Raw genomic sequence first — 57,671 nt, 5'->3', positions numbered from 1 at the left:
CTTCACGGACGTCGAAGTTGTGGTCCAAACCAAACTGTACAAGGGCTGTCTCAGTTGGGTCCCCAATCAATTTGCCAGATGGGTCTACCTTGGTATCATTGGCAAAGTTCATGATGCGAAGGGTATTGTTGCTAGCAGCAATCTCAGCTGCCGAGCTTTGCAATTGACCGTTGGTATAAACCTTCTCAACTGTCATTTGGTTCATGGTCAAGGTACCTGTTTTATCAGATGCGATGATTTCTGTTGAACCAAGTGTTTCAACGGCTGGCAATTTACGAACGATTGAATTGCGTTTAGCAAGGGTTGTCGTTCCCAAAGAGAGAACGATGGTTACAATGGCAGGAAGACCTTCTGGAATCGCCGCAACCGCAAGGGCTACCGCAACCATCAAGCCTTCCAACGGATGTTCACCACGAACGAAGACACCAACCAAGAAAGTAATGACCGCAATCACAACGATTAAGTAAGTCAAGGCTTTAGATAATTGTTCCAAGCTTTGCTTCAATGGTGTTTCAGTCTCATCGGCATTAGCCAACATATCTGCAATCTTACCAACTTCTGTATACATACCAGTGTTTGTCACGACACCAATACCACGACCGTAAGTTACGTTTGAGTTTTGGTAACCCATATTAACTCGGTCCCCAATACCAGCATCTGCTTCTACCATTTGAGTAATATCCTTTTCAACCGGTACAGACTCACCAGTAAGAGCAGCTTCTTCGATTTTAAGAGACGCCGCTTCAAGCAAACGCATATCGGCAGGCACCACATCTCCAGCTTCAAGCAAGACGATGTCCCCAGGCACCAATTCTTTTGAGTCAATCTCAATAACATGACCATCACGACGAACACGAGCCATCGGGCTAGACATATTTTTCAGAGCTTCAATGGCTGCTTCTGCTTGCCCTTCTTGGTAAACCCCAAAGGCAGCATTCAAGACTACAACAGCCAAGATGATCATGGCATCCGTTAGACCGTCCATTCCTTCTGTAATCACAGAAAGTGCCGCTGCCGCAAGCAAGATGATAATCATCAAATCCTTAAATTGATCAAGGAATTTAGCTAGTAGGCTACGTTTTTCGCCCTCTTCCAACTCATTACGACCATAAGTCGCTAAGCGTTCTTGAGCCTGGGCGGTTGACAAACCTTCGACAGATGAGTCCAAGTTCTTTAGGACTTCCTCAGAAGATTGCGTGTAAAACAAATCTTTATTTTGTTCTTTTGACAAAACAGTCTCCTCCTTTTTGGCCTGTTTTTTAAAAAAACAAGTCTCGCTGTTTAATATAGTGCCGGAAATAATTCGGAATGACGACACTATCGCGGGAAATCCGTCAGCTACTCCCTTGAGTGGTTTCATTATACCACAACTCGTAAAAAAATCAAGAAAAACTACTGATAAACTAGTCTTCCCATGTCAATTCTAAACGATAGGTCGCAAACTGTTGACTTCCGTCTGCCGTTAACAACTGATAAGACAAACCAAGCCTATTTTGCTCCAATCTATATTCCTGAGTATCAATCACAAACTGCTGCATGCCTAGGGGAGTTGGAATGAGCGCATGACCTTTCTCTGAAGCTATAAATTTCATGATGGATTTTGGCGTTGAAAAGCGCGTCATGGTCAATTCTTGATTATGAAATTTCAAAGCGACTTTTTCGCCTTCTTCGTTTACGTAAAGCAGATAGTGATAGCCACCTTTTTCCTTCCATTCCCCTTCGTAATATTGGTCCATCACTTCCACTTGATCATCAAATTGAATCTGATTTTGTATTCTAATCTTCAAAAGTTCCCATCCTTTCCCTCTTTCCTTTATTTTACCAAAAACTTCTTTCTTTTTCCTATTGCAACCATCTCTCGATACCAATTTAGGCCGTTTTCTGCTATAATAGAGGTATGAATGAAAAAGTATTTCGGGATCCTGTGCACAACTATATTCACGTGGATCACCCAGTCATTTACAAGCTCATTAATACGAAAGAATTTCAACGACTACGTCGCATCAAACAGTTAGGAACCTCTGGGTTTACCTTTCATGGGGGCGAGCATAGTCGTTTTTCGCACTGTCTAGGAGCCTATGAAATTGCTCGGCGCATCCTATCAATCTTTGATGAGAAATACACCGACCAATGGGACTCAAGCGAATCCCTTCTCACCATGGTTGCCGCCTTGCTCCATGATATCGGACACGGTGCTTATTCGCATACCTTTGAAGGGTTATTTGATACAGATCATGAAAAAATGACCCAGGAAATTATTACCTGTCCTGAAACAGAAATCTACCAGATATTAATTCAAGTAGCACCTGATTTTCCTCAAAAGGTAGCTAGTGTTATCGACCACACCTACCCTAATAAACAGGTGGTGCAGTTAATCTCTAGTCAGATTGATGTCGATCGCATGGATTACCTTCTAAGAGACGCCTACTTCACTGGTGCTTCTTACGGAAATTTTGATTTAACTCGTATATTGCGTGTCATTCGCCCAGTAGAAAACGGAATTGCTTTTCAGGTCAATGGGATGCATGCGGTTGAAGATTATGTTGTTTCTCGCTATCAAATGTATATGCAGGTCTACTTTCATCCAGCCACCAGAGCAATGGAAGTCCTATTGCAGAACCTGCTCAAGCGGGCACGTCATCTCTACCTTGAGCATAAGGAGTTCTTTCAAGCGACTTCTCCTCGACTGATTCCTTTTTTTGAGCACCAAGTTAGCCTGGCCGATTACTTGGCTTTGGACGACGGCGTTATGAATACCTACTTTCAATCTTGGATGGAGAGTCCTGACTCCGTACTCTCTGATTTGGCCCAGCGTTTTATCAATCGCAAGGTTTTCAAATCCATTCTCTTTCAAGATAAGGATGAAGAACAATTAGCTGCTCTCAAACAACTGATTCAAGAGGTTGGTTTTGATCCAATCTATTATACAGCTATCCATCGAAACTTTGACCTTCCTTACGACGTTTACCGACCAGATTCAGAAAAACCTCGTACTCAAATTGAGATCATCCAAAAGGATGGTAAATTAGCTGAGCTATCCCTACTCTCTCCTATCGTTGCTTCCTTAGCTGGTAGTAGACAAGGGGATAACCGCTTCTATTTCCCAAAAGAAATGTTGCTTGAAAATAGCTTGTTTACACCTCAACTACACTTATTCCAGTCCTATATTGTTAACGATACCTTCACAGGAGAAAAAGATGAACATTAAACTTGTTGCACTTGATATCGATGGGACCCTTTTAACATCTGACGGCCAAGTAACCCCCGAAGTTTTTCAAGCCATCCAAGATGCCAAAGCTGCAGGCGTTAAAATCGTTATCACAACAAGTCGTCCTATCGCAGGGGTCTCAAAACTTTTAAAAGAACTCCATTTGATGGATCCTGGAGACTATGTCATTACCTTTAATGGCGGTCTGGTTCAAGAAACCGCTACTGGAAAAGAACTCATCAAGGACCTTTTAGATTATGAGGACTATCTCGATATCGAGTCTCTTGCTAACAAACTCCAAATCCACTCTCATGTGATTACTAAAGATGGCATCTATACCAGCAATCGCGATATCGGACGCTACACCATTCATGAATCTCAACTGGTCAATATGCCCCTTTATTACCGGACGCCTGAAGAAGTTCGTGAGAAAGAATTTGTCAAGGCCATGTATATCGATGAACCAGATATTCTAGATGCTGCGATTGCAAAAATCCCTAAAGAATTCAAGGATCGCTTCACTATGGTCAAATCAGCTCCTTTTTATTTAGAAATTCTAGGGAAAACAACCAATAAGGGAGCAGCTGTTCTTCATCTAGCTGAACGACTTGGAATCCAGCAAGAAGAAACCATGGCCATAGGAGATGAGGAAAATGACCGTTCCATGCTAGAAGTCGTGGGACATGCCGTCGTTATGGAGAATGGCAATCCAACTCTTAAAAAAATTGCTACACATATTACCAAATCAAATGATGAATCTGGCGTTGCTTACGCCATTAGAAAGTGGGTATTATAAGAAATGTACCATTACCAGCTAGGAATTTCTGCTAGTGAGCATGATGACTTTGTTATTCAGAGTGACCAAACCAATCTCTTACAAAGCAGCTCATGGGCAAAAATCAAAGATAATTGGGGAAATGTACGGGTTGGTTTTTATCAAGAAGACCAATTAGTCGCTGTTGCAAGCATCTTGATTCAACCCCTGCCACTTGGCTTTTCCATGCTCTACATTCCTCGAGGCCCCATCATGGATTACCAAAACAAAGAGCTGGTTTCATATGTAATCCAGTCCCTTAAAAAGATAGCCAAACAATACAAGGCCTTATTTGTGAAGTTTGATCCAAGTCTTTTCTTGAGTAAACAATTGATTGGACAAGAAAATACGGAAAACACTGATGTACAAGCGGTCATCGACACCTTAACTAAAGAAGGGATTGAATGGACTGGCCGAACCAGTGATATGGCAGAAAATATCCAACCACGCTTTCAAGCGAATATCCACAAAGAGTTTTTCACCGAGCAAGATCTTTCAAAATCTACTCGACAAGCCATCCGAACCGCTCGAAACAAAGGAATCCAAGTGCAATTTGGCGGGACTGAATTGTTAGAGGACTTTGCTTCTCTCATGAAAAAGACTGAGGCACGTAAAAGCATTCATTTACGGGGAAAAGACTACTACGAAAAACTACTCACAACCTACCAAGGACAATCCTACATTACTTTATCTACTTTAGATCTCGAGAAACGGAAAAGCTCCCTTACAAAAGATCTTGAAAAAAACAAGGCAGAGGCTGAAAAATTCACAGAAAAAACAAAGCCTGGCAAGGTTGAGAATAACCAAAAAGAAAAAGAGCGTATAGAAGAAGAATTGCAATTTCTTGAGCAGCATCTCCAAGCAGGTAGACAGGTTGTTCCTTTATCTGGGACCTTAACCCTTGAATTCGGTGGGACGTCTGAAAATGTTTATGCAGGGATGGATGAAGAATTCCGCCGCTACCAACCTGCTATCCTCACCTGGTATGAAACTGCCCAACACGCTTTTGATCGTGGTGCTTCTTGGCAAAATATGGGGGGCATTGAAAATTCACTCGATGGTGGTCTCTATCATTTCAAATCAAAATTTAATCCTGTCATTGAAGAATTTGTTGGGGAATTCAACCTCCCAACCAGTCCACTTTATCCACTTGTAAACAAAGTCTACAAGATCCGGAAAAAATTAAGGAGTAAATAAGTTACATGACTCTTACGACAATTTCAAAAGAAGAATTTACCTCATTTGCAAATACTGTCTCCCATCGCTCTTTTATCCAGTCTGCTGAAATGGCAGATCTGCTTGAAAAGCGAGGAAATACCGTCCAATTTATCGCTTGGAAGCAAGAAGATCAAGTCCAAGTGGCAGCAATCTTGTACAGTCTTCCTATGACAGGTGGTCTCCATATGGAAATCAATTCTGGCCCCCTTTACCAAAAGGAAGCTATGCTAGAACCTTTCTATGCAGCTTTAAAAGACTATGCGAAAGAAAATGGGGCTATTGAACTCGTTATTAAGCCCTATGATACCTATCAAACCTTTGACAGTGACGGGAATCCAACCAGTGAAGAGCAAACTCATTTCATGGATACCCTAAAAAAATTGGGCTATCAGCATGATGGTTTAACAACAGGTTATCCAGGAGGAGAAGGTGATTGGCATTATGTGAAAGATATGGAGGGCATCACCGAAAAAAATCTTCTCAAGAGCTTCAGTAAAAAAGGAAAGCCACTTGTCAAGAAAGCTAAATCTTTCGGTATTAAACTGAAACGATTAAACCGAGATGAACTGCAACTCTTTAAGGATATTACTTCCTCAACCAGTGACCGTCGCGACTATCAGGATAAGACCTTGGATTATTACCAAACTTTCTATGACAGTTTTGGCGACAATGCAGATTTCATGATCGCAACACTGAACTTCCACCATTACTACACGAATCTTGAAAAAGACCAAGGAAAACTAGCACAGAAGATTGAGAAATTACAGAAAGATCTTGAAGTCAACCCACATTCAGAGAAAAAACAAAATCAACTTCGTGAATTCTCTAGCCAGTTTGATACCTTTGAGGTGAGAAAGAAGGACGCGAAAGAATATATTGAAAAATATGGAGATCAAGACGTCATTCTTGCAGGTAGTCTCTTTGTCTATATGCCACAAGAATCCACCTATTTATTCAGTGGCTCTTATACAGAATTTAATAAGTTCTATGCTCCTGCTGTTCTCCAGGAATATATGATGCTTGAAACCATCAAACGTGGTATCCCAAGATATAACTTCCTTGGTATTCAAGGAATCTTTGACGGGTCAGACGGTGTTCTTCGTTTCAAACAAAACTTCAACGGCTACATCGTCCGTAAGATGGGGACCTTCCGTTATTACCCAAATCCTCTGAAATACAAAATGATTTCTCTCATTAAGAAACTATTAGGACGTTCCTAACTCAAAAGACCAGCTTTGTAGCTGGTCTTTTCTACTATAAAAAAGACGAGAAATCTCTCGCCTTTTTATATATCATTATTTAACAAAGTCAAGCAATGCCAAGAAGCTTTCTGGATCAAGTGATGCACCACCCACAAGAGCTCCATCAACGTCTGGACAAGCCATGTATTCAGCAACGTTTTCAGGTTTCACTGAACCACCGTATTGAACACGTACTTTGTCAGCCACTTCTTGACCAAAGTCAGCAGCTACAACGTCACGAACAACTTTACACATTTTTTGTGCGTCGTCTTGTGAAGCTGATTTACCAGTACCGATCGCCCAGATTGGTTCGTATGCGATAACTGTTGAAGAGACTTGCTCTGCAGTCAATCCTGCAAGAGCAGCTGAAACTTGAGCCCCTACGAATTCTGCTGCTTTACCAGCTTCGTAAGTTTCAAGAGACTCACCACAACAGATGATTGGAAGCATACCGTTCGCAAAGATTGCTTTTGCTTTTTTGTTGATGTCTTCATCAGTTTCGTGGAAGTAGTCACGACGTTCTGAGTGACCGATAACAACGTAGTCAGTACCGATTTCTTTCAAAACTTGTGGGCTAGTTTCACCAGTGAAGGCACCAGCATTTTCAAAGTAAGTGTTTTGTGCAGCAACTTTAAGGTTTGAACCTTTAGCAGCAGCAAGTACAGCTGTCAAGTCAACTGCAGGAGCTGCGATGCCAGCTTCAACAAGATCAGCTGAAGGAAGTTTTGATGCTACAGCTTCAACGAATGCTTTTGCTTCTTCTGGATTTTTGTTCATTTTCCAGTTACCAGCGATAAATGGTTTACGTGACATTTCACATACCTCTTTTTTCTAATTTTATACTATCTATTTTACCATAAATTTCGTCATAATGAAAGGTTGCACAAGCTCATTTTACTTTTTACCAAAATAAAAACCCCGTCTTCACGGGGTTTTCTGTCTGTCTATATAATTGTTAATCTGGGAACTAGATCGAATTAAGCTTCGATTTCAGTAACCATACCTGAACCAACAGTACGTCCACCTTCACGGATTGAGAATGTAGTACCTTGTTCAACGGCGATTGGGTGGATCAACTCAACGTCGATAGTCACGTTATCACCAGGCATTACCATTTCAGTTCCTGCTGGAAGTTCGATAGATCCAGTCACGTCAGTTGTACGGAAGTAGAACTGTGGACGGTAGTTGTTGAAGAATGGAGTATGACGTCCACCTTCTTCTTTAGTAAGGATGTAAACTTCACCTTTGAATTTAGTGTGTGGGTTGATTGAACCTGGTTTAGCGATAACTTGTCCACGTTCGATTTCATCACGTTGGATACCACGAAGAAGCACACCAACGTTATCCCCTGCAAGACCTTCGTCAAGTTGTTTACGGAACATTTCAACACCAGTAACAACTGCTTTTTGGATTTTTTCTTTGATACCAACGATTTCGATTTCGTCGTTGACACGAACAACACCACGGTCGATACGACCTGAAGCAACTGTACCACGTCCAGTGATTGAGAATACGTCTTCGACTGGAAGAAGCAATGGTTTGTCGGTATCGCGTTCTGGTTCTGGGATGTACTCATCAACAGTATCCATCAATTCCATGATGATGTCTTCATATTTAGAGTCACCTTCAAGAGCTTTAAGAGCTGAACCTTGGATAACTGGAAGGTCATCACCTGGGAAATCGTATTCTGAAAGAAGGTCACGGATTTCCATTTCAACCAATTCAAGCAATTCTTCATCGTCAACCAAGTCAACTTTGTTCATGAAGACGATCAAGTGTTTAACACCAACCTGACGTGAAAGAAGGATGTGTTCACGTGTTTGTGGCATTGGTCCATCAGTTGAAGCTACTACAAGGATAGCTCCGTCCATTTGAGCGGCACCAGTGATCATGTTTTTAACATAGTCCGCGTGTCCTGGAGCGTCGATGTGAGCGTAGTGACGTTTAGCAGTTTCGTACTCAACGTGTGCAGTGTTGATAGTGATACCGCGTTCGCGTTCTTCTGGAGCAGCATCGATAGACGCATAGTCTTTTGGTTGGTTAACTGATGAAGGCAAGCGACGTGCCAAAACAGTTGTGATTGCTGCAGTTAGGGTAGTTTTACCGTGGTCAACGTGTCCGATTGTACCGATGTTAACGTGCGGTTTACTACGATCGTATTTTTCTTTTGCCATTTGAGTAAAAGCCTCCAATAAAATATATTTTATAGATAGACAGTAGGCAATACAGTCTAACTTTCCTTACTATTCTATCGAATTTTAGATAAAATTGCAAGCCTTTTACCTATATTTTCTTAATTATTCCCCTTCTTTCCTTTTGTTTTGTCCTCTTGCTGAAAGATCCTGATCAAGCTTTGAAAATCCTCATTTGAAATCTTTAATTTAAACTCGTTAAACATCTTCTATCACTTCGTTTCAGAGCAGAAAAAATCGGAACAATGTTCCGATTTTTTTAACCTGAATTTCGTAATCCTGTAGCCACTCCATTGATGGTGATATGGATTAGCTTGTCTTGATCGGCTGATAGTTGTCCAGTCCGTTGACGTCGAATCAATTCTAACTGAATATAGTTCAAGACGTTAAAGTACGGCATCCGATAATCCAAACTTTCTTTCAGATAAGGGTTTTCCGCGAGCAATTCGTCATGCTCCTCAATCATCAGGATGATATCCTTGGTCAATTGCCATTCATGTAAGATAATCTGATAGATATTGCGGACTTCTTCTTCCTCACACAATTGCGCATACTCAAAGGCAATATCCATGTTGGCTTTGGATAAGACCATGTCCACATTTGACAAGAGAGATTGGAAGAAAGGCCAGTTTTTATACATGTATCGAAGGGTTTCAATATTCTCAGGATCCTCATCGATAAATTCCTTAAAGCTAGAACCTACTCCATACCAACCAGGGAACATTACCCGACTTTGTGACCAAGAGAAGACCCATGGGATAGCACGCAAACCACCGATTTCTGTAATGGTCTTACGAGCAGCAGGACGTGAACCAATATTAAAGCTTGAAATTGCTTTGATCGGACTTGATTCAAAGAAGTAATCATAGAAGTGCTCATTTCCAAAGACCAAATCACGATAGATATCGTAACTGCGATTCACGACTTTATCCATGACTTCCCCGAAACGATCAAACATAGAGAATGGACTCTTTTGTTCGGCAATCATTCGGTTAATGGTTGCAGAGACGAGCATCTCAAGGTTGTAGTAGGCAGCATCTTTATTTCCATATTTATTGCCGATTACTTCTCCTTGCTCAGTTAAGCGGATGCGGTCATTAATGGATTTCAACGGTTGAGACGTGATGGCTTCATAAGTAGGACCTCCACCACGACCAACAGTCCCACCACGACCATGGAAGAAGGTAATCTTCACTCCAAACTCGTCTCCGATAGCGGTCAATTGTTGTTGGGCTTTAAAGAGGGTCCAACAAGAAGACAAGTATCCACCATCTTTGTTGGAATCAGAGTATCCTAACATAATCTCTTGGTAGTTGTTCTTAGAAGCAATCCAACGTTTGGCAATCGGAAGAGACAAGTAACTTCTCATGGTTTCTTCTGAATGATCCAAATCTTCGATCGTTTCAAACAACGGTACGATTTGAACGCGAGCTTTTTCCGTATCGACTAAGCCCACTTCTTTCAACATCACAGCCAATTCCAACATATCTGACACACTGGTTGCATGAGAAATGATGTTTTGACGAATGACTTCTTCTCCTAAACGATCCTTCAATTCACGGGCCGTTTGGAAAATCACTAATTCTTTTTCAAGCAGTTCAGATTTTTCAGCATGGGTTGCTGATAAAATACGTGGGTCTTCTAAAAGTTCTTTCAAGAGAACTTGACACTTTTCATCCTCTGATAAATCAGAATAATGGTCATTAATTCCAGCTGATTTCAGCAATTCTGCCACACAGGCTTCATGCACACTCGAATCCTGACGCATATCAATAGAGGCCAGATAGAATCCAAAAACATCGATGGCTTCTAGAAGTTCTGCAAATTCACCAGAAATCAAATACTCTGATTTGTTTTCTAACAAGGAATCTTTGATCTTTTCAAGGTCTTCTTTAAATTCTTGAGCAGAGGCATAAGCTGGTGCTTCTTTCTCAGAAATTTTCTTTAGAGCTCCAGAGATACGATTGCCGATATAATCAGAAACTGGCCCTTGTTGATGAGCATTTGCTCCTAATAACCTCTCGACAGCATAACGATCTTCTCTAGTTTCCCCAACCATAGTCCATTCTTTTAAATTGACCAAAGTCTGGATCAATTTTGACTGGATATAGTGGAAAGCTCGACGGTAAGGTTCTTTTTCACGAAAGACGGATGTATCACTGGATAGGGCTGCCATTTCAGCTACTGCTTCACTTGTTTTAGAAAGACTCGTTGAAAGGGAGAAATGACGGTATAATTTAGAAATCTTTTCGATGTAATAGTTCAAAATGACTTCGCTTTGAATAGTTGCTGAACGCTTCAAGGTCTCAGCTGTTACAAATGGATTCCCGTCCCGGTCTCCCCCAATCCACATGCCCATTGTGATCGGACGTGGTTGTTCAAGCTCTAATCCATGCGCTTTTGCCAAGCGTTTGTATTCCAACATCAGATTTGGAACAGCTTGTAAGAAAGAGCTATTGTAATATTCCATGACGTTGGTGATCTCATTGGTAACCTTCAATTTTTTGTCACGAATCATATCCGTTTGCATCATGATTTCGATATTGCAACGAAGGTTGTTATACCACTTATTCTCATTCATTAAGCCAGCTTTAACATCCCGGTGCTGACGAAGAAGAGCATGAATATGATTGGTTAAATCCAGCATGGTTTTTCGTTGCACTTGAGTTGGATGGGCTGTTAAAACAGGTACAATATTGAGATTTTCAAGAATTTCTTGTGCATTTTCATTTTTCGCAACTTCTTTGATGGTTGAAGAAAGTTTTCCGAGGTATTCACCATCCACGTTATTCAAATGATTGATTTCATAGGCCAAATCGACATCTTCTGAGATGTTAATCAAGAGTGGTAAAATCGCAAAATAACGTGAAATCACTGTCATTTCTTCATTTGTCAATTGTTCCACTAGTTGATTTAACTCACGATAGTTCTGTGTTTTTGATAGATCCTTCAACTGCCTAATTTTATCAAAGGTTTCCGGACGAACCAAATTTTTCGTAATATCATCTAATAAATTGGTTAAGATTTCGGCTTCTTCTTTGATAATATCTTTATTTGTGAAGTTCTCTAATTTTTGTAAGACCATTTTTTCTCCTTTTTGAATAGCCATTCAACAATTCCCTTTTAATAATAAGGTTTGATTTTACCTTTTTCTTCAAAAACCATGCCTTCTCGTTCCATCTTAGCCCGTTTTTCACTAGCGTCGATATTCAAAACGAAAGCAATCGCTACGGATAAGACCCATAAGCTATTTCCCCCTTGGGATAAGAAGGGGAAAGTCACTCCTGTAGACGGAATCAAACCAGAAATTCCTCCGATATTAATGAAGGTTTGCACTAAGATCATCCCACCGATCCCAATGGCCATCATCGAATTAAAAGGATTCTTTGCTCGAATACCGACTAAAATGATCCGAAGAATTAAGAAGAATAAGAGAGCAAGGATCAAACTAGCTCCAACAAAACCTAATTCTTCAATCACAATCGCAAACACAAAGTCTGTGTGCGCTTCTGGTAAGTAACCTTGTTTTTCAATGGAATTTCCTAGCCCCAAGCCAAACCAACCACCGTTACTCATGGCATAGTAGGAATTAGCTAATTGGTGACCTGCGCCAGACAAATCATTAAAGGGGTTAAAGAAGGCACTAAAGCGTTTGGCTACATAACCAAAGACTGGAATTTTAGCGACACGGTCCACACCGATAATCCAAATTGAACCAAGGACAATGGACGATACTCCAACAACTAAACCAAGTAAAGAGGTAAACCAACGGTAGCCCACTCCACTAGCCGTAATCATGATCAAGACCGTTAAGGCCAAGATCGTCGCATTTCCCAAGTCCGGCATAATCACAACGATTCCAATCAGAATCAAGGTCAGCCAACGCCAATCGTTTAAATTCCTTGGAATCCATTCATTGTGGGTCAAGGCTTGATAATCATAATCGCGTATCTCGTCTTGTCGTTTAGAAAAGATCAAGGCTAGATACCAGACTAAGATCACCTTGAGGTATTCTGCCGGCTGGATACTAAACCCTCCAGGAATCGTCAACCAACCGTGAGCTCCATTGACGGTATCTGTGATAAACCTAGACAGAATCAACAAAATCACTTCAATAAAAATGACAAAAGCCAGCACTTTTTTATTTCGAAGGAAGTTTAGGCTAAATTTATAAATCAAGGCGATGGTTAGGAGACTTAGGATAAAAAAGAGCCCCTGTGTCCGGACCATCCGAATCGAACTCACTCCACTTTGAATTGCCAAGGCACTTGTTGTCGAATAGACAACAATCAAGCCAATGATGGATAAAATCAAATAGGGAATGAGGATGGAATAATTTAAAAGATGTCTTTTTTCAATTTTCATAATTCACCATATTCCTAATATTCAACCTCCATTATATCATTTTTAAGAAGCAAAACCAAGGAAAGGCCAGAAAAGATTCGGCTTCTTCCCCATTTTCAAGAAATATTCTAATCATTCTTCTTATTTTCATATATTTTTATCCTTTTTCGATGAAAAGATTCCTTTTTTTTTGAAAATAATGGCTGAAATCAGCATCTTTTAAGCATTAAGTTTTGCCTTTTCGTTTTTTTTACGGTAAAATGTTTCTGTATGAGAAAAAGGATAAAACCCGTTGTTCTCTTGGTCTTTTTTATCGGTATCATTTCTTTTCTCGTTCTCTCACGAACGATTGCCGATCTGCAAGCCAGAGAGCGACAAGAAACAACCCAAACGATTCCGAACTCCAATACACCTAAAAAAACAACCACTGCAAGCTCTTCTTCTAAAAAAGAAGAAGACATCAATCCAGAACTGGTTGGCCGTCCGATCATTGATATCTCAGGCTGGCAATTGCCTAGTGAAATTGATTACGATGTCCTTTCCCAAAATGTGGGAGGTGTAATCGTACGTGTCCATAGTGGGGCTCAAGCTAAAAAGGAAAATGCGGCAACCTACTTAAATGGTCTGGATAAATCTTTTAAAACTCATATCCAAGAATTCCAAAAACGAAATATCCCTGTCGCAGTCTATGCTTATGTCGCTGCTAAGGATAAAAAAGAAATGGAAAAAGAAGCAGAAGAATTTTACAAGGCTGCTTCTCCTTACAAACCGACCTACTATTGGTTAGACGTTGAGGAAAAAACCATGAAGGATATGAATGCAGGTGTTGAAGCTTTCCGAGCAAAACTACAAGCTTTGGGTGCAAAAAATATTGGACTCTATATCGGAACTTACTTCATGGAAGAACATAGTATCTCCACTGATAAATTTACGGCTCTTTGGATTCCTACTTATGGATTTGATGATGGCTACTATAATGCCGCGCCAGATACCAACACGGAATACGACTTGCATCAATATACCTCTCAAGTGCAATTAAATGGATTCTCACACTACTTGGATCTCAACCAAATTGCTCCGACGCAAGACCAAGAAGCGATTTATCGGAAACTTTTCAAGGTACAAAAAGATAACTCTTCCTCATAGCCTTAAAACAGCAGATCAAGTGGCTTTCACTTTTTCTGCTGTTTTCTATTTTTCAGGAGAAGGCAATATTGCCACTATTATATGTTATAATGGTCTAATGAAATCTGGTTTTGTAGAGAAAAAGAGAAAAGGAGAAAGCCATGGCAAAAAAAAATAAAGTGAAAAAAACCTTGGTCGAGCAGATCTTAACAAAAGCAAAAATTGAGCACATAGGCTTACAAATCAACGCTTTAGAAGGGATCTTACCAGAAGGGATTGATCGCTCTACTATTTTCAAAACCCTAGCTCTCAAAGGAGATAAAACAGGGCCTGTGATTGGGATCATTCCTATCACGGAGCATCTTTCAGAGAAAAAATTGGCCAAATTATCGGGCAATAAGAAAGTGGCTATGATTCCTCAAAAGGATCTCGAAAAAACAACTGGTTATATTCATGGGGCCAATAATCCGGTGGGCATTCGTCAAAAGCATTCTTTCCCAATCTTTATCGATGAATCAGCCCTTCAGTTAGAAACCATGATCGTATCTGCTGGGGAAATCGGCCATAGTATTCAAATCAAACCACAACTTCTAGCAGACTTCGTACAAGCGACTTTTGCAGATATTTTAGAATAATGACAGAGAAGGAGACAAGATTGTGAAACTATATTTTATTCGACACGGACGGACAGAATGGAATGAAGAAGGACGTTTTCAGGGATCAAATGGCGATTCTCCGCTGTTACCAGCCTCTATTCATCAGCTTGAAAAATTAGGAAAGCACCTGGCTACTGTTCCTTTTGATGCAGCCTTTGCAAGTGATCTACCACGAACAGTCCATACCGCACAGATCCTCCTCGATCAATTGGAAACACCTCTAGAATTGCAAGCAACGCCTGCTCTTCGTGAATGGAATTTGGGAAAATTGGAAGGAGCTAAAATTTCTACTATTTCAGCTATCTATCCCCAACAAATGGATGCCTTTCGCCATAACCTAGCCCGCTTTCAAAATGAAATCTTTGATGCAGAATCTGTCTATGAAACGACCAAACGTACCTGTGATTTTGTAAAAAGCCTGAAAGGAAAAGAGCTCGATACCGTTCTCATCGTTGGACATGGGGCTAATTTGACAGCTTCTATTCGAACCTTGCTTGGTTATGACACAGGAGAACTTCGCAAAAATGGCGGACTAGATAATGCCAGCGTGACGATTCTGACAACAGATGATTTTGAGCACTATCACTTAGACACTTGGAACGACACCTCTTATATGGAAGACTAAAAAACACTGATCTTGCGATCAGTGTTTTCTTTTAGCTTATTTCATAGTTGGGAAGAGAAGGACGTCACGAATTGTTGTTACATTTGTCAACAACATAACGAGACGGTCAATACCAATTCCAAGTCCACCTGTTGGTGGCATACCATATTCAAGGGCTTCAACATAGTCATAGTCAATGCCTGTAGCTTCGTCATCTCCCAATTCTTTGGCACGCGCTTGTGCTTCAAAACGTTGCAATTGATCGATCGGATCATTCAATTCGGTGAAGGCATTCGCATACTCTTTGGTCATGATGAAGAGTTCGAAACGGTCAGTGAAGCGTGGATCTTCTGGATTTTTCTTAGCCAAAGGTGACACTGCTACTGGGTGACCGTAAACAAAAGTTGGTTGTGTCAAGGTTTCTTCAACGAATTCTTCGAAGAAGGCATTGATAATTTGTCCCACTTCTGTGTAGTGTTTTTCAACTGGTACATGTTTTTCGTTTGCAAGTGCTACAGCTTCTTCAAAGGTCATGTCTTGCCAGAAGTCAACACCTGTGATTTCTTTGATCGCATCAACCATGTGAACCCGTTTGAATGGTTCGTTGATTTTGATTTCTGTTCCTTGGTAGTCAATTGGACCATCACCATGGACCGCTTTCGCAGCATGTTGGATAATGCCTTCTGTTAAGTCCATGATATCGTGGAAGTCAGCGTAAGCTTGGTAGACTTCGATAGAAGTGAATTCAGGGTTGTGAGTAGCATCCATTCCTTCGTTACGGAAGATCCGTCCGATTTCATAAACGCGTTCCATCCCACCAACAATCAAACGTTTCAAGTGGAGCTCAGTCGCGATACGAAGCACCATATCAATGTTTTGTGCATTGTGGTGAGTGATAAATGGTTTGGCAGCCGCACCACCAGCTTCATTGTGAAGCACTGGTGTTTCCACTTCAAGGAATCCTTGACCATCTAAATAACGACGGATTTCAGAGATGATTTTTGAACGGGTTACAAAGCGTTCGAAGCTTTCACGGTTTGAAATCAAATCCAAATAACGTTTGCGATAGATGGTTTCAACATCTGAAAGTCCGTGGAATTTTTCAGGCAAAGGACGAAGGGCTTTTGACAAGTGAGTGATATGAGTTGCTTTAATCGAAAGTTCACCCATATCTGTGCGCATGATTTCCCCTTCAACACCAAGGAAATCACCAAGGTCTGCTTTTTTGAAGATCTCGTAGTTTTCTTCTCCAACTGCATCCTTACGAACGTAGATCTGAATTTGACCTTCACGGTCTTGAAGATGGGCAAAGCCAACCTTTCCTTTTCCACGTTTTGTTACAAGACGACCGGCAATAATAGCTGTTTCGTTCAAGTCGTGGAGTTGTTCTTTATCTAATTCTGAATATTTTTCTTTTAATTGACCTGAATTTGCAGTGCGTTCGAATCGCTTCCCAAATGGATCGATTCCTTGTTCACGAAGGGCCGCCATTTTCTCACGACGGACAATCTGCTGGTCATTTAATTCTTCCATATGTTCAGTAGTCATTTGGAACCTCCTAAGTTATTCTCTCCTATTCTATCATATTTAGGCCAGAAATTCACTAATATTTACCAATTAAACAAAAATAAGGCAGAAGAAAAAATGCAGCTTCTTGAATGAATACTCTAAAACATCTGAAGACCGTCGTTGACTACCTAAATAGCTTGACCTGTATAAGACAATATGATTGAAAAGGGTTCGACAAAAGTACAAAAAAGGAGCGTGGTGAATCCTGAACCATTCATCCTGACCCGCTCCTATTTTTTATTCATAACGCAGTGCTTCGATCGGATTTAACTTAGAAGCCTTATTCGCTGGTAAAATTCCAAAGATGATGCCTACAAAAGCAGAGAAAATAATACTGCCGATGGCGACATTTAAGGAAATAATCGGTGGTCCTTCTAGGGAGGCTGCTGCGAGTGTAGTAATCAAGCTATTCACACCATAAGCAAGGCCAAGTCCAATCAGCCCACCAATGATGGTCAAGACCATCGACTCAATCAAAAATTGAACCAGAATCTTACCTCGGGTTGCTCCCAATGCTTTGCGAAGGCCAATTTCTCTCGTCCGCTCAGTGACAGAAACCAACATGATATTCATGACTCCGATCCCACCAACTAAGAGAGAAATCCCAGCAATAGCTCCGATTACTGATGTCATAATTCCTACTACTTTATTGGTTTCCTCTAGGATGCTATCCAAATTAAAGATTTGAAATTCTCCCTGGCGAACACCTGAAAGTTCTGTTAACTTTTGAGCAGCTTCGATCCCGACGGTTTTGATCTGCTTCACATCCGGCACATGGACGACAATATTTTGAATTTCATCCGTTCCGAATTCAGATGCCAGCTGGGTATTGGCCATCAAGGCGCTTCCACCTGAAGAAGCTCCATAGAGGGCTGTCCCTGCATTTGGATCCTTGAAAATACCAACGACACGATAATTGTTGTCCCCAACAGAGACCACCTGATTCAGTGGATTCTCCGTTCCAAATAATTGTTGGGCCAATCCTTCATCAAGGAGCACCACCCGGGAGAAATTACTATAGTCTGAAGGGGTTAATTTTCGTCCAGATAAGAGTTCAACCTTTTTGACAGAAAAATAGGTTTCATTTACCCCTTGGATGTTTACCCCTTCTGCTTTTTTCTTTTGAAAAGCAATGGTTGCATTGGAGGTATTGCTAACATAGTAACCATCGATGCCTTGAATCTTGGTTAATTCCTTAACCCAAGATTCTTGCACAACTGGTGGTGCTTCTTGGACTTGACCATCAACATCTTCAGCGTTTTCCCCATCGATATCCGATGGAGCAGCCATCCCTCGGTCTTCAGCTGCAGGGCCACTTTCGCCTCCGCCTCCGCCTTCTCCTTCTCCAGTATCATCAGAAGGGCCAATATTGATTCCTGTTACATAGCCACTCTTGTTGGGAGAATAGGAGATTTGTACATACTCTTGGTCCTTGGTGAAGGTCTTGGTGACACCAGCTTTCATACCATCTCCCAGAGCCATGATGACAACGACAGAAGCGACCCCAATAATGATCCCTACCATGGTCAAGAAAGACCGTAATTTATGGCTCATAATCGAGCTGATCGCAAATTTCCAATTTTGCATTAGGTCCCCCTTTCCAGCTTGCTATCTGAGGAGATCACTCCATCACGAATGACGATGCGGCGATGCGCAAAGGCTGCAATTTCTGGCTCGTGTGTAACCATGATAATGGTTTTTCCTTCTTGGTTTAGCTTGGTTAACAAGTCCATTATTTGCTCCCCCGTCTTGGTATCTAGGGCTCCAGTCGGCTCATCTGCTAAGACGATGGCTGGCTGATTGACAAGGGCTCGAGCAATCGCAACCCGCTGTTTTTGACCCCCTGAGAGTTCCGACGGCAAATGGTGCATGCGAGAATGGAGCTCCACCTTTTCAAGGTACTGCTCAGCTAATTCCTTCCGTTTAGCAGGATGAACCCCTGCATAAATGAGAGGCAGTTCTACATTTTGAAAGGCATTGAGCTTAGAGAGAAGAAAGAATTGTTGAAAGACAAAACCGATCTGTTCATTTCGAACACGTGCTAATTTTTTCTCACTGAGATTTCCAACCTCCTGACCTTCTAGGAAATACTCTCCACTGGTCGGGCGGTCCAACAAGCCAATGACGTTCATCAAGGTCGATTTCCCTGAGCCAGATGGACCCATAATGGCCACAAATTCTCCCTCTTCGACTTCTAAATCGATGTCTTTTAAGACACGAAGTTCCTGATCCCCATTTTTATAGGTTTTATTAATTCCTTTTAGCTCAATCAATTTTGTCATATTTTCCGATCTCTTTTCCATCTTCCAGTTTCTCATTAGGATTCACAATAACTTGAGCATCTTTCTTCAAGCCTGACAAGATTTCCTGGTTTTCAGCATCGGCGTTACCAAGCGTCACTTTTACTTTCTTAGCCTTGCCATTTTCGACCGTCCATACATAGCTCGTATCCCCATCAGCCATGATACTTGTCACGGGAACAAGGGGATGTTGAGTAGAACTTTTGACTTCAATATTGACAGAAAAGCCTTGTTTGAGTTCTCCAATCTCACTGGTAATATCCACTGTAAATGGGTACTTGGCTCCACCGCTTCCTTGTGTTCCACCTGCTGCATTGGCACCTGCTTGACCCGCGTCAGTCGGATAGTTGGCTACATAAGAAATCTTTCCTGTCCAGGTTTTATCCGGATAAACCTTGGAAGTGATGACCACTTCCTGACCTTCAGAGATATTGGCCAAATTGTATTCAGACAATTCCCCTTTGACTTGTAAATTCCCGTTGCTCACAATGTGAACCAGAGTTTGGTTGGTCCCTGTAGTCGATTTTGAAACATCTTTATTGACTTCGACCACGGTACCATCTGTATTACTCCTAACTGTTGTCGCATCCAGAAGAGCCTTAGCCTTGTTCATATTATCGACCGCATCCGACTTGGCATCTCGTAAATCGCTAGCTTGAGAATCGACTGTTCGCTGAGTCTGAGAAGCTGATTTGTCATCTGCCTCTTCATCTCCTGTCGTATCAATGGTCACACCATTTGTCAGTAAATCATTTAACTGACGATCTGCCTTATTGACAGCACGAACGGCTGCATCATAAGCGGTTTGGGCCTCTGTACTACTATACTGAACAATTGGCTGACCGGCCGTCACTTGATCTCCTACATTGACCAAAATCGACTGCAAATCCCCTTTGGTTCCATCAAAATAGACATACTGCTCCTGGTTGGCAGTGACTTTCCCAGTTAACAAGACTGAAGAAGCGATCGATCCATCCTTGACCGTTTGCACCATTGGAGTTTCTTTCGTGATTGCTTGATCAGGAGTACTTGGGTGCGAAAACACCATCACACTTCCTGTTCCAATCACCGCAATAGCTGCACCTGCAGCTGCAAATAGTTGCCATTTTTTCAATTTCTTCATCGTTTTTCTCCATCAAAGAAAGCGTTTTATTCTATACCATAGTATACCATATTTCCTTACTTTTCTATCTAAAATTGACACGGCAACATGAAATTTAAATGCTTGGTAACATGCTAAACCCTTGACTTTTGTAACAGTTGATATTACAATCAAACTGAAGTCCCATTTAGGAGGAAAACATGAAAGAATTTGATATTATTTCAATCGGTGGAGGTAGTGGAGGAATCGCTACCATGAACCGGGCTGGAGAGTACGGAGCGCGCGCTGCTGTCATTGAAGAAAAACAATTGGGTGGCACCTGTGTCAACAGAGGATGTGTGCCTAAAAAGATTATGTGGTATGGTGCACAAATTGCAGAAGCAATTCGCGATTATGGACCAGACTATGGATTTACTTCTGAACAGACAAAATTTGATTTTGCAACCTTAAGAAAAAATCGCGAAGCCTATATTGACCGTTCCCGTAATTCCTATGATGGCAGTTTCAAACGCAATGGGGTTGAACGAATTGAAGGACGTGCCCGTTTTGTGGATGCTCATACGGTTGAGGTAAATGGAGAAACCATTAAGGCCAAGCATATCGTAATTGCGACCGGTGCCCATCCCTTTATTCCTTCTGTTCCTGGAGCTGAATTTGGCGAAACTTCTGATGATGTCTTTGCTTGGGAAGAACTTCCTACATCTGTTGCCATTATTGGAGCTGGCTACATCGCAGTGGAACTAGCCGGTGTGCTCCATGCCCTTGGTGTTCAGACCGATCTCTTCGTTCGCGGTGATCGTCCATTAAGAAAGTTTGATTCCTACATTGTCGATGGCTTAATGGAAGAAATGGAAAAACAAAACCTTCCGCTTCACAAACACAAGGTTCCCATGAAGCTTGAAAAATTAGAAGACGGTCGTGTGAAGATTTATTTTGAGGATATGACCAGCCACGTGGCAGATCATGTTATCTGGGCAACAGGACGAAAACCAAATGTCCAGGATCTCAATCTAGAAGCTGCAGGCGTCACCTTAAATGAAAAAGGATTCATTGCAGTGGATGAATACCAGAATACAGTTATTCCAGGAATCTATGCTCTTGGGGATGTCACAGGAGAAAAAGAATTAACTCCTGTCGCTATAAAAGCTGGACGCACTCTTTCTGAACGACTATTCAATGGAAAAGTCAATGCCAAAATGGATTATACAAACATCCCGACTGTTGTCTTTTCTCACCCGGCTATCGGAACCGTTGGCCTAACGGAGGAAGAAGCCCAGCAAACTTATGGTAAAGAGAATATCAAAGTCTATACTTCTCAATTTGCTTCCATGTACACTGCTGTAACCCAACACCGCCAGCAAGCAAAATTCAAACTCATCACTGCTGGTCCCGAGGAAAGGGTCGTTGGCCTTCATGGTCTTGGCTACGGAGTCGATGAAATGATCCAAGGATTTGCAGTTGCTATCAAGATGGGAGCGACAAAAGCCGATTTCGATGCAACTGTCGCCATTCACCCAACCGGATCCGAAGAATTTGTAACTATGAGATAAAAAATAAGAGGCTGGGACAAAAGTCCTAGCCTCTCAATTGTTTTTGGATTGTCGAGCAAGACGCAGTGGTTGAGTGGGCTCTAATACGCTGATTTCATCAGCTTTTACAGCCCTACTCAACTGTGCGGAGGTGGGACGACGAAATCGAATTCTATCAAATTACCGATTTCTGTCCCACTCTCTTTTTCTTTGTTTATGGTAAGATGGCAATGGCACGGACAGGTGAACCAGTTGCCTTGTCCCAGTGAGGGAAAGCAATCGAAATCAAAGCACCTACAGCTGGAACTTGGTCCAATTGGTTCAAGACTTCAACTTGGTAGATATTTTGTTCCAAGAGGTAGTATTCATTGACCAAGCCATGCTCTGCTGCTGGAATACCTGCATCGGTATCAAAGGTTTCATGACCCACAGCCTTAACATGGCGTTCATGAATCAAGAATTCCAAGGCTTCACGGCTCCATCCTGGACTTTGTTGAACCCCATTTTCATCAAGATTGCGCATAGCATCTTGATCTGGCCAACGTTTTGACCAATCACTACGGAAGGCAACAAAAGCACCCTCAGCAATTTGTCCATGCTCTGCCTCAAAGTCTAAGATATCTTGTTTGCTCAAGATAAAGTTTGGATTGGCTGCAACTTCTTTAGACTTGTCGATAACATAAAGTGGCAAGAGGAGATCTTTGAGGTCAATCTCATCCAACCAACGACCCCCTTCTACAAAGTGAATCGGTGCATCGATATGAGTTCCGTATTGACCAACCACTGTAAATTTTTGAACATGGAAACCATCTTTTAATGTAAAAAGGTCTTCTTGTTGCAAGGCAGGAAGGGCTGGGAAGTGTGGACTTTCCGCATTGATTTGGTGACTCAAGTCCACCCATTTTTTAGCTTGCAATTCTTTATAAATACTTAGTAAATCTGACATGTTTCTTCCTCCTTATTCGCCCCAAACTTCAGCGACAATTTCCTTAATCAAACCGATTTTTTTCCATTGGTCTTCTTCTGTCAAAATGTTTCCTTCTTCTGTCGAAGCAAAGCCACACTGAGTAGACAGGTAAAGATTTTCCAACGGTACATACTGACTTGCTTCTTTAATACGAGCAATCACTTCGTCCTTGTTCTCCAGTTGACCACTCTTAGATGTCAAAAGGCCTAACACCACTCCTTTACCAGGGGTTACTTCTGCAAGTGGTTCAAAACCACCAGCACGATCAGTGTCAAACTCAAGGAAGTAAGCATTGACCGCTTCTTCTCCAAGGAGTTCTTTGGCAATCGGCGCATAACCACCTGATGAAGCCCAAGTGGAATGGAAGTTCCCACGACAAACGTGCGTATTGACAGTTAAACCAGCTGGAACATGTTGGTAGACATCGTTGTTAAAAGTCAAGAAGAGATCAGCGAGTTCTCGGCGAACCTCATCTTTTGACTTGCCTTGGGCTGCTCCCCAAGCCGTCAAGAAATTATCGTCTACCAAGACACCCCACGTACAGTCATCTACTTGAAGGGTCCTAAGTCCAGCGTCATACAAATCTTGAATCACTTGAAGATAGGCTTGCTTGATGTCTTCACGAACAGCCGCAAAATCAGGATAGATGGTATTCAATTGTTCTACATGTTCTGCATCACGGATCAATTCAAAATAGAATTGCGCAGGTGCTGGGATGGTATATTTAGCCTCTACACCATCTACATCTGCTACAAGATCACGCAAGAACTTGTAATGCTCTACAAATGGATGATTGGCTCCTGTGATTTTTCCAACGACAAGCGCTGAGTCCGCCTTGGTTGTTTCATCATGGAATTGATAGCCTTGGGCAGCTTGGACATGATCAATGCCCCCAAAGCCCCAGAAGAAATCCAAATGCCAATAAGCTCGGCGGAATTCTCCATCTGTTACTGACTTTAGACCAGCAACAATTTCTTTTTCAACGAGGTCACGAATCGCCTGATCTTCTACTTTTGTTAAGTCAGACTGACTGATTTTTCCAGCTGCGAAATCTTCACGAGCTTGAACCAAAGCTGCTGGACGAAGAAATGAACCAACATGGTCTACGCGATAAGGTGCATGTGTATGTGTCAATATGATTCCCTCTTTCCTATAAGTTTTACATTAATTCATCAATGCAACCATTATAGCAGTCCAACACCTGACAAACAAGGGTTTGAGATAATCTAATATCTTTGATATCTATATAGCCTTAGACTATAACAAAAAAAGAAGTCCTTGAAGGACCCCTTTTCTTAATTTTTAAATGCATCGAGCATGACTTGGAACTCTTCGTTCGTGAGTGTAATGCCTTTTCCCATCTTTGTATGGTCGGGACTCCAGGTCCGGATATCATACTTAGCAGGAGCACCATTAAAACTCACACGGTTCAATTCTTTGGTCCAACCCTTGTCATTTTCTGACAAGACCAGTAAATGTTCTTCGATTTGGAATGAAAATTCTGCCATTTCACGACTCCTTTCTCGCCTTCTCATCTCTAATATTCGTAAATCATTTACAAAATCGTTGAAATTATCTATAATATATTGTATCAAGTTATGGAGAATTTAGCTATGAAAAAATTTCTCGAGATCGTTAAAGACCGAGCAAATGAATTTTTCAATGGAAAAGTCAGTACCCCTGCCCCATTAGAAGATGAGAGAATTATTGACATCATTCAACAAGCATTGCGAAAAAAACAAGGGGTACATGTTATTTTTTCAAACAAGAGTTTTACAGGCGATATTGTCAAGTATGACCAAGAACGCCGACAACTGATCGTGAAAAATTTTAAAAAGAGTATGTCCACGATTATTCGGATTTCTGAGATCCAGAAAATCAGTTTGGTCCCCAATAACATTCGCATCGCCCAACAAAAAGGAGAGGTTTAACCCTCTCTTTTTTTGTTATACTCGAACAGTTTTACTTGCCCCATCTTTTGAGTAGAGATTGATTAAACCTTCCTGGCAAGAACGAATCATATCTCCTGGCTTGACTTCTTGTGGAACGGTGATCGTAAGAAGTTCCATCGGATTTGGTGCGCGATCAATCTTCACTCCATCCTTATCATGCAAGTCTTGGATCTGGCATTCAAAATGACGGAAGCCTGGTCCGTAGAATTCCACTTGGTCGCCTTCATTGATGACATTCCGTTGGCGAATCGTCGCAGTCATGGTAGATGGATCAAAGTCAACCACTTCTCCTACAAATTTGTATTGAGGAATCTTACGACGTGCCCCAAACAATTGTTCATTTTCAGTCGGTGTTTGGTAGTAGAATCCAGTTGCTAATTCACGTTGAGCAACCTTCCACAATTCATTGATCAAATCATCCTTGATGGCATAAAAGGCTTCTGGACTTTCCATATAGGCATCACAAGCTGCCTTGTAACAGTTGGCTACTGTTGATACGTAATGGACAGATTTCATCCGGCCTTCAATCTTCAAGCTATCAACCCCATTGTCAATCATGTCTGGAATATTTTCGATCATACACATGTCCACGGCTGACATAGAATATTCTTCCGGGACTTGTCCTTTGATACTCTTGCGTTCTTGGCCAAATGGCATATCGTAGAGATCGTATTTCCAACGGCAAGATTGAGAACAGCCACCACGGTTGGCATCCCGGTCAGACATGTGGTTAGAAAGGGTACAACGTCCGGAATAAGAAATACACATGGCTCCATGAACGAAGGCTTCGATCTCAAGATCGGTACGCTTACGGATCTCTGCCAACTCTTCCATGGATACCTCACGGGCCAAGACGACACGGGTCAAGCCATATTCTTTCCAGAAATGGAAGGTCTCCACATTGGTTGCAGAAGCTTGTGTAGACAAGTGAATATTGAGTCCAGGTGCATAGGTTGCACAGATTTCAATCAAGGCCGGGTCTGAAACGATCACGGCATCAAGGCCCATATCCCGTAATTCACGGAACCATTCACCAGCCCCTTGTTCATTTCCCTCATGGGTCACCATGTTTGAAGCGACGTGCACATCCACTCCACGGGCATGAGCATACTCAATTCCTTCACGAAGCTCATCCATGGTGAAGTTTCCGGCACGGCTACGCAAACCATAGGCTTGTCCACCAACGAACACAGCGTCTGCCCCATAATTAACGGCAACTTTTAATTTTTCTAATGTTCCAGCAGGTACCAAAACCTCTGGACGTTTTTTTGTATTTGTCATGTTTTCTCCAATTTACAAGATTGTCGATATGATGAATAGCCTCTTCGTTCCCTGAAAAAGGAAAACTCACAAACGAAGAAGCCCTCGTATTATTTGTTATTTTACACGATCTGGTTCATAATCATAGAAACCAGTATCCAAACCACGATTAGCTGGATGTAATTTGCGGATTTCTTCATCAAACAGATAGGCTTGATCCTGTGTAAATGTTCCATTTTGAATCAAATCACGGGCCTTGACAAAGTACTCTGTAATCTTGACAAAGTTTTCACCCGGACAGTAGACACCATCGAGTTTCCAATGATCAAAGCCATGTTCTACCAACTCAGACAATTTGGTCATCATATTCAAGTCATTATTTGAAAAGATATGGGTTCCATGTTTGTCCTCATAGACTGAATAATGAGAATTGGGATCTCCTGGTTCTGCTAAGAACAGATCGCGATCTTTGGTCACAGAGTCCTCTGTCTTGATAAAGTTGTAATAATTTTGAAGAAGAGGTCGTTTCGAATGGTGAATAATGCTAGCGCCATAGACCAAGACTTCTGCTGGAATCTGAAGATTCTCAGCCATTACGAATAATTCGGCAGATGGAATCTCACGAGCCAAAACAGCCTCAGAAGCACCTGCTTGTTTTCCCCAGAAATTGATCTGGCGACTAGAAGTAACCATGGTTGATGCATCGTAGATGGTTTTGAATGGATAGCCATCTCGTTTCAAGACATAAAAAACGCCCGCATCTCCGACAGTAATATAATCAGCCTGAATTTCCTTTAGAAAATCTAGGAAAGGCTTGATTGAATCCATCATCGATTGGTGCATGAGTGCATTTACAGCTACTGTCAATTCTATACCAGCAGCATGGACCAGTTGGGCAATTCGATTTATTTCGTCATAGCTTAAAGTTTGAGGCAATCGTAATCCGTAGTCTTTTTCACCGACATAGATTCGGTCAACCCCTGCATCAATCAGGGCTTGCGCTTGCTCAACACTCTCTGCTGTTGCTGTAATAATAATATTTTTCATAGAACCATTATAACAAAAATTCCGATATTCTAGAAAAATTTATTCATTTTGTAAAATTTGTAACATTTTTGTAACATTTATATACCTGAATTCATGATAGAATAATAGAGTACTGTTAGGAGAGAGAAAATGCCCGTAAGAAATTTAAGACACTATAATGAAGAATTCGATTATATCGAATTAACCAAACAAACCCAAGAAACCCCTATTCAGGACTATGCTCCTGAAGTTGAACCCGCACCTCAATTAAGTGAATTGCTATATTTTTTAAATATCGCTATTTTCTGTGTGTTGACGGTTGTATTTAGTTTTGTCTTTTTAGCAACAAAAATGAATACTTTCTTTGCGTTTGCTTTAGCGATTGGTTCTAGCTTTGCTAGTATTCAAGGGTTCCGAATTTACTACAATAAACGAAAAAAATAAAAATTAGGTTCGCCTGATTTTTTTATTTACTCGAATTTTTTTAATTGGAATAACAATTGGAAGACAAAACTTAACTGCCAATTGCCATCTTACCTTCCAAAAAAAAACAAGGCCCACTGATCCGGGTTTGAGAACGTAGACAAACAGTTCTTCAATTATAAATCCCTAAGTTGTCAAATTAAGTTAGACTTTTCATGTAACTCAGAAAAACTTGGTATGGTGTTTGATAATTCAAAGACTTCCTAGGAATTCTATAAGAATAAATACTTTTTATGAGTTAAAGTTATTCAATCATCTATCGAAACTTTTCGCCGTGAGAAAAGTGCCCGAAACATATTTGTTTCAGGCACTCGGGAGTTTTGAAACTTTAGGTTCAAAACTAAGTCATGGAACTTCTTTGAAGTTCGCTGACGTCCGTACTCACTTAAGGAAAGTTTCTAAGATGATTTTGTCTTCAATCTGAAATGAGGCTCTATGAGCCTCATTTTTTATACTTCTTTTGTTTCTTCTTCAGCTGCTTCTTCAGAATCTTTTTCATCCAATTCTAAAACGATGTCTTCTGATTCTGTTTGTTTGCGAATAGATTGAACCAACTCATTGCCACTAAGATTTTCTTTTTGAATCTTGTCTTTAAATGAATGATAAACTTCTTGTGACTTTTCAACCACATCTTGTGTCTTTTCTTTAACAGATTCTATAACAGTTCCTGTTGTAATTTCTCCTGAACCAACTTTTTCCTTGGTTTGCTGAATCACTTCAACTGCTTGTTTTGAAACATCTTTAGCAGTTTGTTTAACCGATTCATGCACTTCTTGAGGATCTTCTTGATAATCTTTTACAAAGCGCGCAACTTTTTTAGTAACTTTCTTACCTTGCTCTGTTGACAAATAGTAGGCTGCTGAAGCACCTGAAATCACACCAATTAATAAACTAGATAAACGTCCCATCTTTTTCCTCGATTCTATTTAAATAATTTTGAAGCCATCCGAACAGCTTTAAGGCCCATAGAGGCTTTTACAGTTTTCCCACCAGCTGATGCAGCTTTAACACTCAATTGACGTGCTTGGTCATTCAAATCTGAGACAGACTCTGAAAGATCTGCTACAGCTGTAAACAAGGGGTCGATCGTTGCCACTTTTTGATTCAAATCATCCGTTAAAACATTGACTTTTGCCAATAGATCATTGGTCTGATGCAAGGTGACATTGACATCTGATGTCAAAACTTGGATGGTTTTTTGCGTCTCATCTACAACTTTTCCAATCTTTGAGAGGAAAAAAATCATATAAATGACAAGCGCTACTAAGGCAAGACCTAAGAGGCCGTAGGCAATTTCAATAAACATATATTACTCCTTTGTTTCTACATAATAAGGGGCTTTTTTGCGACGTTGGTAAAGGATAATGGCAAGTCCAACTAGAATCAGGATCATCGACAACCACTGGGAAACACGTAAGCCCGCAAACATCAAGCTATCCGTCCGCATTCCTTCGATGATCATCCGACCAAATCCATACCAGATAAGGTAAAAGGCTGTGATCTCACCTTGCCGCAAAAATTGGGGCTTCCTCCGAAGAATCAAGATCAAGAGAAATCCTAGCAGATTCCAACTGGATTCATATAAGAAGGTTGGCTGACGGTAACTACCATCTATATACATTTGATCTCGAATAAAAGAGGGCAGGTAGTTGAGACTTTTAACAGCAGCTCCATAAGCTTCCTGGTTAAAGAAGTTTCCCCAACGACCAATACTCTGTGCAATCATGACGCTTGGGGCCGCAATATCTAAAAAGTCGATCGGTTCAATCAAACGTCTACGAGAGAATAGATAGAGGACAAGGGCACCTGTCAAGAGGCCACCATAAATCGCGATTCCTCCGTTCCAGATCGCAAAAATCTCACCAAGGTGCTGGCTATAGTAACCCCATTCGAAAATAACGTAATAGAGTCTGGCCCCCAAAATCGCAAGCGGAAAGGCGATCAAAATGAAATCAATGATAGCATCTGGATCAATTTTTTTACGGGGCGCTTCTTTCATGGAAAGATAAACAGCTAGAATCAAGCCAGAGACAATACAAATTGCATACCAACGAATACTGATCGGACCTAATTGAAGGGCTACTGGATTCATTCCTTCACCTCATTTTGACTAATCAACTGGGACAAACGTTCTTCAAAAGTTTTGGTAGCATCATAGCCCATTTCTTTGGCCCGAACATTCATAGCTGCTGCTTCAATCACGACCGAAATGTTCCGACCAGTCTTCACAGGAATGCGAATCCGAGGAATGGTCACACCACCGATTTCTAACTCTTCTGCATTATTACCCAAACGATCATAAACCTGATCCTTAGCATAATTTTCCAAGTAAACAGCGATTTGGACTTGTGAAGAATCCTTGACGGCACTGGCACCGTAGAGACTCATGACATCGATAATCCCGACACCACGGATCTCTAGTAAGTGGCGTAGGATTTCAGCTGGCTCTCCCCAAAGGGTCATCTCGTCTCTCGCATAGATATCGACTCGGTCATCTGCTACGAGGCGGTGACCCCGTTTGACAAGTTCCAGACCTGTCTCGCTTTTTCCGATTCCGCTATCTCCTTGGATCAAGACACCCATCCCATAAATATCCATCAAGACACCGTGTACACTCGTACGTTCTGCTAGCCGACTATCTAAATAGCTAGAAAGCTCTCCAGATAAACGACTGGTTGCAACATTGCTCTTCAAAATGGCTAGTTGCTTTTCTTCCGCAGCTCGCAACATTTCTTCTGGAATTTCTAAATTCCGCGCGACAATGATGACAGGTGTCTCTGGCTGGAACATCTTGCGCAGGACCTGATGACGGTTGTGAGAGCTCATCTTCACCAGGTAGGACCATTCTTTCATTCCTACAAGCTGAATCCGCTCAGGTGTGTAATAGTCGAAATAGCCCGTCATTTCAAGACCTGGACGTGAAATGTCCGCAGTCGTAATTTCCTTGCTTAAGAGGTTATCATCCCCATAAACAACCGATAGACGAAGCTTTTCCTGTATATCGCGAACAGTAACTGCCATATCATTCTCCCTTTTCAAATTCTCTCTCTATTATAGCAGATTTTCTCTTCAGACGAGAGACTGAAGTGTCATTTGAAAGATCCATTTTCAACTCCTTTTTAAGGCAAGCAAAAAGAGGCCAAGACAAAGGTCTCCAACCTCTAGGAAATGATGGGAACATATGAAGAATGCTCTAGCCTTGGCCTTGCAAGAAATCTTTGATCATAGATTTGATTCCGGTAGAGACTGCATAGACCACCGCATTTGAAGGAAATGCGATCAAGCCTAGCATAAAGGTGGTAGGTCCTCCCCCCAGCAAGGACAAAACCAGATACAAAATCGGAAGAAATAAAATCGAAAACCGATAAATTTGTGGTTTTCTAGCCATTTCTGTTGGCAGAAACAAGAGGTAGAAGAGGCTATTCCAAATGCCCAGTGGAAAAAGGAGCATTCCGATCAAAACTGTTCCAACTCCTTCACCAAAAAAACGATTTAAAATGAAAAACTGTCCTATAAAACTGAAGAAGAGATATAGAATAAAAGCAAGGGAATAGAACTTCTGCTTCACTCAAATCTCCTTTTAGAAAAATGGACTATCATTCTGATCATGGATGGGTTCGGCCTCTTTTCTTCGACGAGGTCGAGGGCCATAGTCAAACATTTCCTGCTCCTCCTCGTCCTTATAAGGCAAGGTCGTATCTAACAGTAAATAGATAATCACACCGATAAAGGCATGAGAAACCGTAAAAAGAATAAACAAGAAGCGTAGGAGAGTTACACTAAGACCAAATTTATCAGCTAAGCCAGCTAGCACACCTGAAACCAGGCGATGTCGTTTTAATTTGTAAAATGATGATGTCATTTGATTTTCCTCTTTCTAGTTAGACCTATTTTAGCAGAGTCGAACTGGAAAGAGATCCGCCTAAAGACTGATTCTTACACTTGTCTCATTTCAAGAAATTGCAGGCAGCTGTGACAGCGACCGCAGGCATATTTCTTCAGATCGATTTTTCGCTTTCGTCTATACTCTTGGCCACAATGGGGACATTGATAGAGATAGATCCGCTTGACTCGCCCAGTTCTATCTGGTAGAGGAGGTGTGAAACGAAGACCGTCCACTTGCTGGAGAAGTTGCTTAAAGTCTAGATCTTTGTGGCGATAGCCTTTTCCTTGATCGTAAAGATGGTAATGGCAAAGCTCGTGACGGACGATTTTACGAAAGACCTCTAACCCGAAAGCTTGGTATATTTTCGGGTTGAAATCAAGGTGTCGATCTTTGGGAAAGAAACGACCCCCAGTAGTTTGAAGACGTGAATTCCACTCTGCTTGATGGCGGAATTCTCTCCCAAAATCTTCTAGGGATACTTGGCGTACATACTCAGTCAGATTCATTCGGAGCTACCAAACTGAGATTGACTTTTTCGCGTTCCACATCAATCTTCTTCACCCAGACGGTTACCAAATCACCTACTGATACGACCTGGCTTGGATGCTTGATAAACTGCTTGCTCATATGGGAGATATGAATCAAGCCATCTTCGTGAATGCCAATATCGACAAAGGCCCCAAAGTCAACCACATTGCGCACAACCCCTTCTAATTTTTGGCCTATATGGAGGTCTTTAATATCCAAGACATCCTGACGGAGCACGGGTGCATCAAAGGAATCCCGCAAATCGCGACCTGGTTTTAGGAGATCGGCAATAATATCTTTCAGGGTTTCTGGTCCCAGATCCAGCTGAGTAGACATCTCCTTTATGTTCACAGCATTTAATTTTTCCTGAGCGGATGCATCGAGGTCGGTAATTTCAAGAAGTTGAAAAAGTTTTTCAACTTCCTTGTAACTTTCAGGGTGAACGCCGGTATTGTCCAAGATATTTTTACTTTCAGGAATGCGTAAGAATCCAGCCGCTTGCTCGAAAGCCTTGGCGCCGAGACGAGGGACTTTTTTAATCTGTGCTCGTGAAAGAATCATTCCTTCTTCTTCCCGGTATTTCACAATATTTTCAGAGATGGTTTTATTGAGTCCTGCTACATGGGCTAAGAGAGAGGGACTAGCCGTATTGATATTGACCCCAACTTGGTTGACGACAGTATCTACCACGAAATCCAAGCTTTCTGTCAGTTTTTTCTGATTGACATCGTGTTGGTATTGACCGACACCGATGGATTTGGCATCGATTTTCACCAATTCTGCTAGCGGATCTTGCAAGCGACGGGCAATGGAGATGGCCGAGCGTTTTTCAACGGTTAGCTCTGGGAACTCATGACGGGCCAACTCACTAGCTGAGTAGACAGAGGCTCCGCTTTCATTGACAATAACATAGCGAACTCCTGGATGGTCATGAAGCACCTCTGCGACAAAGGCCTCACTTTCACGGCTGGCGGTTCCATTTCCAATCGCAATAATTTCTACTCCGAACTCCTTGATCAAGGAAGACAGTTCCTTTTTAGCCTGCTCGATCTGAGCTGGTTTTGCAGGAGCAACTGGATAGATGACCTGGGTGGCGAGCATCTTTCCTGTCTCATCGACAACGGCTAGTTTAGCACCGGTCCGAAAGGCTGGGTCAAATCCAAGGACCACGCGCCCTTTTAATGGAGGAATGAGCAATAGATTCCGTAGATTCTCAGAGAACAATTGAATGGCTCCGTCTTCTGCCACCTCCGTCAACTCTGTCCGAATCCGACGTTCAATCGCAGGAACGATTTTTTTCTTAACCGCTTGTTGAATAACCTCATCGACATAGGCATTTTTAGTTTTAAAACGAGCCTCAAAAATACGAATGATTCGATCCAGTTGGTGCTCGAATCCGACTTTGAGAACGCCCAATTTTTCCCCACGATTGAGAGCTAGAGTCCGGTAGCCTTGCATATTCTTGATCTTCTCAGAAAAATCATAATAGATTTCAAAGGTTCTCTTAGGATCTAAGCTTTCATCCTTCAAGGTTGACGTCATGAGGGAATGCCCATGAATTTCTTGATAGGTGAGGGCCCGTAATTGGGTATCCTCTGAAATAGCTTCTACCAGAATATCCACTGCACCAGCTAAAGCCGCTGTTTCAGTTGGGAAGGCCTCACAGGTAAATTTCTGAGCCTCTGCTTCCAAGTCTGGACTATTTTGCAAAATGAGACGTGCCAAAGGAAAAAGTCCTGCTTCTCGGGCAATCGTCGCCTTGGTCCGCCGTTTTTCCTTATATGGGAGATAAAGCTCTTCGACATCCGCTAATTTTTCAGCGGCCTCAATAGCCTGCTTGAGCGCCTCTGTCAATTTGCCTTGTTCCTCAATCTTAGCAAGGACAGTTTCCTTTCGTTCAGCTAGAGCCGTTAACGATTTGTCCCGGTCAATAATGGCCTTGATCGCTACTTCATCTAAATTTCCCGTCATATCTTTTCGATAGCGGGCAATGAAGGGAATGGTTGAGCCTTCTGCGGTCAGACTCAATACGGTATCGATTTGTTTTAAGCTAACACCCAATTCTTGGGCTATTTTTTCATATTTATCCATAGCTTCTATTATAGCATATTTTACCGTAGCCAAGGCTTCTAGCCACCTATTTGATAGGGTTTGATAGAAGCTTCCTCCTTGTCTTTTATGCTCCATTTCCCCCTTGCTCTTTCCTTTTTGTTATAATGAAAGAAAATAAAAAGGAGGCCCAACAATGGCTATTAAATTCTCAAAAACAGATGATCTTGATAAAATGTTTGAAAACTTTGCAAGTTTTCCAGATGTAGAAAAAACAGTCGAATTCCCCGAAGAAAAAAAGAAGGCAGAAACTGCTACCACTAAAGAAGCAAAGAAGGCTAAGTAATGACATTCTTTCAACACCTTCCCTCTAGCGTCTTGCAGGCTGGGGCTATTTTTCTCTCGATTATTATCGAGGCCCTACCGTTTGTCCTAATCGGAAGTATCATTTCAGGGATTATTGAGGTCTATATCACCCCCGAGAGGGTCTACCGCTTTCTTCCCAAGAATAAATTTGGGCGGATCTTCTTTGGGACCTTTATCGGCTTTATCTTTCCTTCCTGTGAATGTGGGATTGTTCCCATTATCAATCGCTTTCTAGAAAAGAAAGTTCCAAGTTATACTGCTGTTCCCTTTTTGGTGACAGCACCGGTCATCAATCCTATCGTTCTCTTTGCGACCTACTCAGCCTTTGGGAATTCTGTCAAGATGGCCCTCTACCGCGCCCTTGGTTCCTTATTGGTCGCAACGGTGCTAGGGATCTTTCTTGGTTTTATTCAGACAGATTCGATCCAAAAAGAACATCGTAAGGCTGTACATGAACATGATTTTAGGGACTTGAGCAAAGGTCAAAAGCTCTTCCAAGTCTTGGTACAAGCCATTGATGAATTCTTTGATACGGGACGTTACCTGGTATTTGGTTGCCTCTTTGCCAGCCTCGTCCAAGTCTATGTCCCAACACGGATCCTCACTTCGATCAGCGCGACACCAGTTATTGCTATTCTCCTTCTCATGCTCTTGTCCTTTCTCCTCTCACTTTGTAGCGAGGCGGACGCCTTTGTTGGATCCTCTCTTCTGACGAGTTTTGGAGTAGCGCCGGTTCTTGCCTTTTTGGTGATTGGGCCTATGCTTGATGTCAAAAATCTCCTCATGATGAAAAATTATCTCAAGACCCGTTTTATCTGGCAATTTATCGGAATTGTTAGTGGAGTTGTGCTCCTTTATGCTTGGTTTGTGGGGGTGGTGCTATGATTCGTTTCTTGATATTAGCTGGCTATTTTGAGCTCACCATGTACCTGCAATTATCTGGTAAGCTCAATCAATACATCAACTTACACTATTCTTACTTGGCTTATATTTCCATGTTCTTGTCCTTTGTTTTAGCTCTTGTGCAGCTGATCATCTGGGTCAAGCAGATGAAGATCCACAGTCATCTTTCTGGCTTCTGGGCAAAAGTGGCGAGTATTTTCTTGCTCTGTATTCCTTTGTTTGTCGGGCTATTTTTCCCTACAGTGACACTGGATTCCCAAACAGTTTCTGCCAAAGGCTACCACTTCCCGGTTGCGGCTGGATCTTCCAAGGAAATCCAGCAGGACGAAGGGACAACAACCCAGTATCTCAAACCAGATACTAGTAGCTATTTTACCAAGTCAGCCTATGAGTCAGAAATGAAGCAGGCGGCAAAGAAATATGTTGATAAAAAAGTGATCCAGGTGACCACTGAGAATTACATGGAAGTCATGGAAGTACTTTATGATTATCCTGACCAATTTGCAGGAAAGACGATCGAGCTGACCGGCTTTGTTTACAATGATCCCAATAACAAGGACAGCCAATTTATCTTTCGCTTTGGGATCATTCACTGTATCGCAGATTCCGGCGTCTACGGTCTCTTAACAACCGGTGCTCCCCAGCATTTCGAAAACAATACCTGGATCCATGCGAAAGGAACCTTGTCCATTGAATACCACAAGCAACTCAAGCAAAGCTTGCCTGTCCTCCACATTAGCGATTGCCAGACCATTACGAAACCGGCCAATCCATATGTCTACCGCGTATTCTGATGGAGCTTCCGTTGTAGATCCAAACATCTTATAACTGTTCAAGCTAGAATCCACATTGGTTCTAGCTTTTTCTATGCTTTCCTCTCAAATCCCCTAATCCAACCGGAAAATATTCGTAACAACGATTCCATCAAAGAAATCTTGTAGATTTTATGGTAAAATATGGTTAATAAAATAGGAAATAGGTACTTAAATGTCTTCAAAAGTTATTGTAACCATTTTCGGGGCCAGTGGAGATTTAGCCAAGCGCAAACTCTACCCATCCCTTTTTAGACTCTATAAATCAGGAAATCTATCTGAACACTTTGCAGTTATCGGAACAGCCCGCAGACCATGGAGCAAGGAATACTTTGAATCAGTCGTGGTAGAATCCATCACAGATCTGGCCGATAGCCCTCAACAAGCTCAAGAATTCGCTAGCCATTTCTACTACCAAAGCCACGATGTCAATGATACCGAACATTACATCGCTCTACGCGAATTACAAAACAGCTTGGATGAGAAATACCAAACAGAACACAACAAGGTCTTCTTCTTATCCATGGCTCCTCAATTTTTTGGAACCATTGCCAAACACCTCAAATCCGAAGGAATTGTGGATGGACAAGGCTTTGAGCGCTTGATCGTTGAAAAACCTTTCGGTACAGACCTGGAAACAGCTAGTCAGCTCAACCAGGAATTGGAAGAAACCTTTGATGAAGAACAAATCTTCCGGATTGACCACTACCTTGGCAAAGAAATGATCCAAAACATCTTTGCTATCCGTTTCGGCAATCTCATTTTTGACAACCTCTGGAACCGAGACTTTATTGACAATATCCAAATTACCTTTGCTGAACGCTTGGGGGTTGAAGAACGCGGTGGTTACTATGATCACTCGGGGGCCCTTCGGGACATGGTGCAAAATCATACCCTTCAGCTTTTGTCATTGCTTGCCATGGATAAACCAGCTACCTTTACTAAGGATGCGATTCGGGCAGAGAAGATCAAAGTTTTTGAGCAATTGCACAATCCAACAGATGATGAGTTAAAGAAATTCTTTATCCGTGGTCAATACCATTCAGGTACGATCGAAGGGAAAAAAGATATCTCTTATCGCAGTGAGCCGAATGTCGACCCTGAGTCTACTACAGAGACCTATGCTTCTGGTACGTTCTTTGTTGATAGCGATCGCTTCCGCGGTGTGCCTTTCTTCTTCCGTACCGGAAAACGCTTGACACAAAAAGGAACCATGGTCAATGTGGTCTTCAAGCAAACCGACTCCATCTTTGGACATGACTTGCAACCAAATGTCTTGACCATTTATATCCAACCAAACGAAGGTTTCTCATTGAGCATCAACGGGAAAGAGGTCGGAGAAACATTCAGCATCGCACCGATTTCCTTTGATTACGAAACAGATGCGACTGCAACTGGAGCTTCCCCAGAGCCTTATGAAAAATTAATTTTTGACGTTTTGAACAATGACTCAACCAATTACAGCCACTGGCACGAAGTTCGTGCTTCATGGCAATTGATTGACCGAATCGAAAAACTATGGGCCGAAAATGGAGCACCACTCTATGAATACAAGTCTGGATCCATGGGACCAACTGCATCCGATGATCTCCTTGCAGAATACGGAGCCGAATGGGTTTGGAAACCTGAACCTAAGAATTAAGGAAAGCCACCTTCGGGTGGTTTTTTTGATAGCGCAAGGAAACAAAAAGACAAATTGTTCTTCCAACAATTTGTCTTTTTCTATTCGACTCTTAAATCAAGCCTTCCAAGAGGCCTCTCATGAAGTTTTCTGAGTGGAATGGTCCGATGTCATCAATCTTTTCTCCGAAACCAATCAACTTCACTGGAATGTCCAACTCTTCACGGATCGCAAGGACGACCCCACCTCGAGCCGTTCCATCGATCTTGGTCAATACAATTCCTGTCACAGGTGTAATTTTTGAAAATTCTTTAGCTTGCACCAAGGCATTTTGACCGGTTGATGCATCGAGGGCTAGCAAGGTTTCATGCGGAGCATCAGGTACCACACGCTTGATAATGCGACCGATTTTTTCCAGCTCGGCCATGAGGTTGTCCTTGTTTTGCAGACGACCAGCTGTATCAATCATCAGAACATCAATGTTTTCAGCGATCGCGCGTTCCATTCCATCAAAGACGACACTAGCAGGATCTGATTTTTCAGGACCTGTCACAACTGGAACATCTACGCGGCGTCCCCATTCTGCCAGTTGAGCTACTGCTCCTGCACGGAAAGTATCTGCTGCAACCAACATGACTTTCTTGCCTTCTTGTTTGTAGCGGTGGGCTAACTTCCCGATAGAGGTTGTTTTACCAACTCCATTGACCCCAACAAAGAGCATGACCGTAAGACCGTCTTGAAAACGAATGGCTTCATTAAATTGGCCATCCTTTTCATACAAGTCTACCAATTTTTCGATAATCACGCGCTTGAGAGCATCTGGTTTTTTGGCATTTTCCAAACGTGCTTCATAGCGCAACTCTTCGGTTAAATTAGAGGCAACTTGAACCCCAACGTCACTCATGATCAAGAGTTCTTCCAATTCTTCAAAGAATTCTTCATCGACTGAACGGAAGTTTGCAAAGAAGGCATTGAGGCGTGCTCCAAATCCAGTCCGTGTCTTTTTCAAGCTACGATCATATTTTTCCTGGATGGTTTCTTGCTGAGGTGCGACCTCATCTTGAATTGGCTCCTCTGCCTCTTCAACAGTTCTTTCCTCAATAGCTGATGCAGCTTCTCCTTCAGGAAAGCTAGACTCGGCTTCCGCTACTTCTGAAGTTTCCTCCACTTCAGCGATCGCTTCTGACACTTCAGGTTCTGGAACCTTCTCTTCTGTCGTGCTCACTTCTACTGGCTCAGCGTCAGGTGATGGTGACTCTTCTTCCAGTTTTATAACATCAATCTCATCAGCTTCTTCAACATGTTCAGTTTCTTCCGCTTCAATTTTCACTTCTTCAAGAGGCTCCGTCTCCGTTTCATCAGCTACAGGTGAAACTTCTTCAGGAGTTGTTTCTGTTTGAGCGGATTCAAAGACAACCGGAGACTCCTCTCCCGCTGTTTGGTCTTTATGAGTCTCTGAAGTCACATTTTCTTCAAGAAGAGGTTCCTCTGGTGACTCTTCTTGAGTGACGGTTGAAACAGGTTGATGAGTGGCTGCAATCCGCGCTTTAAGCTCTTGGTAGTAAGCCTCCATATCAGCGATTTTTTGCTCTTCCTTGTCATTTGAGACAGCCGTCGTCGGCTCCTCTTTGACAACTTCTTCAATCTCATTACTTTCCGTCACTTCTTCAGTAGACGGAAGCACTTTTTCAGTTTCTTCTTTCTTTCCAAATAATCGATCAAATAATCCCATTTATTCACTCTCCTTTAGCACATAATTTTCAATTGCCCATGCGACAGCGTCTTGGTCATTGGTCACGGGTGCAACAAGCGCCGCCACCTCTTTCACTGCTGGGACCGCATTGCCCATAGCAACCCCTAGTCCAGCCCACTGGATCATAGACAGGTCATTGGCCTCATCTCCACAGGCCATGACTTGATCAGATGTAAGACCCAAAATGGCTGCCAATGCTTCTAAACCTGTTGCCTTGTGAACATTTTTGGGGCACCATTCCAGCAACATTTCCCGAGATTTAAAAATTTCATAGTCTTGAAATAAGTCCGGCCTGATCTGCTTGATCGCCACATCTAAAAATTCTTGATCAACGGCTGTCACACACTTGTTGTAGGAAATCGTGGATGGCAGGTCTTTAAAATCTGTCTCAATAAAATTCAGGTAGGGATTGTAATGGGAATAGAGGGACTTCCGTTCCGAATAAATCTCATAAACCGTTCCCTCACTGATCGCATCCAGCGGAAGGCCGAGACGAGCTGTTTCATCATGGATGGTTGCGACATCTTCTGGTGCCAAGACCACTTTTGAGAGAATCTCTCCATTATTTCGCTGCACTAGACCACCGTTGAAGGTAATCGTATACTCTTCTTTGAGGCCTGCTGTTCCCAATTCTTCCAAAAGAAAATCCATGGCTTTCAAGGGGCGACCAGTGGTTAGAACCACCTTGACACCTTGGGCCTGTGCAGCAGCGAGAGCTGCTCTATTGCGAGGGGAGATCTTTTTTTCCGAATTGAGAAGGGTCCCATCTAAATCCAGCGCAATCAAGGAAATCTTACTCATACAATTTCCTCCATGTAGCGCAAGACAGAGCCAGTCGCATGGTGGCCGATGACTGTTTCAGCAATCGCTAAGATTTCAGGACGTGCATTTTCTGGCGCTACAGGATGGCCCACGACCTGCATCATATGAAGGTCATTTAGGTTATCTCCAAAAGCCATCACCTGATCCATCGAAATCCCTAGTTTATCCGCTAAGGCAGTAATCGCCACTCCCTTATCGACATAATCGAGGACAATATCAATCGATTCAAAACCTGTCGTCATCGCTTTGACACCAGGAATATTCTCAGTGACCCATTGTTCACCTTCAAGCACAAGAGCTGCATCAAAGTTGGTGGTCAATTTGAAGATTTCATCTTGAATATCCACTAGGCTTTTCACTTTTTGAATGTTTTCATTGTAGTGCTGACTCAAGGCCAGATAGTCGGGATCTACTGTTTCCAAGACATAACTTCCCTTTTTCCCTGTCAAAAGCAGTTTATCAGGATCTGCATAAGGGGAAGATTTCAGAGCTTCAAAAACACCCAAATAAAAGTCTTTGGACATGGTCGCTTCGTAGAGGTCTTCTCCATGAAATTCAACCACGCTGCCATTTTCAGCAATGAAAATCATCTGGTCTTCAAACCCTTTAAAGAGGGATTTGAGCGAAAGGAGGGCACGGCCACTCGCAGCAGCAAAATAAATGTCTTTTTCTTTGCAGCTTGCTAACACCTTGCGTAAAAGGTCTTGATCGTACTGATGTTGGTCATTTAAAAAGGTTCCATCCATGTCCGTAGCGATCAATTTAATATCTTTATTCTTCATTTTCTAAGTCTTTCAATTTTACTGAGACGATTTTAGAAACCCCAGATTCCTGCATGGTCACTCCATAGATGGAATCTGCAGCTGACATGGTTCCCTTCCGGTGCGTCACGACAATAAATTGGCTTTCCTTATCAAAGCGGTTGAGATAATCACCAAAGCGCTTGACATTGGCCTCATCCAGAGCAGCCTCTACCTCATCCAGAATGACAAATGGAATGGTCTTGACACGAATGATCGAGAACAAGAGGGCCAAAGCTGATAAGGCTTTTTCTCCACCACTCATGAGGTTTAAGGATTGGATCTTTTTACCAGGTGGCTGCACAGAAATCTCAACCCCAGCTGTCAGAAGATCTGGCTCTGTCAGAATCAAATCAGCAGAACCCCCTCCAAACATTTGACGGAAAGTAACTTTAAAAGATTCACGAATGGCTTCAAAGGTTGATTTAAAGCGTTCCTTGACTTCGTCATTCATGTCGTTGATAGTCGACAGAAGCATGTTTTTCGCGGCTAAGACATCCTCCCGCTGGCTAGAAAGGAAATCAAAGCGTCCCTTCACTTCATCGTATTGGTCGATCGCATCCACATTGACTGGACCAAGTGCCTTAATGTCTTTTTCGATACTCTTGAGCTGGTTCTCAGCTGCCGCAAGATTTTCAACCGGTTTAGCCTGTTCTTTGGCTTGGTCAAAGCTTTGCATGAATTCATCAGTAATTTGCGTTAAGAGCTTGTTCAAGCGGTCTGCATGCTTTTCACGTGTCGCTTCAGCCTTGGCTTGTTGACGAATCCACTCTTCATTTTTCTTGCGCGCTTGTTCCATCTGTTCTGCCACATCTTCGGCCTGGCCTTCCAAATCATCCAGCTCAAAGCGTTTCCGAATAACCCCTTGTTCCAAGTCCGTTTTCTTGGCTTGAGCCTGCGTCAATTGGTTGGCTAGCTGCTCCACATCGACTGTCTGAACTTGAGCCTCGCCTTGTTCAATCAGCAATTGCAACTGATGCTCCTCTACTTCCAACCGGGAGATTGTTTCTTCCAAACGCCGAGCATCTGTTTGCTCGTAGCTTTGTTGGCTTTTATATTCCGTCTGTTGGAGTCGCAGTTCTGCCAATTGCTCTTGCAGGTTTTGTACTTTTTGTTGCAGGACATCTTTATCCGACTTCATGGTTTCAATGTCGCGATTCAAGTTTTCTTTTTGAAGCTCAATGGCTGCCAATTGCTCAGTAAGGGACTCCTGCTCTTCTTGAAGAGACTGGGTCGCATCTGTTGCCAATTCTGACTTCAAAGCCTCTAAGAGTTCCTGAATTTCTTTCAGTTGCTCTTGGCTTTGTTGGTAGGCCAATTGGGCCCGCTGTTGCTCCAGACGCGCTTGCTCACCCTGGCTTTGAATAGAGGCCAAGTATTCTTGCGCTTGCTTAAGCAGATTGTCCTTGGTCTCGGCCTCCTGCTCTGCTTCTCTTAAACGAGCATCCAGAGCTTGCATTTCCTGTTTCAAACTATCTAATTCTGGTTTGACAAAGACCGTATTTTGAGAGCGATTGGCACCACCGGCATACGATCCTCCGGTCCGCAATTCGGTCCCATCCAAGGTCACCATCCGAACTTGATAGTTGACTTTACGAGCCGCCTCACGCGCATGCTCCGTCGTGTCAAAGATAGCCGTTACGCCAAGCAGGTTTTGGAAAATCTGTTCAAAACGATGCTCATAGGTCACTAAGTCACTCGCAATTCCTAGAAATCCTGCACTGGCTTGAATCAATTCTAGATTCCGAGGGGATAGTTGACGAGCTTTGATCGTCGTGAGCGGAAGGAAAGTTGCCCGTCCCAAGCGATTGCGTTTCAAGAAATCGATCGCTCGCGTTGCAGCCTTTTCATCTTCGACAATGATCTGTTGGCTGCTAGCTCCCAGAGCAATTTCAAGCGCCGTCTGGTAGTCTTTTGAGAAACTCAAATTCTCACTAACAGCCCCACAGATGCCTCCTAACCGTTCTGCTTCTTGCAAAACGCTCTTGACTCCTGCATAGAAGTTACTATGGTTCTTCTGAATAGCTTCCAAGCTATTGATCCGCGCTCGCTTATTCTTGCTCTCATCCATCAAGTCAAACATGGCCGCTTGAGCCTCTTGGTAGGCAGCTTTGGCCTGCTCCACTTTTACCAATTGCTCTTGGTATTCTGCTAATAGGCCTTTGACCGTCGCTTGTGCCTGCTCCAACTCTTCCAATTGTCGGACTTCTTTTTCCTTGGCAGTTTCAAAGTTTGTTTGTGCCTTGGTCAAATCCTCTTGACGATGGCTTGATTCTTGCAAGAGTGCTTGGATCCGGCTCTCAATGGCTGTTCGCTCATTCGATTTTTCAGCCTCTGTCTGCAAGAGCGCGACATACTGCTCTCGTAGATGCTCAATGACTTGTTCCGGATCTTCTTCGTAGTTGGCTAATTCTTTTTCCAACTCTTCTTGTTGCTGACGGTTCTCTGTCAGTCTTTGTTGAAGCACAGCTAGCGTCTCTTGTTTTTGAGCCAGCTCATTTTTCGCTTCTTCCAGACGGGCCAAAATAGCATCCAGACGCTCAAGATTTTCCCTACGACTATGGGCTGCTTGACTCGATTGCAACTTAGCTACTTCGATTTGCTTTTCCAAATCACTGATCAAACGAGTGACCTCAAGTAAGCTGGCCTGGTCCTCAGCTAAGCTTTCATCCAACTGATGGCGGGCTTTCTTGATGCGTACATTATCTTCTTCTAAGACCTGACGACGTTGGTAATAAGAAGCCAACTGTTCTTGAATGGCTTTTTCTTCTTGATCAGCCTTTTCGTAGAGCTCTTTTGTCAGATCGACTTGAGCAACTAAAACATCTAGCAAGAGAACCTGCCGTTCTTGGTCTAATTCCAAGAAACGACGAGCGACAGTCGCTTGCTTTTCAAGAGGTTGGATTTGTCCTTCTAATTCATAGAGGATATCCTCCAGACGGTCCAAATTCTCCTGGGTTTGGTTGAGTTTGGTCTCGGTTTCCTTGCGCCGCGTCTTAAATTTCAAGACACCTGCAGCTTCTTCAAAGATTGCCCGGCGTTCTTCCGGTTTGGAGTTAAAGATCTCCTCTACCCGACCTTGGGAGATAATGGAGAAGGAATCACGTCCCAATCCCGTATCCATGAACAAATCATGAACATCTCTGAGACGTACTTTCTTGCCATCGATCTTGTACTCGCTGTCTCCTGAACGATAAATATGCCGTTCGACACGAATTTCTTTCCCTGCCTGTTGGATAAAACCATCTTGGTTATCTAAGACAACTGTGACACAGGCATAATTCAGCGGTTTTCGCGATTCTGTCCCTGCAAAAATGACATCGGGCATCTTGCCCCCACGTAGACTCTTGACACTGGATTCCCCCAGGGCCCAGCGCAAGCTCTCCGTGATATTTGATTTTCCAGATCCATTAGGCCCTACAACGGCAGTGACCCCTTTGTCAAATACGACTTTTGTCTTATCCGCAAAGGATTTAAAGCCTTGGATTTCAATCTCTTTTAGATACATGGGGAATCATTCCTCGTTTCAACTGCATTGCGGGCTGCTTCCTGCTCCGCTAATTTCTTGGAACGACCATGACCATGTCCCATCGTTTGACCGTTCACGAACACTTCTACTTCAAACTCTTTGGCATGAGCTGGACCGGACTCGCTGACCACTTGGTATTGGATCTCCACATCTCCGTGAACCTGTAACAGTTCTTGCAAGCGAGTCTTGTAGTCAATGACTTGAGAAAATTGACCCGTTTCAACCTTTGGAATCATGACCTGGTAGATGAAGCGTTTGACTGCTTCCACTCCTTGATCTAGTAAAAGAGCACCTAAAAAGGCTTCAAATAAGTCACCAAGAATCGTATCACGGTCCCGGCCACCAGATTTTTCTTCACCCTTGCCCAGTTTGATGAAATGGTCAAATTGGCAATCCCGAGAAAAGCCAGCCAGACTCTCTTCACGGACAATCATAGAACGGAATTTGGACAAATCTCCCTCCGGTCTATTTGGGTGTTCCTTATACAAATATTCGGAAATAACTAATTGAAGAACAGCGTCTCCTAAAAATTCCAAACGTTCGTTATGTGAAATTTTTAAGAGGCGGTGCTCATTGGCATAAGAGGTGTGCGTAAAAGCTGTATCTAATAAACTGGTATCTGAAAAAACGATCTGAAACCGTTCCGATAACAGGGCTTGTAATTTCTCCATAGGAAGCCTACTTTCTAATAAATTCATACTCTTAAGTATACCAAAATTTTAAAACGATTACCATTAGATATCCATTAAGTGCGGTTAGTTGATTTTACTATATTTTGGGCATGGTCAAATATTGCTTAAATAAATAAAAACGTAGTCAATTACGTAGTCATTCGATTGCTGTTATAATAGACAATCTTTAAAATTGCCGTTATAACAGAAAAAACCACTAGTTGGGGCTAGTGGTTTTCGAGGTAAAGAAACTATACATATTTCGTATATATTATAGCACATTTTAAAATATACTGCTATCTTTTCGCATTTTAAAGAAAATAAAAAAACGTTGATTTTACAGTGTTTTTAGCCTATTTGGAATTTACTTGGAAAATAAAAAAACGGTAGCATAATGCTACCGCTGTTTATCATTTTATAAAGTTTCTGGCCACGGATCATCTGTTGTGTACGACATATTAGTAAATCGCAAATCTCCGATATCCCTATCCGTTGGTACTGGATCATCGAATTGTAAGCGTAGCTGGTTGCCATCGCCCGGCCCGCCTAAATAAAATGTTCCCAAACGTTTGCCCTTGTCATTTGTCATAATACCAAGTTTTGAGCTGGTGGCACGAAAACCGACGGGTATACCACCGACATTTAAGATCACCACGTTACGCTCACGGTCCGACCCTTGGGGAACGTAGCTGGGCGCACCTCGTCTCACGATTCCAAACCAACCCCACGATAGACCACCGAAACCGACCTCTACCGTGGAATTTACACGTCTAAACTCAACATATGCATTAGTTTGATTTGAGTTGATATTTCTTGGTTTAATTTTGACATCTCCAAACAAGACCGACCAAGCGTTAGAGCCGGTTCCGGAGCCTTTCTTGATCCACTTCACCGCTCCGTTTTTAGCTGTCGTATCGGTATATATTGTACCGATGTCAGCGTTTAGATTGTACGGGAAGCCTTGGCCTTTTAGTTCGGTACTTGCACCGTTTCCAGATCCGACTGAGCGTTTCAGCTCTTCCAGATCATTCTTGCTTGCAAGCTGACTTGTGTCAATCGTTGGCAATTTTGAGCGTGTGACAAATGGATCACCACTGTTTTGCAATTTTGTATCAATCAATGCATCCAGACCCAATTCAAGGTGCTTGTCTTTGATGTTATTGGCCATCTGGGATTGCAAGGTTGTATAGGTTGGAAATAGTTCGTATGCTTTAGAGGTTGATAAAAATGAAGCCTGTTGTCCTTGAAGCACACCTATATCAACCCCAATCGCCTGAATAACTTGTTTTAGTTTATCCATGCTTCACCTCCTTAGAGGGTATTTTTAGCGGTATTATAAATCTGTGCAAAATCGGTATTTTCCAAGTCAGTAAATTTTTGACCAAGCTCTGTCATTTTAGACACGATAGCCTGATCTGCTGATCCTGCACCGTTAGCAATACGGTCTGCGATTTCTTTGAGAGTGTCAAGTTCTTCTGGCACACCCTCGCCAAGAATTGCGGTTTTAACCCCTTGAATAGCTGTATCTAACTGCTGCTGAGTGATTCCAGCTTGTCCAAGTTCTGACTTGTCAGCTTTGCTTGCAAGTGTGGTTTTAATCTCTTTGACATCAGCTCCGACAGCTTGAGCGAATTGTGTTAATTTTTCTGTGTTTAAAGTCATTTATTTCTCCTTTTAAATTTTAGCTAGGTTATATAGTACGGTTAGATCTGGGAGTTCTTCGCCTTGCTCACGTTTCCGAAGTTCCTCTAAACTATCTGAGGTATATTCTTCTGTTGATTGTGTCACCTTGATTACCGTTGATTTATCAGACGGAAATACATAGTTACCGCAAGTGATCTCTACTTGATAGATACCAACTGGTAAGATTTTACCAATCGTAAATTTAATCTTGTGGTCTGTGACTGTACTGGTTAACTTGGTTTTACCGCTTCGATTGGCAAGCGTAATTGTCGCTTCCTGCCCCTCAATTTCTGAGACTGGACTATAATTTTCATCTAGCAATTCATAGCCAAAGAGGGAAGCTGTGTCGCCTTGCTTGACGACTTCGCCCCCCTCGAATTGTTTTAAATTCGTTGAATTAATACGCATGGTTCACCTCCTTATGAGAATGATCCAAAACTATTGATACGCTTACCATTCTCCGATTGTCCTACTGCGACATATCTGCGATTGCCAGAGCCTGCGATGTATGTGATCCAGATGTATCCATCATTATCAATCCATCCATCGTAATTGATTTCTTGACCTGTACTGTATACAGCTACAATCTCAGCTCCAAGACCGGCTTCAGTTCGTACATTTAGAGCAGATACTTCAACAGTGAATGTCCCTGTTTCTGGATTGAATCCATTTGATTCAATTGTCAATGGTTCTGATGGTTCTGGCTGTTCAAATGTCACAGATGTGTCATCAGTTGGGAAATAGAACCATCCAACAATTCCATCAAAGTTGCGTGTGTGGTATCGTGCAGGACCACCGACATAAAGAGCATCTTCGTTACCGTCAATGTTTTGTTCAATAGTGCGCATGGTATATCCGTCACTATCTTCGATGACTAGACCTGTGTGGCCATAGCTGTGGCCGTAGATGTACGTCGTATCCATAACGAATACTGCCCCAGCCCGTGGCTTACTATCGAGATTACCCTCTTGGTTGTATTCCACCTCATATCCAATGTCACGGGCAGAATTAAGCAGATCAATCGCATTTCCCCAAAGCGCACGGCCAAAGAAGTTAATAGAAATAGAGTTAGGTAAGTCCACGCACTGCGTACCATACGCTCCATCCGCATCAGCTCCCACCCCTTGGTTTGCTAGGCTTTCTACATATCCTAAAATATCATTTAAAGTAGCCATTACTGCTCCTTTCTAAAATCAAAGGCTACTATCCAAAAATAGATAGTAGCCAGTAAAAATATATTAATCTTCGCTAGGTTCTTCATAACCTAACGCACGTTTGCTATCGCTCAATCCAGCAGTAGTTGGATCATTGACCACTCCGACAAGCACGAAGAATGCAAACAACACATTGACGAATACCAAGATTTTATCAATGGTTTGTCCAAATTCTAGCTTGATGCCAAAGATATCCGCAAACGCTTGAAATAGCAATGCAAGCGCTGGAACGATTGCAAGCCAAAAGTTTTTATTTTTTAAACGTACTGACCAGTTAATTTTATTCATATTAATTCCTCACTTCTAAATTTACATATTTACTATACAGGGCATCAATGTATCCATTGCCACCCAATTTCTTATAACTTTTATGCATCTTATGAATGATATCTGATTCGTGGACTGTGGTATATCCACGCTTGATAGCCGTAGAGATGTCACGCTCTAGCCTCAAATACATTGTGACTAGATGCGCTTCATCATGTACGGCTAACTTATCATTCACTTCATTGATTTTCTTATTATTATCCTCACCCACAACTTTAACGGTCTCTACCGCCTGTTGGATTGTTCCTAGTTCGTCTTTTAATTCGTTAAACTGTTCTTTGTTTAAGTTTGCAGATTTACTAGCTTTCATCCCAAACCAGCCAGTAGCAATCACTCCGAAAGTCGGGGCGAGGTGTGCGATCAAATCAGAGAATGTCACTCAATCACCTCAATTCTATGCCAGTGGTTGAGTTTCTAAATCAGTATTTTCTTTCGGTTTCGTCCACTTCCAAACTGCCAGCTTGCCGTTTTGCTCAAGGCTTGCAAGCTGATCAATAGTTTCGCCATTATAGGTAAAGTCACTGTTGACTTGCACCATCACACGGTTACCCTCACCATACAATGCATTGTGTGTGGCATCTTCAATTGCAAAGATTTCTTGTGACTTGTAGGTTTTACCAGACTGTCCAAGATCGACCAATTCAAGACCACGCTTGTAGATTGTTGGATCTAATGGGTTATCTGTGTCAGTCACCCGCGCCAATACTGCCCAATCTGCTACCGCTTTTACTTCTGCGATTTTTGTATCTTTCTCAGCTAGTTTCTGCTCGTAGCTTTCTGCTTGGACGTGCAAATCTTCTTGTAATTTCTTGACACCATCCGCTGGGTTAAATTCGGTTGCGATCTGACCTAATACAGCCTCGATAAGTGCATCGTCTGACTCGCTTGTACGGTCACCGATTAATACGCGGTCAAAAGCCGTATATGGTGCGTCTTGTCGAATTGCTACGAATGTTTTGTTAGTTTCTTGTAAGTATTTGTTTACTACTTTAAATGTCATATACTATTTACCTTCTTCTAATTTTTGAGAGGCCTCATCAAAGAGGTCCTTGAGTGCTGAGTCACTAGCTAAAACATCGTTAAATTTAGTTAGCAATTCATTTGTTTGTTCGTAGTACGCCTTATAATTAGCGCACTCAATAATTTTATTCGCAAGTTGGACTGCGACATCGTTGATAATTTTGTCTGTTGTGTTCATTAAATTCTGTAACCTCGTTTCCGTAGTACACCAGTAATGTGGGTTTTAGCCCCACCAAGCATATTGTTTTTGGCCATTTCTCCAAAGCAAGTGAGCAAGTCCCAGATGTAATCACCGATATCAATACCACCACTCATGTAAAATTTCCGTGAGTAAATACCCTCTAAGAAAAAGTCACCACGTCCAATAAAATGTTTAACACCATTTTGGTTCATTGGTATTAGATAGGCATTCCCGTCATTTGTATTTCCGTGGAAGTTCCAAGGACTGCGGTATCGACCATTGTTATAAATCAACACACGGTCACCCACGAATTCAGTAAGACTTTCTTCCGTGCCGTTTCCTTTACCAGACCAAAGCCGAATACCTGCGAACGTTTCATTATCATGCCGTTCTACCTCTTTAGGGTCTTTGTTGTGATTCGTGCCTAAAACCATGAGTGCAGCATTGCTATCTCTGAATCGTTCTGCGACAAATCCACTCTTTGTTAATTTAATAAATTGCGAGGAATTGGTATCGTCAATCCGTCTGATTGTGGCTTCGTTGTTTAAAACGTTATATTGACTATTTTGTAAGTCAATATACATCTTGCCATTTAGACCTTCGATCCGACCACCTCGAACGGTCATACCAGTTAGCGTACCAGCTAGTACGTTGCTTGCGTTTACGTTAATCACATTGACTTGACTAGCATCAATCGTGCCACCGACAATTTTATCAGCGTTTAAGTTAGCGATCATACCATCTTTAATCACCGCATTATCAATCTTGGTCTGACCTGTGATATGCGTTAGACTTCCATCTATTCGGTTCGTACCGTTAGCAAGTAGGTTGATAGAGTTGAGTACGTCACCGTTGTTATTTAGGTTACGCACCGCCCAAGACCCCGCAAGCAGACTCATTTGCGTTCTGACCGCTTCCGTACCTTGTGCAACTTGAATCGCTTTTGCTTGCGCGTCGCTAGCAAGTACTTTCGCTTCATTGCTAGCCTTATAAGCGTCATCAAATTGACTTGGTTTGTAAGGCCCTGTGTTTGACCCACGGACCAAAATAGGTTCCTTAAATTCTATCCAACCATTTTTAGACAAAAAGATATAAAATGGATAGTTTTTATCTTCTCCGAAAGTAAAGTCTTCCGTCATGGTAAAAGTTTTTTGGAACTCCTGCCACTCGTTTAGTGGTGGCCTATTCTCGCCGATATTAGACCATGTTAGGGTTTTATTTAGTCCGTGGTTTTTGATGTTAAATGCAAATGATACATCTGGATACTCTCTAATACGATATTTAAATCCTAGCGTGTATGTTTCACCTTTATAAATTTTGCGAACGTAAATCGGGAGTGTGAACCCTGTCCAGTTATAATCAGTAAGCCCTTGCGCCTTTATCGTAAAAATACCATCTGTGACAGATACGCTTGCATTTGGATTGTTGTTCCCGACAAGCGTATTAGTAGCCATTGTCATTGAGTTGACGATCAAGTTATTATCATCTGTGACATACTTCCCAACTTCGGTTTGAAATATTTCACTTGACATAACCAAGCGAGAGAGCTTGTCTGGTGCGCCTGTTTCTGACGTGCCAAGGATACGCTCATAGAGTTTGTTACTTTCCGTCAGCTTGTTAAATTCTACGGTTTGCGTTTCAATTTTTTTAGAAAGGGTTAGTAAATCACGGCCTTGGTCGTTTTGTGCGCGATCCAAATTTTCAAATTGATCTCGTGATGCAAAATTCTTTGCTACCTTGGAATACACCTTGCTATAGATCGTATCCCCATTATCAGCATTGTTAAATGTTTCCGTAACCTTACGGCTCAGATCTGGACTGTTTAAAATCAGCGTTTTAATCCGATCTGATAATGTAGCTGTGTCTGGAATCGTTCCAGCTTTTATAAGAGCTTCTTGAGCTTTAGCGTTTGCCTTTTCAATCTCGATAGCAGTTGACTGCTTGGCTTGTTCAAGCTGTTTATCAACCTCTTTCTTAATCTTATCGACATCTTCCGTATCAATACGCTTCTCCCATTGCGAACCGTTCCAGACATACATTCGGTCATATAGACCGTTCTTTTCAAACCAGATATCGCCGATTTTATGTTCTTTGTCATCTGGTCTGTTGTACCAAACTTTATTTCCCTGTGCATTTAAGAGATAATCTGGCAAGCTATTCTCAAAGTCTTGCTGGGCTTTAGCAATATCATCAACCTTGCCAGCGAGTCCGCTCTGCATTGTCGCACGGACATTTGTACCAATGTCACCAAACTCTACACTCTCGTTTCGCTCATTGACAAAGTCGTAAGTAACAGTCGTTACTTTCGCGGTTTCGTCCGTAAGCCCAATCTGTGGGTAGTAGATAGGTACGATGTCGCATAGTTCTAGTTCTTCAATCCAGCCATTATCTGCATAATCAAGTGTTTTAGCTAAATCAGCATACTCGATTTTGATGTTGATCTTAGGCTTACCGATTGCGTTATGCTCCATATAATCCGTAGCAAGTTTACGCAACTTATCTGGAGTTGGGATATCCTTACTCTTACTATCTGATTTAAACTCGCTAGAGAAGTCTACGACTTTAATTCTGCGATGTGCGTAGAGAGCCTTATACTTACTATCTACATAATTCTCTGGAAGCGTGACGGTAACAGGATCAGGCTGGTTATCGCTAGTGTCGCCCTCTGGTTTGTCTGGTGTGTAAGTCGCGAAAGGCAGTACGCTAGTGTATGCACTCTCGATTGTTTCATCTAATTCAGCCGATAAGATATTTCGACCATATTCAAGCACGGTTGGAGCAGTACGACCTAACTGCTTATGTAGTCTGACCGTCGTATTGTCAAACTCATACTCACCGCCATAGATGTCTAAAATAGAACCTTCTACACCACCAAGGGCAAGACGGGCATTCTCCATTTTAGAGATATCAAATACGCCTTTTCCAGTGGTTTGGATATCCGACCATACATCAAAACGTAGATCACCAATCGTTGCATTGTGCCAGATTGCGAGAGCAGTAAAGGCAGAACCACTAAAGGGCCTGCCATTCACTAGCCCCATGTATTCCAGCTTATGACTGATATGCTGACCGTAGATTTTAACAATGTTACTGCTATCTTTTACGATTCGCGAGATCTCAAAGGTTTGGTTTTTAGTTCGCAGTCCAGCGTCAGCCTTGAGCTTCATTTCTTTCTCAAGGGTTGCAACCATTGGATCGTTCGTGGGAATTTCTGAATATAGCGTATAATTTCCGTTGCGTTCACGGGTTACAGTCCCTTTGGTAACGTTAAGCTCACCAAGGCCATACGTATCAAATGATTGTTCATTCTTATTGAATAGTATAGGCCTCATAGCTTAACCCCCCAATTTGGAATAATAAACACTTCAAAGTTACCGTCCCAACTAATCAAATTGCGTCCATAGTCAAGATACGGCATTTGGAATTGTGGGCTTCGAACGACTTTATCCCACGCTGGTAGATTATCTTTGTATACTTGATTTGCTTGCATATCAAGTGTTATCTTACCTTGTACGTCTCGCAACTTAGTCTTGCGTCCATTAATAGTAAGTGTACAGTCACCCGATCCGACAAGTGTGATGATAGGTTTTGCGTTGACATTGCCCATACCATTCACGGTAGCACCATTCATTAGTTTCTGCGTGGTACGACCTTGCTTATAAAATTTAACAGGATAGCACACAAAATTAATGGTCGTTTTACCAAACTGGCGCATGGTTTCCTCAATGCTAAATGTTTCGAGGTAGGCAGCACGATAGATAAAATCTGGATCATAAGAGATCGTTAAATCCTTGTAGCCCGCCACATTTAACCACTCAGATATTTTATAAACATCTGTGGCGATTAATCCCTTTTCTTTCACAAAATTTACTGGAAAACTCAACTCAGCAGAATTAAGACGGTTATTACTGATGAGCAAATCACCGTCCCGTCCTGCTACTGTCACGCGCTCCACATCAAGGCTGGAAGTAGTGATCTTCTTGCCTTCTGCTACTTTTAAGCCGAATTCAGTATTTTTCTTTCCGTTGAAAGTAAATGTCGTCAAGCTAATCCCCTTCCTTCCTGATTAGTATAGTATGCTAGTTCACGCATTAAGCGCTTCATGAACTCTGGTGTCAAATCTTGTCCAGTGCTATTTCCATGCACATTCAATGTGTAGTTTTGGTTTGGTCGTTCATCACGATTGTTACCGCGTTTAACTTGGTCAATCAACTCTTGGATAAACGGTACTAAATCACGCTGTTCATTATTCCGTTTCCATTCGTTAACATTCTTAATTCGTTGTGTAACGTTCGCAACTTCCGAACGTTTCCAACCTACACCGTCTGCAAAGTTCGGTATACCTAATTCACGCATAAAGTTTTTAGTCAAACCAGCGCGCATGACTTTCGAACCTCTTGGAAGATCAAGGATCACGTTACGGCCCTCTGGGATAAACGATGATCCGTCCGGTAGTGTGACCATTTCTTTGTAGAGCGTACCGCGTTGGTCATTGACCATCGCAAGGCCACCCTCGTGGTAGTTTGTTCCTCTGGCATGTCCTTTAATTGATTTGGTGATCGTTGTGATGACAGTGGTCCAAGATGTTGGGATAGATTCGATTGCACCTTTAGCAACTTGCGCTCCAATAACTGCACCAGCGTTATCAGCAGAAATGATTTTTGTAGGAGATGGAGTTGCGTTCCATTCATTCTGCTTGTTGATAGCGCTCTGAGCATTTGTCACAGCATTCATTGCATCTGATTGTATAGGTTTTACAGGAGATGGAGTGTTATTCCATTCTTGCTGTTTGTTGATTGCTGCCTGTCCTTGATTAACGGCATTAGAAGCGTCTGCTGTTAATGGTTTTGTAGGTACTGCGAATCCGTTATACAATCCCAAAGCGCCCATAGCTTGGTTAGTTCCAAGGGTAACACCGTCTGGAGTTGCAATCAAATCCGTCTTGTGGTCAGTTGGTAACGTTAAGATGCTAGACATCGCACTAGCGATAGCGCTCTTGGTCTTATCTTCTGCATCCAAATTGACTACGTGGGCCATACCAGTTAGTGAGTCGACTGCTAGTCGTACACGTTCGGCTTTATCACTTGCAGCATCCTTTAAGATCAGTTCTTTCTGCTCTGGTGTGAGTGTATTCCAGCGTTCGATGATTGCTGTAGCACGTTCACCAGATGAGAGAAAGTCAGTGTTCTTCATCAAGAGTTCTTTGACTTCCGCTGGCATAGCGTTGTACTGTTCCAGCAATGTTTTACTATCAAGGACGGCTTTCATACCTTGGTTGTTACCGACTACTAACTCTTTCTCTTGTGGGGTTAAGCTATCCCACTTGCCAACCTCGACCAATGCTTGTCCGATTGTCATCTTAGCATTTGTTTCAAGATTTGCGTGCTTGAGGATAAACTGCATATTCTCCCAGCCATTTTCAGCTTGGAGCGCTTTAGTTACTTCCTCTTGCGCATTGGTCTTGACTTGTCCAGTCTTAGGATCAAATACTAATCCATTCCAGATGTTGTTGGCATCTTTGGTCTCCTGTGACATATTTTGCACGCTCTTAGCAACCATACCAGACGAACGACCCACGATGTCGGCGAATTGGTCTGCCTTGGCCATCATCTTGTCGTAGTCAAGTCCAAGCTCTGCCCAACTCTTACGCATTTGATCAAAGTACAATTGACGTTGTCGATCATCGCCAAAATTAAGAGGGACTTTTTTACTCCATTCTTGTTGCAATGCTGCATACTCACGGCCAAATGCTTCCATCTTGGACTTGTGTTGGGCATTTAGTTTTTCCATTTCCTTGTTGTATTCGGACTGGCTATAAATCCCCTTTTCGTGAGCATCTTTCAATGCAGTCACTTGCTCATCATAGAGCTTCTGTTCCTCTTTGAGCCATTTAGCTACAACCCCTGTACCTTTGCGTAGTTGAGTTTCATTTAGATCACTAATCTGGCCATTCATGGCTTTCATAATTGCAGTACGTTCATCGGCAGAATATTTCTGCAATGATAATTGCTTGTCAATAAATTGGTTTTCGTAGTCGTAGATAATCGCTTGTTCTTCGCGAGTGATCTTTCTGTGTTGGTCAGATGCGTTTTGATAAATCTGCACAATCTCATCTGTCATCGACTGGATGTTTTTCTTTTGCTGTTCTGCTTGCGCTACAGCACGTTTTTGGATTGTTTCACTCGCACCAACTTTTTCAAGACCTTTTAAAGTTTTCTCAAGATCTTTGTCGATCGCTTTTTGGATATCATCAGCAAGACCTTGCACACTCTTACGTACATTTTCAACCGCTTGTGCGCCACCTTGACCAAATCCGATTGTAGCTTGATGCACTTCATCGACTTTGGATTTCAAACGTGACAATTCTTGATCTTGGAGTTTGCTTACGCTCGTACCCCACGTTTGGGTTCGTTCGTTGGCATCCGCCATTTCTTTCGCAATGATCCCGATGCCTATTAGTGCAGCACCACCAGCGATTACACCCCAAGTTAATGGATTACCAAGTAAGCCAACCGCCGCACTCCACAATCCTGTACTTGCAGCAGCACTCTCTGCAGCCGTACCAGTAGCAGTCATACCAGTAGCCATTCCTTTTAAGCTGTTGATAAATCCATTACCCTCAGAAACAGATTTTAGTACACCGCTAAATTTACCAATTCCTCTAGCGACTGTACCAATTCCTTTAGCAAAAACACTGATGACACTTGCGCCAGTACCCAACACTTTAAGCGCTGGGCCAATTGCAGCAGCAAAAGCACCCCACATTAAAATGCTTTGCTGTTGCTCTGTTGACATTTCACTAAACTTCTTAGCCATGTCTGATAGAGTTTGTAACCACGGTTTAGCAGCGTCCAAACTACTATTTAGCGCTTTTAAGAGTGGACCACCAAACTCAATAGCAATGTCAGTAAGTTTATTCTTAAAAATTTTAAGTTGTGATTCTGTGGTTTCGTAGCGTTTACTTGCTTCATTAGTAAGTGCGTTATTTTCTTTCCAAGCGGTATTAGAGCGACTGACTGCCTCACTCATCTTGTCTGATGCAGAAGCTAGAGATTTCAGCATATTCCCTTGACGAATACCTGTCATTCCAAGTTCATCAAGAATGCCATCCATATTCTTGCCTTCATCATGGGCGCGTTGTAAGCCTTTAATAAATGATTGCAAGGCTTCCGCTGGTTTCTGTTTCCAAGCGGTAGAAAATTGTTCCGCAGTCATTCCTGCTGTTTGTGCGATAACTTCAAGTTTTTCTTTTGCTCCTTTACCTACACCAGACACGGCTTTACCAATACCAGTAAGGGTCTGAGTCATTGCAGTTCCCAATTATGTTATCGTTAGGCTCTTTATCCTAACTTCTCATAGTTTCCTATAAGTTCAGACTATATCATCACCTTCGACTTTATTCGCTAAGGTGTTAAGCGCTCGTGGATATTTCGTCATGCAAAAAAGCAACCTAAAATTAGATTGCTTTTTGTTTAGATTACTTTATCTAGTCGTTGCACCTTCCTGCCGTTTCCGTACAGGCTTGGCTCATGATTGTCATAGTGTTTATTTTTTCTTCGATATTATCGTGATAATCAATTACTAATAAAGGTATATTATTCTTTTCACAATAATCTCTTTTTATTTTGTCATTTCTAACTCTGGAAAGAAAACCTTTCTTTCCTCCAAAGTATTCAACAACTCTATAATGTTGCTCTCCTTGAAATTCTATCAGTTGAATAACTTTATTATTTTCAAAGATAGCAAAGTCAAAAGGTAAACTTCTTATGTTTTTACAATCAGCGGTTTTCCACTGGATTTTAAAATTTATATTATTTTTTTTTAAAATCGACTCGATGGTTTTTTCACCGTGACTTTGATTACAATTAGGACACCTTTTGCCGTTTTTGAAGTTGTATGGTCTGATTTCCCATTGT

General features: G+C 42.2%; 53 protein-coding genes and 1 pseudogene (1 of these 54 running past the window's edge). 14 read left to right on the top strand and 40 right to left on the bottom strand.

The features are described from left to right. Both SM122_RS00270 and SM122_RS00265 read right to left on the bottom strand, forming a co-directional pair. Positions 1–1,231, bottom strand: partial view of a cation-translocating P-type ATPase gene (locus SM122_RS00270; protein ID WP_195326767.1) — the 5' end (the start) only. Its footprint begins 1,454 nt before the window's first position; 1,231 of the gene's 2,685 nt are visible here — the first part of the coding sequence; the start codon lies at positions 1,229–1,231; its stop codon lies off the left edge, out of view. Between the two features lie 172 nt (positions 1,232–1,403). Then, a complete protein-coding gene (locus SM122_RS00265) occupies positions 1,404–1,787 on the bottom strand; it encodes a DUF1934 domain-containing protein (RefSeq protein ID WP_006597388.1) in 384 nt (127 codons plus the stop codon). Between the two features lie 110 nt (positions 1,788–1,897). On the opposite strand from SM122_RS00265, the gene SM122_RS00260 reads away from it, so the two are divergent. Genes SM122_RS00260 through SM122_RS00245 form a run of 4 tightly spaced genes read left to right on the top strand, consistent with a single transcriptional unit; the run spans position 1,898 to position 6,460 of the window. Further along, positions 1,898–3,208: an HD domain-containing protein gene (locus SM122_RS00260; protein ID WP_324737667.1), complete on the top strand. Its 1,311-nt coding sequence runs from the start codon at positions 1,898–1,900 to the stop codon at positions 3,206–3,208. After that, positions 3,198–4,004 carry a sugar-phosphatase gene (gene yidA, locus SM122_RS00255; protein WP_195326766.1) on the top strand — a complete coding sequence of 269 codons (807 nt, stop codon included), beginning with the start codon at positions 3,198–3,200 and terminating at the stop codon, positions 4,002–4,004. Before SM122_RS00260 ends, yidA begins: the two co-directional genes overlap by 11 nt. 3 nt (positions 4,005–4,007) lie before the next feature. Then, entirely contained in the window at positions 4,008–5,219 is a 1,212-nt protein-coding gene (locus SM122_RS00250) for an aminoacyltransferase (RefSeq protein WP_195326765.1), read from the top strand. Positions 5,220–5,224: 5 nt separating this feature from the next. Then, positions 5,225–6,460: an aminoacyltransferase gene (locus SM122_RS00245; protein ID WP_031574023.1), complete on the top strand. Its 1,236-nt coding sequence runs from the start codon at positions 5,225–5,227 to the stop codon at positions 6,458–6,460. A gap of 75 nt (positions 6,461–6,535) precedes the next feature. Here SM122_RS00245 and tpiA read toward each other — a convergent pair whose 3' ends face one another. From tpiA to ftsW, 4 genes are all read right to left on the bottom strand, one after another. Then, positions 6,536–7,294, bottom strand: coding sequence for a triose-phosphate isomerase (gene tpiA / locus SM122_RS00240; RefSeq protein ID WP_031574020.1), 759 nt, complete (start codon positions 7,292–7,294; stop codon positions 6,536–6,538). Positions 7,295–7,458: 164 nt separating this feature from the next. Beyond that, positions 7,459–8,655 (bottom strand): elongation factor Tu, encoded by a 1,197-nt coding sequence (gene tuf / locus SM122_RS00235; RefSeq protein WP_031574016.1) that lies wholly within the window; start codon positions 8,653–8,655, stop codon positions 7,459–7,461. Between the two features lie 277 nt (positions 8,656–8,932). After that, positions 8,933–11,758, bottom strand: coding sequence for a phosphoenolpyruvate carboxylase (gene ppc, locus SM122_RS00230; RefSeq protein WP_324737666.1), 2,826 nt, complete (start codon positions 11,756–11,758; stop codon positions 8,933–8,935). A 38-nt stretch (positions 11,759–11,796) separates the two neighbouring features. Next, complete coding sequence (ftsW, locus tag SM122_RS00225; protein ID WP_155169447.1) at positions 11,797–13,038, bottom strand: cell division peptidoglycan polymerase FtsW; 1,242 nt, start codon at positions 13,036–13,038, stop codon at positions 11,797–11,799. 249 nt (positions 13,039–13,287) lie between these two features. Between ftsW and SM122_RS00220 the strand changes: the two genes are divergently transcribed. The 3 genes from SM122_RS00220 (at position 13,288) to SM122_RS00210 (ending at position 15,423) form a co-directional block, all read left to right on the top strand. Beyond that, a complete protein-coding gene (locus SM122_RS00220) occupies positions 13,288–14,163 on the top strand; it encodes a GH25 family lysozyme (RefSeq protein WP_324737665.1) in 876 nt (291 codons plus the stop codon). A gap of 140 nt (positions 14,164–14,303) precedes the next feature. Beyond that, the gene (locus SM122_RS00215) at positions 14,304–14,777 is read left to right on the top strand and encodes an aminoacyl-tRNA deacylase (protein ID WP_070448757.1); all 474 of its coding nucleotides are present in this window, start codon (positions 14,304–14,306) and stop codon (positions 14,775–14,777) included. Positions 14,778–14,799: 22 nt separating this feature from the next. Continuing rightward, positions 14,800–15,423, top strand: coding sequence for a histidine phosphatase family protein (locus tag SM122_RS00210; protein ID WP_031574000.1), 624 nt, complete (start codon positions 14,800–14,802; stop codon positions 15,421–15,423). A 36-nt stretch (positions 15,424–15,459) separates the two neighbouring features. Here the strand turns inward: SM122_RS00210 and lysS are convergent, their stop codons facing one another. From lysS to SM122_RS00190, 4 genes are all read right to left on the bottom strand, one after another. Further along, positions 15,460–16,950 carry a lysine--tRNA ligase gene (lysS, locus tag SM122_RS00205; RefSeq protein ID WP_003016025.1) on the bottom strand — a complete coding sequence of 497 codons (1,491 nt, stop codon included), beginning with the start codon at positions 16,948–16,950 and terminating at the stop codon, positions 15,460–15,462. 258 nt (positions 16,951–17,208) lie between these two features. Next, on the bottom strand, positions 17,209–18,558 hold the full coding sequence (locus tag SM122_RS00200) for an ABC transporter permease (protein WP_003008077.1): 1,350 nt from the start codon (positions 18,556–18,558) through the stop codon (positions 17,209–17,211). Next, positions 18,558–19,253 carry an ABC transporter ATP-binding protein gene (locus SM122_RS00195; protein WP_003002759.1) on the bottom strand — a complete coding sequence of 232 codons (696 nt, stop codon included), beginning with the start codon at positions 19,251–19,253 and terminating at the stop codon, positions 18,558–18,560. Before SM122_RS00195 ends, SM122_RS00200 begins: the two co-directional genes overlap by 1 nt. Beyond that, positions 19,237–20,394 (bottom strand): efflux RND transporter periplasmic adaptor subunit, encoded by a 1,158-nt coding sequence (locus SM122_RS00190; RefSeq protein ID WP_195326762.1) that lies wholly within the window; start codon positions 20,392–20,394, stop codon positions 19,237–19,239. The genes SM122_RS00195 and SM122_RS00190 overlap by 17 nt, the downstream gene beginning before the upstream one ends. Positions 20,395–20,573: 179 nt before the next feature. Between SM122_RS00190 and gorA the strand changes: the two genes are divergently transcribed. After that, the gene (gene gorA, locus SM122_RS00185) at positions 20,574–21,923 is read left to right on the top strand and encodes a glutathione-disulfide reductase (protein ID WP_195326761.1); all 1,350 of its coding nucleotides are present in this window, start codon (positions 20,574–20,576) and stop codon (positions 21,921–21,923) included. Positions 21,924–22,116: 193 nt separating this feature from the next. On the opposite strand, the gene SM122_RS00180 is transcribed toward gorA, so the two are convergent. The 3 genes from SM122_RS00180 to SM122_RS00170 form a co-directional block, all read right to left on the bottom strand. Beyond that, positions 22,117–22,848, bottom strand: a complete 732-nt coding sequence (locus tag SM122_RS00180) for a cyclase family protein (RefSeq protein ID WP_003015569.1) — start codon at positions 22,846–22,848, stop codon at positions 22,117–22,119. A 12-nt stretch (positions 22,849–22,860) separates the two neighbouring features. Further along, positions 22,861–24,003 carry a 5-methyltetrahydropteroyltriglutamate--homocysteine S-methyltransferase gene (locus tag SM122_RS00175; protein ID WP_155169439.1) on the bottom strand — a complete coding sequence of 381 codons (1,143 nt, stop codon included), beginning with the start codon at positions 24,001–24,003 and terminating at the stop codon, positions 22,861–22,863. Positions 24,004–24,164: 161 nt separating this feature from the next. After that, entirely contained in the window at positions 24,165–24,377 is a 213-nt protein-coding gene (locus tag SM122_RS00170) for a YdbC family protein (RefSeq protein WP_003002541.1), read from the bottom strand. 90 nt (positions 24,378–24,467) lie between these two features. Between SM122_RS00170 and SM122_RS00165 the strand changes: the two genes are divergently transcribed. Further along, the gene (locus tag SM122_RS00165) at positions 24,468–24,800 is read left to right on the top strand and encodes a hypothetical protein (protein WP_003008097.1); all 333 of its coding nucleotides are present in this window, start codon (positions 24,468–24,470) and stop codon (positions 24,798–24,800) included. Positions 24,801–24,815: 15 nt separating this feature from the next. Here SM122_RS00165 and SM122_RS00160 read toward each other — a convergent pair whose 3' ends face one another. Next, complete coding sequence (locus SM122_RS00160) at positions 24,816–26,102, bottom strand: peptidase U32 family protein (RefSeq protein ID WP_003002878.1); 1,287 nt, start codon at positions 26,100–26,102, stop codon at positions 24,816–24,818. Positions 26,103–26,198: 96 nt separating this feature from the next. After that, a complete protein-coding gene (locus SM122_RS00155; RefSeq protein ID WP_195326760.1) occupies positions 26,199–27,128 on the bottom strand; it encodes a peptidase U32 family protein in 930 nt (309 codons plus the stop codon). A 129-nt stretch (positions 27,129–27,257) separates the two neighbouring features. On the opposite strand from SM122_RS00155, the gene SM122_RS00150 reads away from it, so the two are divergent. Then, entirely contained in the window at positions 27,258–27,551 is a 294-nt protein-coding gene (locus SM122_RS00150; protein WP_045759686.1) for a DUF3270 family protein, read from the top strand. Positions 27,552–28,039: 488 nt separating this feature from the next. Here SM122_RS00150 and SM122_RS00145 read toward each other — a convergent pair whose 3' ends face one another. From SM122_RS00145 to SM122_RS00110, 8 genes are all read right to left on the bottom strand, one after another. Next, positions 28,040–28,498 (bottom strand): YtxH domain-containing protein, encoded by a 459-nt coding sequence (locus tag SM122_RS00145; RefSeq protein WP_195326759.1) that lies wholly within the window; start codon positions 28,496–28,498, stop codon positions 28,040–28,042. Between the two features lie 14 nt (positions 28,499–28,512). Continuing rightward, entirely contained in the window at positions 28,513–28,896 is a 384-nt protein-coding gene (locus tag SM122_RS00140; RefSeq protein ID WP_195326758.1) for a DUF948 domain-containing protein, read from the bottom strand. Between the two features lie 3 nt (positions 28,897–28,899). After that, positions 28,900–29,682 carry a prolipoprotein diacylglyceryl transferase gene (lgt, locus tag SM122_RS00135; RefSeq protein WP_155169935.1) on the bottom strand — a complete coding sequence of 261 codons (783 nt, stop codon included), beginning with the start codon at positions 29,680–29,682 and terminating at the stop codon, positions 28,900–28,902. Continuing rightward, positions 29,679–30,611, bottom strand: coding sequence for an HPr(Ser) kinase/phosphatase (gene hprK, locus SM122_RS00130; RefSeq protein WP_049507438.1), 933 nt, complete (start codon positions 30,609–30,611; stop codon positions 29,679–29,681). Before hprK ends, lgt begins: the two co-directional genes overlap by 4 nt. Before the next feature lie 172 nt (positions 30,612–30,783). Further along, positions 30,784–31,050 carry a hypothetical protein gene (locus SM122_RS00125; protein WP_229042337.1) on the bottom strand — a complete coding sequence of 89 codons (267 nt, stop codon included), beginning with the start codon at positions 31,048–31,050 and terminating at the stop codon, positions 30,784–30,786. A 120-nt stretch (positions 31,051–31,170) separates the two neighbouring features. Continuing rightward, positions 31,171–31,452 carry a PspC domain-containing protein gene (locus SM122_RS00120; protein ID WP_003005023.1) on the bottom strand — a complete coding sequence of 94 codons (282 nt, stop codon included), beginning with the start codon at positions 31,450–31,452 and terminating at the stop codon, positions 31,171–31,173. A 74-nt stretch (positions 31,453–31,526) separates the two neighbouring features. Beyond that, positions 31,527–31,982, bottom strand: a complete 456-nt coding sequence (locus tag SM122_RS00115; RefSeq protein ID WP_049523222.1) for a SprT family protein — start codon at positions 31,980–31,982, stop codon at positions 31,527–31,529. Beyond that, positions 31,969–34,095 carry a Tex family protein gene (locus SM122_RS00110; RefSeq protein ID WP_125826548.1) on the bottom strand — a complete coding sequence of 709 codons (2,127 nt, stop codon included), beginning with the start codon at positions 34,093–34,095 and terminating at the stop codon, positions 31,969–31,971. Before SM122_RS00110 ends, SM122_RS00115 begins: the two co-directional genes overlap by 14 nt. A gap of 154 nt (positions 34,096–34,249) precedes the next feature. Here SM122_RS00110 and SM122_RS00105 point away from each other — a divergent pair, with 154 nt between their 5' ends. The 4 genes from SM122_RS00105 to zwf all read left to right on the top strand — a co-directional run bounded on the left by SM122_RS00105 (position 34,250) and on the right by zwf (position 37,776). Beyond that, entirely contained in the window at positions 34,250–34,399 is a 150-nt protein-coding gene (locus SM122_RS00105; protein ID WP_173018898.1) for an SPJ_0845 family protein, read from the top strand. Then, positions 34,399–35,304, top strand: a complete 906-nt coding sequence (locus SM122_RS00100) for a permease (protein WP_070846006.1) — start codon at positions 34,399–34,401, stop codon at positions 35,302–35,304. Before SM122_RS00105 ends, SM122_RS00100 begins: the two co-directional genes overlap by 1 nt. Continuing rightward, positions 35,301–36,116 carry a TIGR03943 family putative permease subunit gene (locus SM122_RS00095; protein WP_070466311.1) on the top strand — a complete coding sequence of 272 codons (816 nt, stop codon included), beginning with the start codon at positions 35,301–35,303 and terminating at the stop codon, positions 36,114–36,116. The genes SM122_RS00100 and SM122_RS00095 overlap by 4 nt, the downstream gene beginning before the upstream one ends. A 193-nt stretch (positions 36,117–36,309) precedes the next feature. Then, positions 36,310–37,776, top strand: coding sequence for a glucose-6-phosphate dehydrogenase (gene zwf, locus SM122_RS00090; RefSeq protein ID WP_125826491.1), 1,467 nt, complete (start codon positions 36,310–36,312; stop codon positions 37,774–37,776). A gap of 91 nt (positions 37,777–37,867) precedes the next feature. On the opposite strand, the gene ftsY is transcribed toward zwf, so the two are convergent. The 17 genes and pseudogenes from ftsY to SM122_RS00005 all read right to left on the bottom strand — a co-directional run. Next, entirely contained in the window at positions 37,868–39,487 is a 1,620-nt protein-coding gene (gene ftsY / locus SM122_RS00085) for a signal recognition particle-docking protein FtsY (RefSeq protein WP_125826492.1), read from the bottom strand. Then, positions 39,488–40,309: a Cof-type HAD-IIB family hydrolase gene (locus tag SM122_RS00080; RefSeq protein ID WP_125826493.1), complete on the bottom strand. Its 822-nt coding sequence runs from the start codon at positions 40,307–40,309 to the stop codon at positions 39,488–39,490. Continuing rightward, a complete protein-coding gene (locus tag SM122_RS00075; protein WP_155169941.1) occupies positions 40,306–41,112 on the bottom strand; it encodes a Cof-type HAD-IIB family hydrolase in 807 nt (268 codons plus the stop codon). The genes SM122_RS00080 and SM122_RS00075 overlap by 4 nt, the downstream gene beginning before the upstream one ends. Continuing rightward, positions 41,102–44,638 (bottom strand): chromosome segregation protein SMC, encoded by a 3,537-nt coding sequence (gene smc / locus SM122_RS00070; RefSeq protein WP_155169943.1) that lies wholly within the window; start codon positions 44,636–44,638, stop codon positions 41,102–41,104. Before smc ends, SM122_RS00075 begins: the two co-directional genes overlap by 11 nt. Continuing rightward, positions 44,629–45,330 (bottom strand): ribonuclease III, encoded by a 702-nt coding sequence (gene rnc / locus SM122_RS00065; protein ID WP_155169945.1) that lies wholly within the window; start codon positions 45,328–45,330, stop codon positions 44,629–44,631. The genes smc and rnc overlap by 10 nt, the downstream gene beginning before the upstream one ends. Positions 45,331–45,745: 415 nt before the next feature. Next, positions 45,746–46,630, bottom strand: coding sequence for a hypothetical protein (locus SM122_RS00060; protein WP_324737664.1), 885 nt, complete (start codon positions 46,628–46,630; stop codon positions 45,746–45,748). Between the two features lie 11 nt (positions 46,631–46,641). Beyond that, positions 46,642–46,992: a hypothetical protein gene (locus SM122_RS00055; protein WP_324737663.1), complete on the bottom strand. Its 351-nt coding sequence runs from the start codon at positions 46,990–46,992 to the stop codon at positions 46,642–46,644. A gap of 12 nt (positions 46,993–47,004) precedes the next feature. After that, positions 47,005–47,421, bottom strand: coding sequence for a hypothetical protein (locus tag SM122_RS00050; RefSeq protein WP_324737662.1), 417 nt, complete (start codon positions 47,419–47,421; stop codon positions 47,005–47,007). An 11-nt stretch (positions 47,422–47,432) separates the two neighbouring features. Beyond that, entirely contained in the window at positions 47,433–48,188 is a 756-nt protein-coding gene (locus SM122_RS00045) for a CHAP domain-containing protein (protein WP_324737661.1), read from the bottom strand. A gap of 63 nt (positions 48,189–48,251) precedes the next feature. Further along, positions 48,252–48,515, bottom strand: coding sequence for a phage holin (locus SM122_RS00040; RefSeq protein ID WP_324737660.1), 264 nt, complete (start codon positions 48,513–48,515; stop codon positions 48,252–48,254). A gap of 1 nt (position 48,516) precedes the next feature. Continuing rightward, complete coding sequence (locus SM122_RS00035) at positions 48,517–48,933, bottom strand: hypothetical protein (RefSeq protein WP_324737659.1); 417 nt, start codon at positions 48,931–48,933, stop codon at positions 48,517–48,519. Positions 48,934–48,948: 15 nt separating this feature from the next. Further along, positions 48,949–49,554 (bottom strand): hypothetical protein, encoded by a 606-nt coding sequence (locus tag SM122_RS00030; protein ID WP_324737658.1) that lies wholly within the window; start codon positions 49,552–49,554, stop codon positions 48,949–48,951. Positions 49,555–49,557: 3 nt separating this feature from the next. Continuing rightward, positions 49,558–49,752, bottom strand: coding sequence for a hypothetical protein (locus SM122_RS00025; protein WP_324737657.1), 195 nt, complete (start codon positions 49,750–49,752; stop codon positions 49,558–49,560). Next, entirely contained in the window at positions 49,752–53,087 is a 3,336-nt protein-coding gene (locus SM122_RS00020; RefSeq protein ID WP_324737656.1) for a phage tail spike protein, read from the bottom strand. The genes SM122_RS00025 and SM122_RS00020 overlap by 1 nt, the downstream gene beginning before the upstream one ends. Next, positions 53,084–53,800, bottom strand: a complete 717-nt coding sequence (locus SM122_RS00015; RefSeq protein ID WP_324737655.1) for a distal tail protein Dit — start codon at positions 53,798–53,800, stop codon at positions 53,084–53,086. The genes SM122_RS00020 and SM122_RS00015 overlap by 4 nt, the downstream gene beginning before the upstream one ends. After that, the gene (locus SM122_RS00010) at positions 53,797–57,063 is read right to left on the bottom strand and encodes a phage tail tape measure protein (protein WP_324737654.1); all 3,267 of its coding nucleotides are present in this window, start codon (positions 57,061–57,063) and stop codon (positions 53,797–53,799) included. Before SM122_RS00010 ends, SM122_RS00015 begins: the two co-directional genes overlap by 4 nt. 178 nt (positions 57,064–57,241) lie before the next feature. Continuing rightward, positions 57,242–57,671 (bottom strand): annotated as a pseudogene (locus SM122_RS00005) (DUF2726 domain-containing protein); the annotation flags it as partial.

This window comes from Streptococcus gingivalis (assembly GCF_035544715.1).
Lineage (GTDB): Bacteria > Bacillota > Bacilli > Lactobacillales > Streptococcaceae > Streptococcus > Streptococcus gingivalis.
This window is presented reverse-complemented; position numbering and strand designations above follow the sequence as displayed.

Coding starts and splice junctions, on each gene's coding strand:
- SM122_RS00260 (WP_324737667.1), top strand. CDS start 1,898: ATGAATGAAAAAGTATTTCGGGATCCTGTGCACAACTATATTCACGTG.
- yidA (WP_195326766.1), top strand. CDS start 3,198: ATGAACATTAAACTTGTTGCACTTGATATCGATGGGACCCTTTTAACA.
- SM122_RS00250 (WP_195326765.1), top strand. CDS start 4,008: ATGTACCATTACCAGCTAGGAATTTCTGCTAGTGAGCATGATGACTTT.
- SM122_RS00245 (WP_031574023.1), top strand. CDS start 5,225: ATGACTCTTACGACAATTTCAAAAGAAGAATTTACCTCATTTGCAAAT.
- tpiA (WP_031574020.1), bottom strand. CDS start 7,294: ATGTCACGTAAACCATTTATCGCTGGTAACTGGAAAATGAACAAAAAT.
- tuf (WP_031574016.1), bottom strand. CDS start 8,655: ATGGCAAAAGAAAAATACGATCGTAGTAAACCGCACGTTAACATCGGT.
- ppc (WP_324737666.1), bottom strand. CDS start 11,758: ATGGTCTTACAAAAATTAGAGAACTTCACAAATAAAGATATTATCAAA.
- ftsW (WP_155169447.1), bottom strand. CDS start 13,038: ATGAAAATTGAAAAAAGACATCTTTTAAATTATTCCATCCTCATTCCC.
- SM122_RS00220 (WP_324737665.1), top strand. CDS start 13,288: ATGAGAAAAAGGATAAAACCCGTTGTTCTCTTGGTCTTTTTTATCGGT.
- SM122_RS00215 (WP_070448757.1), top strand. CDS start 14,304: ATGGCAAAAAAAAATAAAGTGAAAAAAACCTTGGTCGAGCAGATCTTA.
- lysS (WP_003016025.1), bottom strand. CDS start 16,950: ATGACTACTGAACATATGGAAGAATTAAATGACCAGCAGATTGTCCGT.
- SM122_RS00200 (WP_003008077.1), bottom strand. CDS start 18,558: ATGCAAAATTGGAAATTTGCGATCAGCTCGATTATGAGCCATAAATTA.
- SM122_RS00195 (WP_003002759.1), bottom strand. CDS start 19,253: ATGACAAAATTGATTGAGCTAAAAGGAATTAATAAAACCTATAAAAAT.
- SM122_RS00190 (WP_195326762.1), bottom strand. CDS start 20,394: ATGAAGAAATTGAAAAAATGGCAACTATTTGCAGCTGCAGGTGCAGCT.
- gorA (WP_195326761.1), top strand. CDS start 20,574: ATGAAAGAATTTGATATTATTTCAATCGGTGGAGGTAGTGGAGGAATC.
- SM122_RS00180 (WP_003015569.1), bottom strand. CDS start 22,848: ATGTCAGATTTACTAAGTATTTATAAAGAATTGCAAGCTAAAAAATGG.
- SM122_RS00170 (WP_003002541.1), bottom strand. CDS start 24,377: ATGGCAGAATTTTCATTCCAAATCGAAGAACATTTACTGGTCTTGTCA.
- SM122_RS00165 (WP_003008097.1), top strand. CDS start 24,468: ATGGAGAATTTAGCTATGAAAAAATTTCTCGAGATCGTTAAAGACCGA.
- SM122_RS00160 (WP_003002878.1), bottom strand. CDS start 26,102: ATGACAAATACAAAAAAACGTCCAGAGGTTTTGGTACCTGCTGGAACA.
- SM122_RS00155 (WP_195326760.1), bottom strand. CDS start 27,128: ATGAAAAATATTATTATTACAGCAACAGCAGAGAGTGTTGAGCAAGCG.
- SM122_RS00150 (WP_045759686.1), top strand. CDS start 27,258: ATGCCCGTAAGAAATTTAAGACACTATAATGAAGAATTCGATTATATC.
- SM122_RS00145 (WP_195326759.1), bottom strand. CDS start 28,498: ATGGGACGTTTATCTAGTTTATTAATTGGTGTGATTTCAGGTGCTTCA.
- SM122_RS00140 (WP_195326758.1), bottom strand. CDS start 28,896: ATGTTTATTGAAATTGCCTACGGCCTCTTAGGTCTTGCCTTAGTAGCG.
- lgt (WP_155169935.1), bottom strand. CDS start 29,682: ATGAATCCAGTAGCCCTTCAATTAGGTCCGATCAGTATTCGTTGGTAT.
- hprK (WP_049507438.1), bottom strand. CDS start 30,611: ATGGCAGTTACTGTTCGCGATATACAGGAAAAGCTTCGTCTATCGGTT.
- SM122_RS00120 (WP_003005023.1), bottom strand. CDS start 31,452: ATGACATCATCATTTTACAAATTAAAACGACATCGCCTGGTTTCAGGT.
- SM122_RS00115 (WP_049523222.1), bottom strand. CDS start 31,982: ATGAATCTGACTGAGTATGTACGCCAAGTATCCCTAGAAGATTTTGGG.
- SM122_RS00110 (WP_125826548.1), bottom strand. CDS start 34,095: ATGGATAAATATGAAAAAATAGCCCAAGAATTGGGTGTTAGCTTAAAA.
- SM122_RS00105 (WP_173018898.1), top strand. CDS start 34,250: ATGGCTATTAAATTCTCAAAAACAGATGATCTTGATAAAATGTTTGAA.
- SM122_RS00100 (WP_070846006.1), top strand. CDS start 34,399: ATGACATTCTTTCAACACCTTCCCTCTAGCGTCTTGCAGGCTGGGGCT.
- SM122_RS00095 (WP_070466311.1), top strand. CDS start 35,301: ATGATTCGTTTCTTGATATTAGCTGGCTATTTTGAGCTCACCATGTAC.
- zwf (WP_125826491.1), top strand. CDS start 36,310: ATGTCTTCAAAAGTTATTGTAACCATTTTCGGGGCCAGTGGAGATTTA.
- ftsY (WP_125826492.1), bottom strand. CDS start 39,487: ATGGGATTATTTGATCGATTATTTGGAAAGAAAGAAGAAACTGAAAAA.
- SM122_RS00080 (WP_125826493.1), bottom strand. CDS start 40,309: ATGAGTAAGATTTCCTTGATTGCGCTGGATTTAGATGGGACCCTTCTC.
- SM122_RS00075 (WP_155169941.1), bottom strand. CDS start 41,112: ATGAAGAATAAAGATATTAAATTGATCGCTACGGACATGGATGGAACC.
- smc (WP_155169943.1), bottom strand. CDS start 44,638: ATGTATCTAAAAGAGATTGAAATCCAAGGCTTTAAATCCTTTGCGGAT.
- rnc (WP_155169945.1), bottom strand. CDS start 45,330: ATGGAGAAATTACAAGCCCTGTTATCGGAACGGTTTCAGATCGTTTTT.
- SM122_RS00060 (WP_324737664.1), bottom strand. CDS start 46,630: ATGGATAAACTAAAACAAGTTATTCAGGCGATTGGGGTTGATATAGGT.
- SM122_RS00055 (WP_324737663.1), bottom strand. CDS start 46,992: ATGACTTTAAACACAGAAAAATTAACACAATTCGCTCAAGCTGTCGGA.
- SM122_RS00050 (WP_324737662.1), bottom strand. CDS start 47,421: ATGCGTATTAATTCAACGAATTTAAAACAATTCGAGGGGGGCGAAGTC.
- SM122_RS00045 (WP_324737661.1), bottom strand. CDS start 48,188: ATGGCTACTTTAAATGATATTTTAGGATATGTAGAAAGCCTAGCAAAC.
- SM122_RS00040 (WP_324737660.1), bottom strand. CDS start 48,515: ATGAATAAAATTAACTGGTCAGTACGTTTAAAAAATAAAAACTTTTGG.
- SM122_RS00030 (WP_324737658.1), bottom strand. CDS start 49,554: ATGACATTTAAAGTAGTAAACAAATACTTACAAGAAACTAACAAAACA.
- SM122_RS00025 (WP_324737657.1), bottom strand. CDS start 49,752: ATGAACACAACAGACAAAATTATCAACGATGTCGCAGTCCAACTTGCG.
- SM122_RS00020 (WP_324737656.1), bottom strand. CDS start 53,087: ATGAGGCCTATACTATTCAATAAGAATGAACAATCATTTGATACGTAT.
- SM122_RS00010 (WP_324737654.1), bottom strand. CDS start 57,063: ATGACTCAGACCCTTACTGGTATTGGTAAAGCCGTGTCTGGTGTAGGT.